The following is a 41,556-nucleotide window of genomic DNA, read 5'->3' as shown; positions in this document are numbered from 1 at the left end:
CCCCTCCCCTTCAGGGGAGGGGTTGGGGTGGGGGACTCTCCACGGGCGCTGGTCTCGGTGAGACACTGCCCCACCCCAACCCCCTCCCCTGAAGGGGAGGGGCTTAAGGCTGTTTAATGTGCGAAGGTGGCCTGGCCGGTGATCGGAGCGGACACGACGGGGGCCTCCGATGCTGCCGCCGGCGTGATGGTGCCGGCCTTGGGCTGCACCTTGCCGCCGGGCTGGGCGAACTGGGTGCCGGCGATCACCACCTTGTCCTGGGGCGCGATGCCCGAGCGGACGATGCGGAGACCGTCGACCACCGGACCGAGCACCACGGGCTTGGGCACCACAATGCCGTCGGCGCCGACGGTGAGCACAAGCTTGCGCGCCTGGTCGGTCTGGATCGCGGCATCGGGCACCAGCAGCGCCTGCGCCTTGCCCCCGGCGGCGAGGCGCATGTTGCCGAACATGCCCGGCGTCAGGAACATGTCCTTGTTCGACAGCACCGCACGGGCCCGGATCGTGCCGGACTTGGGGTCCAGCCCGTTGTCGGTGAAGTCGATCTGGCCCTTCCAGCGATACTCGCCTTCGTCCTGCAGCCGGATCTCGACCGGGCTGGCGGACGACACCGCCGCCCGCTTGGCCTTGAGGAACAGGGCCTCCGAGCCGTCGAAGGTGAAGTAGATCGGATCGAGCGCGTTGATCGTGGTGAGGAGCGTACCCCCCTGCCCTTCCCCGGCGGCGACCAGATTGCCGGGATCGACCTTGCGATCGGAGATGCGGCCCGAAATCGGCGCACGCACCTGGGTGAACTCCACGTCGAGCGCACGGGCGCGAACCCGGGCCTCCGCCGCGGCGACAGCGGCAGTGGCCGCGCGGACGCGGGCCTGGAGACGTTCGACATCGCTCTTCGACACGGCCTCGACGCTGACCAGCCGCTGGGCGCGGTCGAGGTCGGAGCGGGCAAGCGCCAGATCGCTCTGCGCGCTCGCCACGCCCGCCTTGGCCTCGGCGAGCGCGGCGGTGAACGGACGCGGATCGATGGTGAAGAGGAGCTGGCCCGCTTGCACGATCGCGCCGTCCTTGAAGTGGATCGCGGTGACGGCACCCGAGACGCGCGGCCGCACCTCGACGGAGCGGCTCGCCTCGAAGCGGCCGACATATTCGTCCCACTCGTTGACCTCGCGCGCGAGCGGCGTCGCGACGGTGACGACGGGTGCGGCCGGCGCAGCGACGGCAGGCGCGTTGCGCCCGCTCATCCCGAAGCCGGCGGCGACCACGCCCACCGGCACGACGACCAGCGCCGCCTTCTGCCAGGCGCGCAAACGCTTGGGGCGGGTACGTGCCGCCGCCTCGCCCTCAATGGGCGTATGCATGTTCATGATGGTTCCCCTGATTCAGCGCCGCGCGACCGCGGCTGATGCTGGTGAGCAGCGTCTCGAGTTGGCCCGGCGTATAGCCGGCCTCGTAGAATCGCTGGATTTCGGACTGGGGCACCCGGAAGCCGCGATGCCAGGAGACGACCGCGATGCGGCGCAGCGCCTCAAGCTTGGGATCGGCCAGCCGCGGATTGCCGCGCTCGCCGCCGAAGATCATGCCGAGCGCAATCGACAGCCGGCTCGGCGCCTCCAGCGAGGACATCCGGTCGCGCTGGGCGATGGCAACCACCTGCCATTCGAGCGCGCTCAGCTTGGTTTCCTCGCGCGGCGTGGCGAGGAAGGCGGGGAGCGCGGCGGCGTTGCCGGCCATGTCGGTGAGATCGAGATATGCCATGATGCTTCTCCCTCGGTTGTACCGACGGCGAGCAACGCTCCGCCGTTCCCGCAAAACCCCTTTGGCCGCAGGCGTCGGTAGGATGTGTCGTGGATGCGCGACACCCAGCGCCGCGAATTGCTCACAGCGTTCGGCTGCTCTCACGAAAGAGCGCGCGTGAATTGAACCGACGTGCGCGTGGAAGCGAGCGTCGTTACTGGACGATTATGGAAGGTTCGAGCCTAGGGCTCACCCCGTTTCTTGCGTGCAAGCCGGCGCATGTCCGCGTCTCCGTCTGCCCCGCGAGCCCCGAGAGGCGGCGGATCACTTTCTATACCAGTCGGTATATAAGTCGCGCTGCGGTGCGTCAACAGCCTTTTTATACCGGTCGGTATTTTTCTTCGCAAGCAGGATTTCGCATGACCGAAACGATTTATCGTGCCGGCCACATGGCCAGGCTGGTCTGCACGAGCCGTTCGAGATCGGCGCAGGTCGCGCCCGATCCGCCCTGCAGTGCGATGCCCTGGATCAGCGCGATGATATAGGCGGTCAGCCCTTCCGGATCGGCAGTGCCGGGAAGGTCGCCTTCCGTCCGCGCCCGTTCGAACCGGGCGACGATCGCCCGCTTTGCCGACTCGCCGCGCTTCAAGACTTCCTCGCGAATCGACTCGGCCTCCACGCCGCATGCGACCGAATTGATCACGCCCATGCAGCCCTTGGGATCGCTGGTGTCGCGCTGCCGCTCCAGCGCGCCGCGGAGCAGCGCCTCCGCCACGCCGCGCGCAGTGGGTGCTTCCAGAGCACGTCCGATATAGCAGAGTTTCTCGCGCTCGTAGAGGTCCAGCGCCTTGCAGAACAAGGCTTCCTTGTTGCCGAAGGCAGCGTAGAGGCTGGGCCGGGTGATGCCCATCGCTTCGGTGAGATCGGTCAGCGAGGCGCCTTCATAGCCCTTGCTCCAGAAGATGCGGAGCGCCGCCGTCAACGCCTCGTCGACATCGAACTCGCGGGGGCGACCCTTGGCTACGGTACAGGCTGCGGTTTTCATAACGAGCGGTATATAACCCTCCTTGCCGGCAATTGCCAGCTTGGTGCGCCCCTCAGCCGGTGATCCGCCGCGGCTTGGGCCGACCCGCCGCCAGCAAGGTGGCGATCTCCGCCGCCGGCACCCCCTGGCTGAACAGGAAGCCCTGCATCGTCGGGCACCGCTCGCGCCGCAGATGCTCGAGCTGCGCGTCCGTCTCCACACCCTCCGCCACGCAATCGAGATCGAGCTGGCGCGCGAGATCGAGGATGCTGTGGACGATCGCCGCGGTTCCCTGGTCGCCTATCAGATCCCGCACGAACGAGCGGTCGATCTTGATGCGGTCGAGCGGGAATCGCCGCAGATAGCCGAGGGATGACCAACCGGTGCCGAAATCGTCGAGCGAAAGCACGACGCCCAGCGCCTTCAGTTCCCCCATGATCCGCAGGGTCGCCTCGCCGTCGTCGAGGGTGAGGCTCTCGGTAAGCTCGAGTTCGAGCAGTTCCGGCGCGAGCCGGCTGCGCTCCAGCGCCTCGCGCACGGTGCGGACGATGTCCCCCCGGTAGAATTGCTGGCCGGAGAGATTGACCGCGATGCGGATCGGCGGCAGCCCCTCCGCCTGCCATGCCGCGGACTGAGCACAGGCGCTGTGCAGCACCCAGCGTCCGACCTCGACCATCCGGCCATGTTCTTCGAGCAGCGGGATGAACAGCGCCGGGGCGATCAGCCCCTGTTGCGGATGCTGCCAGCGCAGCAGCGTTTCGATCCCGGTCACCTCGCCGGTGTCGATCGACACCTGCGGCTGATAGTGCAGCACGAACTCGCCACGTTCGCACGCCCCGTGCAGATCGTTGGACAGGGCATGCCAGCGTTCCGCCGCGATGCTCAGGTCTCGGCTGAACAGCCGGTAGCTGCCCCGCCCGCGCCGCTTCGCCTGGTACATGGCGGTATCGGCGGCCTGGAGCAGGGCGGCGGGATTGTCGCCGTCCCCGGGATAGAGGCTGATGCCGATGGTCGCACCGGCATGCAGCTCGCGGCCCTGGACCATGAACGGCGCATCCAGCACCTTCAGCACGCGCAGCGCCAGTTGTTCGGCATCGCCCGGCCCATGGAGCGCGCCGGCGGCGATCACGAACTCGTCGCCACCCAGCCGCGCGGCCGTATCGCATTCGCGCAGCACCGTGCGCAGACGCCGTGCGACCTGTTCGAGCAGTTCGTCGCCGATGAAATGGCCGAGACTGTCATTGATGTGCTTGAAATGATCCAGGTCCATCAGCAGCAACCCCACCTGGCGCTGGTCGCGCCGGGCTTGGGCGATCGCCTGCTGCAACCGGTCCATCAGCATCGTGCGGTTGGGCAGGCCGGTCAGCGGATCGTGCAGCGCCAGATAGCGGAGCGCCTGTTCGGCTGCCCGCCGGGCCTCGATCTCGGCTTCGAGCACCGCGGTATGCGCCTCCAGGTCCTGCCGGGCGCGGCGCAGAGCGAGATGCGTCCGCACCCGTGCCAGGACCTCCTCCAGCTGGAACGGCTTGCTGACATAATCGACGCCGCCCGCCTCGAACGCGGCGATCTTGTCGGTTACGTCGGCAAGCGCGGTCATGAAGATCACGGGAATGTCGCGCGTGGGCGGATCGGCATGCAGCCGCCGGCATACCTGCAGCCCGTCCAGATCGGGCATCATCACGTCGAGCAGGATCAGGTCCGGGCGGGCGAACCGCACCCGCTCCAGCGCCTCATAGCCGCCGAGCGCGACGAGCACCTGATAGCCCTCGCCCTCCAGATGGTCGACCACCACGCCCACGTTCACGGGGTTGTCGTCGACGATGAGGATCGTGGCGGCGTCGTTGGCGGCATTGGCGGTCATCGCGCGTCGCTCCGGCTACGCTTGGCTTCGATCAATCGCAGCACCTTGGGCGACTGATAGGCGGCGGCGAGCGCCTCGAGGTGGCGGGCAAAGGGCGCATGGGCCGGATCGCGCGCGGCGATCGACTCGGCTTCGCGGCGGATCGCACGCATGTTGCCGGCCCGGGCGTGGACCAGCAGGGCCTCAAGCACTTCGTCGGGCGGTGCTACCAGCGCTGCATCGTCGGTGGCCGGCAGCGGCGCGGGCGGCGGCGCGAACACGCGGTTGAGGCAGGCGCCGAGCGCGTCGAGGTCGACCGGTTTCTCCAGCAGCTGGATCGCACCCGCAGCCAGCGCCTCCGCTTCGGCACCCGCGCCGACAGCGCCGCTGATCGCAATCACCGGCACGTCGCGCAGCACCGGATCGGCCTTGAGCCGCCGGATGGCGTCGAACCCGCCCATTACCGGCATCTTGAGGTCCATAAGGATCAGCCGCGGCCAGGCGATGCGGGCCGCGTCGATCGCGGCAAGGCCGTCGCCGGCGACCCGGACAATGAAGCCCCGCGCCTCCAGATAGGCACTCAGCAGCGCCGCATTGGCAGGATCATCGTCCACCACCAGCGCGCCCACGCCCGGGACCGACAGTACCGCGGAATGACCGTCTTCGGGTGCCAGCGCGGCAAGCCCGCAGGCAATCTCCGCGCGGAACCGGCTGCCCTGGCCGGGGAAGGTCTCGACGGTCAGCGCCCCCTGCATCGCCTGCACCAGCTGGCGGGTGATGCTGAGGCCAAGCCCGGTGCCGCCGCCGCGCTGCCGAGCGGCACCGGCCTGTTCGAATGGCAGGAAGATACGCTCGACCTGGTCGGCGGCAATGCCCGGGCCGGTATCGGTCACGTCGATCCGCAGGCGCACCTGGCCCTCGCCCCAGCCCGCCACGCCGACGTCCAGCCGAACCGAGCCCGCTTCGGTGAACTTGATCGCATTGCCGAGCAGGTTGAGCAGGATCTGGCGGACGCGCTTGCCGTCGCCGATCACCCGCGCCGGCACATCCGGCTCCACCGTCGCCGAGAAGGCGAGCCCTTTCTCTTCCGCCCGAAGCCGCATCATCGCCACCACCTGGTCGATACAGGCCTGGAGGTCGAGGGGCGCCGGCAGCACCTCCAGCTTGCCCGCCTCGATCTTCGACAGGTCGAGAATGTCGGTGATCAGCGTCAGCAGGTGCGTCCCGCTCTGATGGATCGTCTCCACCGCCTGGCGCTGGCGCGGGGCGAGGTCTTCGCGCTCCAGCAACTGGGTATAGCCAAGGATCGCGTTCAGCGGTGTGCGCAACTCGTGGCTCATATTGGCGAGGAATTGGGACTTGGCGGCGCTGGCCGCCTCGGCGGCGGCGCGCGCCTCGGCGAGCGCCATCGCAGCGCGGGCCTGCTGGCGCTGTTCCGCCTCATAGGCGCGACGCACCGCAAGGAAGCGGTAGACAAGCGTGACCGCGGCGATCAGCATCCAAATGCCGACGATCAGCAGATACCATTCGGTCGAGCTGACCAGAATGCCCTCGAACTTCAGCTCCTCGATCATGGCCGAAAAGTCGCCGGTGGTCGGCGGTCCGGCGGAGACGAAGTCGATCGCGACGACGTGCCGCATATCGGGCACCCGCGTGTCGGCGGGGAGCTTGCGCTGCGCCATCCACCAGGAATCGGCGGTGAACTGCGCCAGCGGCAACGTCACCTCGTTGATGCCGGTGTGCACGTCGAACTCGGTGCTGACCGGCATCGTGCTGTCGCCCGCGTCGCGGCGACTATAGGCCGGATCAAAATTCTTGAGCGTGAACTTCAGGCGACCCGGCTTGCCCTGATACCGCAGCCGGATATGCACGCGGTCGAAGCCGGAGAGATCGAGCGGCTTGCCCCGATACTTCATGCCGTAGCCGCAGAAGGCATAAGCGGCCCCGGCGCGCAGCGAACATTGCCAGGCGAGCGGTTTGCTCCGCGTAAAGCCGGTCGTCGATCGGCCGCCGCTCGACTGATCGGAATAGCCATAGGCATCGAAGTTGGTGGCGATGGAGGGTACGGACAGACGCGTGGAGGTTATCGTTTCGCGCCCGAGCACCCCGACGAAGGTCAGCACCAGCAGCAGGAAGATCGTGGCCTCGAACCGTAGATTGGGCCAGCGCGCACGCATGATATTGGGATCTGGGGACGACGAAGGCGAAATGGGCACCACGCAACTCCTGCCGGAAGTCGGCGTGGTAGAAGTCTAGTATTAAAATCCGACAAATGAAGTTCCGTGAAAAGACCTACCTTCTACTTACAACTATTTGCATATAAAAGATTTTTTGCAAGAAGGCATTGTTAACCATTCGTGCGTGTGGCGCGCCGGGAGGCTCCGACGCGCCACACCGGGTCTCAGGGTCGTACGCCGCGAACGCCGTTCAGCACCGCCAGCGCGGCGATTCCGAGGAAAGCGGCACTGGTCCAGGGGCGCACCTTGGCAAAGCTCTTCGCCTTCTCGGTGATGGGGGCATCGCCAGAGAAATGTGCGCGGATGTCATCCGTCAGCGCAGTCTTCCCGTTCGACACGGTCGTGGTCGCTTCGGTCATGGTCGTCTCCGTTGGTCCGGGCGCGGAGAACCCGCGCGCGCCTTCTCAACGCGCGCGGGTGGCTCGGTTTCCGCCCAAAACAAAGGTCCCGGCCTTTCGACCGGGACCAGGAGTCGTCGGGGGACGATGCGGTTCGGGGATCAGAAGTTGAAGCGCACGCCGAGCCGATAGGTGCGCCCGATGGTGTCGTAGAGCGCCGGATTCACGTCGAGGCCGGTATTGGTCTGCGGCGACGGCGCGGGATCGACGTTGAACAAATTGTCGACCTTGAAATAGGCCTGCACGCCGCTGGTCACCTTGTACGTGCCGCCGACGTCCACATAGAAGGCACCAGGCATGAAGTTGCGGCTGATCGTCGGGTTGTTGCCAGTCGAAGCCGGGCAGTTCGTCTGGCAGACGACATATTGGTTGCCGAACACGCCGTCCGAGAACCAGCGCTCCTGCACCAGCAAGCTGAACTGATCGTTGTCGTAGGTCTGGATCGCCAGCCACTTCCAGTTCGGCGTGGCACCGGTGTTGGCGCCGGCATTGTCCACCGTCGCCACCCCGGCGATGCCGGCGCGGACCAGGAACTCGCTGACATGGGTGCCGAGCGCACGCACCGTGAAGTTGCCCGGCAGGCCCAGCGGCCGCGCCCAGCGATAGCTCGCCTCGATGTCGAAGCCGCTGGTCTTCCAGCTCGCCAGATTGAACGGTTGAACGTTGATGAAATTGCCGCCCTGGGTGGGGCTGTTCAGCACGAAGCCGCCGCAGAACGCCTGGTTGCCCTCGAAGCAGAAGCGGACGATCTGGTCTGCCGACAGCGACGAGACCACGCCGGCCAGCTTGATCGTGTAATAGTCGAACGACAGGCTGAGGCCCGGCAACCAGCTCGGGTTGGCCAGCGTGACGCCGGCAACGGTGTTGCGGGCGATTTCCGGCTTCAGATTGGCATTGCCCACGGTGTTCTGGAACGCCTGCACCGCGACGTTCCGGAACGGATCGTTGAAGTTCGGCAGCGTGGTCACGGTCGGCGCGGCGAACAGCTCGGACAGGTTCGGCGCACGCACGTCGCGCGAGGTGACCGCCCGGAAACGCAGCCCGTCGATCGGGGTCGACCAGGTGCCGCCGATCTTCCACGCCCAGACCGTGCCCGAGGTGGAATAGTTGGTGACGCGCCCGGCGCCGTTCAGATTTGCCTTGCCCAGCCCCTCATTGTCGAACAGCGGCAGGTTGAGCTCGGCGAAACCTTCCCAGACGTGATACTTGCCGCCGCCATTCTTGTAGTTGCCGGCCGCCCAGTTGCTGCCCTGCGCAGAGTTGAGCAGCGGATCGGCCGGATAGGCGGCGCTGGTCGGGCTGATCGCGCTGACGCCGGCCCCATACGGATCGGCGTTCACTCGGTAGAATTCGCGGCGATACTCGCCGCCGAAGGCCAGGGTGAGCGGGCCGGCCCAGAGATCGACCAGATTGCCCGAGACGTTCACGCTGGCCACGTCCTGAGTCAGCTTGGTGTGCTGGAACGGGCCGTTTGCCGGGGTGACATAGGCAAGGGCGGAAGCCGAGGGCGTGAAGCCGCCGAAAATGTTGATCGGCTGGCATCCGGCAGCACGTGCCACCGGATCGGCGCAGACGATCGCGCCGTTCAGGGCGATGGCGTTGGTCGCGGCGACATAGCGATTCTGCAGGACGATGTCGTGGACCAGGATGTCCGAGATGGTGACGCCATGCTCGTAATAGGCATCGTAGTTCCACTGGCCACCGACAACGTCCAGCTTGCCCTTGGCGCCCAGCACGCCGCGATACTGGCGGCGATCGGTATAGACCTGGGGATCCGGGAAGGAGGCGTTGCTCGACCCGAAGTTGAACGAGGTGATGCCGGCACTGGAGCAGCGATCGCGCACCAGCTGCGGCAGATAGGGGTTGGCGCACTGCACAGTCAGGTTCGGCCGGTTATAGCCCGGGCTCGGCTGGTTGTTGGTCTTGACCTGGCCGATGTTGAACGTGCCGTAGAACTCGTTGCTCGGCGCGAACTCGTATCCCACGCGGGTGTAGCCGACGACGCGCTGGAGCTTGGAGACAAGCGATGCGCCCGAGCCCGGCGCGCCGGTCAGGTCGCCGCCGACGCAGAAGCTGTTGCCCGGATAGCAGTTGCTCACCCGGCCATTGCCGAGCGGCTGGCCGCCCGAGCCGTACTGGAAGTTGTACGGGTTGCCGTTGACGTCGAACGCAATGCCCTGGAGCGGGCCGTTGTTGATCAGCCCGTAGCGCGAATACTGATAGGGCTGGGCGAAATCGCTGTAGACGAACTGCGGCGAGCCATTGTTGGTCTGGCCGGTGTTGAACAGCGTGGTCGCCTTGTACCAGTTGCGGCTGCGCGCCTGGTCGACACCGAAGTCGCCCGGGCCGACGCCACCATCATGGGCATATTCGCCGCTGACGATCAGGTGGAGCTTGTCGTCGGCGAACGACTTGCCCCAGGCGCCCTGCGCCAGGATCTGCTTGTTGTCGCCATAGGTGGAGATACCACCCTGGATGTTGCCCTTGAAGCCGGTGAACTTGGTGTCGGTGATGAAGTTGACCACGCCGCCGACCGCGTCGGAGCCGTAGGAAGCGGAGGCACCGCCGTTCACCACATCGACGCGCTGCACCAGCAGCTGCGGGAAGAGGCTGATATCGGGTACGCCGGTGACATTGGCCGCCGCGACGCGCTGGCCGTCGAGCAGGGTCAGCGTGCGGATGGCACCCAGGCCGCGCAGTGAGAACGAGCTGAGACCCTGCTGGCCGCTGGAGGTGCTGAACGTGCCCGTCGCCGCGCCGGTCGAGCCCTGGAGCGAGGGCAGCTGGGCTATCGTGTTGAACAGGTTCGGCTGGGCATTTGCGGCGATCTGCTCCTCACCGATGACCGTGGTCGGGGTCGGTGCGGTGAAGCCGCTGGCGACGATGCGCGAGCCGGTGACGGTGATCTGCGCAGGTTCCGCATCCGCAGACGTCTGGTCCTGCGCCGGTGCCGCCACGGGTGCGGGGGTCGCGCTGGTCTGCGCTTGGGCGGTGCCGGCCAGGGCCATCGCGGCCAGCGCGATCAGGCTGGCGCCACCAAGCTGGCGATGCGGTGTGAAAATCCCCTTCATGCGACGAACCCCTCCAATGTTCTCCGGGCGTTATCCGACCCGTGGCGATACTGCATTCGTTGCTAGTCCCGCCGGAGGCCGCCGACACCTACGACATAGGTGGTAGACGGCCGCGCCACGTCTTCAGGGGCGTGCCGCGTAGAGCGCGTGATGGGTCAGGATGAACAGCGTGCGCTTGTCCGCACCGCCGAACAGGATCTGCAAGGGACGCTCCGGCACGTCGATCCGGCCGACCTGCTTGCCGTCCGCGCCGTAGACGGACACCTGCCCGTTCGCGACATAGACGCGCCCGTCCGGTGCCACCGCCACGCTCTCCCCGCCGCGATCGGCGAAGGGTCTGAGGTTCACCAGCGTACCCGAGGGTCCCACCGTGCCGGTGTAGGTGATGTTCTCCGACCCGTTGGTGACGAACAGACGCTCGCCCGGCTTGCCGCCGACCAACCCGTTGGCGTTGAGCGCGTGCGACCAGCGCCAGCCGACATGGTCGGTCGGCCCCTGTTGCCACACGCGAAAGGCCGGCAGCGCGACGCTGCCGTCGGGCGAAACATAGGCCTTCGCCTTGGGCTCGCCCGCTTCCTTGGCGAACAGCTCGGCCATCGTGGTGAACTGATACGTCTGCTGGTTGAGCTGATCGCGGAATTCGCCGTTTGCCCACCAGTTCACCGGCAGCAGCGTCGTCGCCGTGTTGCCCGCGGCAACGGGTGTCGCCTCGATGCGGGTCAGCTGGTCGCGCGGACCATCGGGATCGATCGAATAGACCGCGCCCTTCGGCCCCAGCGACGACAGCACCAGCAGGTGGCCCGAGCCATCCGCAGCCAGGTTTACCGGGTCGAGGGCGTGATCGCGGATCACCTCCAGCCCCTTGGCCTCGGTCCAGCGCTGAATGCGCTGGAAGCGGCGATCGATGAAGTAGAGGCGGCCCCGTGCGTCCACTGTCGCCCCGGAAATCGAATAGAAGCCGTCCTCCAGTTTCTCCACCTTCGCCGTAAGCGGCTTCTCCGCCTCCTGGCGTTCGACCGCGCCGATGTCGAGCCGGGCAAACTCGCGTTCGCGTACCAGCCTTTTGCCGGTCACGTCCTGGATTGCGTTGTCGAACGGATATTTGCTGGCGCGCAGGAAGGTACCGCAGCCCTCGTCGTCACACGCCGCATAGCCGCTCTCGGCGTTCACATGCACATTGCGGAAGCGAATATCGGCGGAATTGAACAGCCGCACCGCGCTGAGCGCCGGATGGTAGCTGCGGGTGACTCGATAGCCATGATAGTTGGCGAACAACAGGTTGCGCGAGTTGCGGATCTCCAGCGACACGGCGTCGGGGCCGTCGCCAACTTCCTGCTCGGTCTGCGGCGCAAGGAACTCCCAGTTCTGCACGTTGTCGAGCACGAACTCGTTGCGGACGTGATGCTCCACCGACATCTCGTACACATGCCCCGGCGTGCTGGTGTTGGTCACATAGAAGCCCGCCTGAGCGAAGGTGTTCGGGCTCCACACATCGGTGAAGGTACCGCCGCCATTGTCGGTAACCCAGATGCTCGGATATTGCGCATCCCACCGGCCGTCCGCGACCGGATCGCCGCTGCGCGCCTGCTGGATGCCGAGCGGCTTGCCGTCCGCGGTCGGTGTGCCGCCGCCGCCCATGATTTTCACATCCTGCATCAGGCTGTTTGCGCCCGAACGCCACAGCACCGCCGAGGCGCGCGGGTTCACCCGCCCGGTGAACAGCCCGAGGCCGGAGAGGATGTTGTCGCCGGCCTGCGGGGTCTCGAGGATAGGCACCACGCTCCCCAGACCCGCATGGGCGGGATTGTTGTCGGGGATGGTCAGCTGGGTGATCGCCGGGTGCAGACCGATCAGCACCGTGTCCGGCCGCAGCGTCAGCCGGTCGGTGACCCTGTAGAAGCCGATCGGGAGGTAGAGGACACGGTTGCCGTCGATCGCCTTCTGGAGCGCGGCGGTGTCGTCGGTCGTCCCGTCGCCTTTCACGCCGAGCTTCCGGACGTTCACCCATTCCGCCATCGGCGGCAGCGCGCGAATCGCCGGGTCGCGCGTCGGTGGCAGGCTGCCAAGCGGCGTAACCTCGGCCTGAAGATCATATTTCCCCATCTCGCCGGGCGCAGGAACCTTCAGGCCATAGGAAAAGGCGCCGACGCGGTACGCCCTTCCCTTCCCCGCCACGGTCTTGCCGCTCTCGCGGAAGCGGGCGAAGACCGGGCTGTCGATCGCCACCGCATTGTCGAAGCCCACTTGCGTGAAGACGTTGTTCTCCTTGGAGATCACCACGCCGGCCTTGGAGACGCGCTCGAACCGCACGTCCTTGCCGTAGAGCGAATCCGAATAGCCGCGATCAATCTCGATCCCCACCGGCGTGTCGCGGAACGCGACATTGACCAGCGTCAGGTCCACCTCATGCTCGCGGATCGCCGCCTCGCGCTGGCCGTCGAAGGTCGCATCGATCAGGGTGAACTGCCAGGCGGGCGAGGTCTTCTCGGTGACGATACCGTAGCGCCCGCCCTTGAACGCCACCTTCTCCATCACGTTGCCGGCCTGATAGACGCCGGCAAAGCCCGATCCGATGCGGAACTCCATGTGGCTGAGAAAGGCGTGCTGCGCCATGCGGAAGCGCACGCCTGCGGCAGCCGGATTGCCCGCGCCGATCTCGATGTCGATATTGCTCATCGAGGAATAGAAGGTTCCCGAATTGGCGTCGCGCACCACCTTGTCGCGCGGCACCACGGTCGGCACCGGCACCGGCACCTTGCCCACGGCATATTGGTCGTCGCCGCCGAACACGATCATGGTCGAGACGCCCTGCTGGAAGCCGGGCGTGTTCGCGCCAAGCAGGATTACCGGCCGCGTAGGGCCGACGCCATAGATGCGCACGCCAGCCGGCACCACCAGCGTGCGGGTAATGCGGTAGCGGCCGGAGGGCAGGAAGACGATGCCGTGCCGCGTCGCGTCGCGCGCATCGTCCAGCGCCGTCTGCAACGCAGCCGTGTCATCGGCCTTGCCGTCGCCCTTGGCCTTGACGGTCACCGCGCGCGGCTCGTCGGGAGCGGTGGGGAAGATCGACGCCTGTTGCGCCAGAGCGGGCGCAGTAAGCGAGGTCGCGACAAGCAATCCGGCCAGCAGGCAGCGCATATCCATCCCCAATCTATCCTTAGCCTTTGATTGCATTGGCTAACCCGTGCCGTGCGGGGGAACATCTGCGACCAAGGTCGTAGTTTTCAGCACCCGCGCAGCCTTCCAGAAGCGGGCCGTCCCCTTTCCGGAGCCCTGCCCCCATGCCCAACCCGTCCGATCGCCAGCCCGCGCCCGCGGCCGTGATCGTGATGGGCGTCAGCGGCTGCGGCAAGTCTACCCTCGGCGCCCTCCTCGCGGAGGCGCTGGGCTGTCCCTTTCTGGAAGGCGACGCCTTTCACGCCCCCGAGGCGGTCGCGAAGATGCGCGGCGGCCAGCCGCTTACCGATGCCGATCGCTGGCCCTGGCTCGATCGGTTGGCGGAAGCGGCAGCGGAGTCGCTTGCGCGGCACGGCGTGGCGGTAGCCGCCTGCTCCGCGCTACGCGGCATCTATCGCGAGCGGTTGCGCGCCCGCATCGGCGGGCAGGTACAGTTTGTCCTGCTCGACGCCGCGCGCGAACAGCTCCTCGCCCGCATGGCAAACCGACCGGGACATTTCATGCCAACGAGCCTGCTGGACAGCCAGCTTGCCACGCTGGAGCGCCCGAGCCCGGCGGAATCGACGCTGATGCTGCACTGCGACCTTCCCCCCGGCACCGCCTGTGCGACGGTATTGGCGCATCTCGGGAGACCCGCGGTCAGGGCATGAGCCGCCGGCGCCCCTCGCCCAGATGCCAGCGCATCGCCAGCGCGGCACGTTCCGGATCCTGCGCGCGGATCGATTCCACGATCACTTCATGTTCATGGAGCATCACCGCGACGACCTCGGCAGAGCGCGAGCGGGAAATGTCCACCCCCGCCTGCATCACCTTCTCCACGTCCGGCCAGAGCGCGTCGAAGGCGTGCTGGAAGGCGTGGTTGCCGGTTGCATCGGCAATGGCACGGTGCAGCTCGCGGTCCTCGACATGTGCCGGCGCACTGGAGAGCAGCGCGGTGCGCAGGCCGTCCAGCGCGGCCTCCAGCGCGGCCATCTGCTCGGGCGTACGTCGCACCGCCGCCAGCCGCGCCGCCTCCGTCTCCAGCACGAAGCGCACTTCATAACTGCCGAGCGTCACGGGCAGCTCGGCGAGCGGCATGAATGCCGATAGCCGTTCCGACGGACGCCCCTTCACGAAGGAACCGGCCCCGCGCCGCACTTCGGTGATGCCGTCGGATACCAGCCGAACCAGCGCCTCGCGGATGATCGCGCGCGAAACGCCGCACATCTCCGCCAGTCGCGCCTCGGACGGCAGGCGATCGCCCACCTCCAGACCTTCGGATTTGATCCATTCGACGATCGCCGCATAGGCGTGATCGGATAGGCGCGGCTGACTCATCGTGCGGTGCCACGCGCCGTTGCAGCTTCCATGCCCCTCCCCTGTCCGCACCGGCATCTCGACGCAGGAACTTATCAGACAGGTTTATGCAAGACCGTCTGATTATGCTAGATATCTTTCTCAATTTCATCCTTCAGGGCCGAAAAGGGCTTGAACCTGTCCTACAAGCCTGTGTAGTTAACGTTAACGAATCTGGAGGCGCAGCCTCAGCGAACGGATCGACGAGGGAGAGAGGGCATGCAGGCCGCTACGCAACGGACACAGGCTGAATCCATCGCTGCGGACGTGTCGGCGCCGCCGCGCCTCACCCCGACCCAGATGCAGGTATTGCGCTGCGTGCATTCCGGCCTGCTCAACAAGCAGATCGCCTATGAGCTCGGCATGGCCGAAGCGACGGTGAAGGTCCACATGACCGCGGTGATGCGCAAGCTCAACGTGCGAAATCGGACCCAGGCAGCGATCGTCGCGGGCCAGCTCGGCTGGTCCCACGGCTGAGCGGTCAGGCCGAAAGCAGCCTGCGCTCGAGCAGCGCCTGGAAGTCCCGCCGGCCATCCGCGACCAGCAGCACGAAGACATGGTCGACGATCACCCGGTAGATCAGCCGATAGGGCGGTGCGACCAGTTGCCGAAATTCGCGGATGCCGAGCGCGTCCAGTTCGGCCGGAACGCCCCCGCGATCGGGAAACGTCTCCAGGCTCTCCACCTTTGCCAGCATCAGGTCCAGGAACGCATCGGCCTGTTCGGGAGAACGATGCGCGGCGATCCAGCCATGAATGTCAGCCAGGTCGGTCTCGGCACCGGCGGTGAGATAGACCGTATGGCGGCCGCTCATGCCGTGCTGTCGCCCCCGCCCTTTCGCAGCCGCGCAATCGCTTCTCGGGCCGGAACCACGCGCCCGGCGTCGACGTCGCGCGTTCCGAGCGCCAGCAGCTTGAGCAGGGCCAGCGCTTCTTGGGTCGCCTGATAGCTGGCCACATCCTGCAGCACCGCCCGCGCCTCGCCATTTTGCGTGATCACGAGAGGTGCACCGCCCTCCGCCAAACTCCGCAGCACGTCGGCGGCATTTGCCTTCAGATAGCTGACCGGCTTGACCTGCTCCGAATAGCGCATCACGACTCCAGACCGATAATGGTCCGAATATAGTCTTCGCATCGGATCTGAGCAATGGGAACTACAGAACATTGCATCGCGGCCGCAGTCACCTTGCCGATTTGAACGAAATCTGACATATGCTGCGCAACACTCATTCAAGCGCGCGGGGCGAAGCACGAATGCATTCAGACATCGAACGGATCAGTGAACTTGCCGACGCCGGCGAGCGCATGATCGAACGACTGCGCCGTAAGGCTTTCCTACCGGAAAGCCGCAAGGGACTCCATGTGCGCTTCGGCATTGCCGAAGCCGCCCAGTTGCTTGGCTGCTCGACCAACCGCATCCGCATGGCCGAGGAGGACGGACGCCTCCCCCCGCCCCCGGCGAGCGAGAATGGCCGTCGGCCGGGCTACACCGTGGAAGAACTGCTCAACATGCGCCGCGTGCTGGGCGCCTCCCCTGCCCGCGCGCCCCTTGACGTGCCGGCGATCATCGCGGTGCAGAACTTCAAGGGCGGTGTCGGCAAGTCCACGGTAACCACCCATCTCGCCCATTATTTCGCGGTGCAGGGCTATCGCGTGCTGGTGGTGGACTGCGACAGCCAGGCGACGACGACGACGCTGTTCGGCTTCAATCCGCACTTCAACATCACGCGGGAAGAAACGCTCTACCCCTATCTTTCGATCGACCCCACCCAGGCGGATCTGCTCTACGCGGTCAAGAAGACGCCCTGGCCGAATGTAGACCTGATCCCGTCGAACCTCGAACTGTTCGATGTCGAATATGAGCTGGCAGCGGCGGGTGCAGACGGTGGCTCGATCCTTGCCACCCGCTTCCGCAAGCTCAAGGCAGGCCTGTCGGATCTCGCCCGCGACTATGACGTGGTGATCCTCGACCCGCCGCCCGCGCTCGGCACGATCAGTCTGGCGGTGATGCAGGCGGCGAACGCACTGCTCGTGCCGCTGGCGGCGACCACACCCGACTTCTGCTCAACCGTCCAGTTCCTCTCGATGATGGACCAGGTGCTGCATCAGCTGACCGAGGCGGGCATCGAGGTGCAGTATGATTTTGTTCGCCTGATCTGTTCGAAGTTCGACGGCAACGACCCCAGTCACGCCATGGTTCGCCAGATCATGGAGCAGGCGTTCGGCCCTGCCCTGCTGCCGGTGCCGATCCTGGAATCGGCCGAGATCAGCCACGCCGCGATGCGGATGATGTCGATCTATGAGCTCGATCGGCCGATCGGTACCGCGCGCACCCACAAGCGCTGCAAGGCCAATCTCGATGAGGCGCTGGGGCAAGTGGAAGCGCTGGTCCGCCGCAATTGGGGCCGGGTCACACCGGCCAGCGAAGAGGATGTCGTCAATGAAGCGGCCTGATTGCGCTGCACCCGGGCAGAAGGGCTGAACCGTGGCACGTACCCAGAAGGATTATCTCGCCGACCTGCTCGCCGAGGACGCAGCCCCGGAGGCTGCGGCGACCGCGGCGGAGCCGGCACCAAGCCCCTCCCCCGCTCCTGAACCCGAGCTTCCGGCCCGTCTGGCACGGACACGCGGCACGACCTTGCTCGGCCGCGAGTCCGCGCTTGCCCGCGTCGCCTCCGGAGAAGTGCGCCAGGTTACCCAGCTTCTGCTCGATCCCGCAAAGGTGCGGATCTGGCCGGGGAACGCCCGTGTCTATGGCGACCTTACCGAGGAGAATGTCCGCGAACTGATCGACTCGATCGTCGCGGAAAACGGCCAGAAGGTCCCTGCCGTGGTGCGCCGGATCGAGGGCGATCCACAGCACGAGTACGAAGTGATTGCCGGTACAAGGCGGCACTTCGCGATTTCGTGGCTGCGCGCGAACAGCTATCCCGACATGCAGTTCGTCGCGCAGGTGGCGCAGCTGGATGACGAGGCAGCCTTCCGCCTCGCCGATCTCGAAAACCGCGCCCGCAAGGACGTGTCGGACCTCGAGCGCGCCCGAAACTATGCCGAGGCGCTCAAGGCGCATTACGGCAACCACCTCACCCGCATGGCGGAGCGGCTGAAGCTGTCCAAGGGCTGGCTGTCGAAGATGATCAAGGTGGCGGGCATCCCCGATGCCGTTATCGCAGCCTTTGCCTCGCCGGCGGACGTGCAGCTCAAGCCCGCCTATCCACTCGCCCAGGCGCTGGACGACAAGGCGGCGGCAAAGGCGATCCTGGCCGAGGCGAAGGCTCTGGCGAAGGAGCAGGCGGAGCGCCGCGCTTTCGGGCAGGCCGCAGTACCCGCAGCCGACGTGCTGCGTCGGCTGATCGCTGCCCCAACCGGATCTTCGCCGCGCGAGACATTGTTCTTCTGGTCTGGACCCACAGGTCGGACAGCCCTCAGCATCTTGTCCGTCAATCGCCAAGGTGTCACGGTACGCCTGCATGCGGGCTCGGGGGCCGACCGCGAACAACTGGTGGACGCGCTGCGCGAGGCGCTTGACCAGCTCGACCGAGAAGGTCGCGGACTGCAGCGGTGATGCCGTTTCCCTGGGGAAACCGCGGCGATCGGGCCAAGCGGTGTTTTCCCGGGGAAACGCCGCCGACGCGATTTGTCAGGGTCGGTGACAGCGCGAGCCGCTGGCGGTTGCCCGGGTGCCCAAACGACTATCTCCGCCCCCCCCAAACGCCGTCCGCTACCCCCAGTAACCATCCGTTTCCCCCGGGAAACACCCTCCCCGCCCGCCAAGCCGAGGCAGCATGACCCAAGCTGATCGCAAGTCGATCCCCGAGCAGTTCGACCTTTTCCTTCCCTATCTCGCGGACATGCCGCTGCGCGACCAGCGCGAGATGATGGAACGCCCCTTCTTCAGCCTCGCCAAGACCAAGCGCGTGAAGCCGATCGACTACAAGAGCCCGGACGGCAAGCTCTGGGTCCATGTCTCGGCAAATCCCGACTACGGCATGGCGACGATCTGGGATGCCGACATCCTGATCTACTGCGCGAGCGTGCTCGCCGACATGGCTCGGCGCGGACGCAATGACATTCCACGCAAGCTCCATCTGATGCCCTACGACCTTCTGCGTGCGATCGGGCGGCCGACCACCGGCCGGGCCTATGAACTGCTCGGACAAGCGCTGGACCGGCTCGTCGCAACCACGATCAAGACCAACATCCGAGCCGAGAACCGTCGTGAGGCGACCTTCAGCTGGCTCGACGGCTGGACCCAACTGGTCGACGAGAAGACGGAGCGGTCGCGGGGTATGACCATCGAGTTGTCCAACTGGTTCTACGAAGGCGTGCTGATGACCGGCGGCGTGCTGTCCATCGACCGCGCCTATTTTGACCTGACCGGCGGACGCGAGCGTTGGCTTTACAAGGTTGCGCGGAAGCATGCGGGCGGAGCAGGGGAGACCGGATTTGCAATCTCCATGCCCACCCTTTTCGAGAAGTCAGGGGCGGAGGGGCAGTACCGCCGATTCAAGTTCGAGATCGCCAAGATCGTCGAACGCGACGAACTGCCCGGCTATGCGCTCACCCTGGAAACCCCGGCGGGCAAGCGCGAGCCGAGCCTGCGGATGCGTCGCCGGTCGGAAGGGGAGGGGACGCCGCCTGCCTCGAACCGCACCGCCACGCACCGCGCGCACGCGCCTGCCGCCAATACACCGGCGGAAGATGTGCCGATCGACGCGGACGCGCGCGCGCTGATCCGCCGTTCGCTCACCAGCCTGGCTACGCGCGGCACCAGCGGCATGGTTGCCGACGCCACGCTGGAGCTTCTCCGCCGCGAATGTCCGGGATGGGACTATCAGGAACTGCACCGCCAATTCCGCGACTGGGTAGAGGCGGATCCCGCGCGGACGCCGGCAAACTACCAGAACGCGTTCATCGGCTTCGTTCGCCAATGGCACGCCCGGCACAAGCATCAGCTCCGATGAGCGCGACGCGGCTGCGTTCCCGAAGTGTCGGGCGTGCCGGTTTCGTTTCCGAAAGGGCTTGCCGACGTGATCGAAATTTGAACCTCTTCCGTCGCCTGTCGGACCCAACTGATTCAAGTTCCGCCCCGCGGCCCCGGAACCATGCCGTTCTGCCGCACCTTTGCATGGGTTATCGACCCATCGGGAACACCCATCGACCCTTTGGGAACGGTCTTTCGACCTTTCGGGAACGCAGCCTTCGACCCTTCAGGAACGCCATGTCGACACAATGGGAACACCGCATGTCGCGCGACTCGTGCATTTCCGCTCTCTTCCGTGTGCCCGCAGCTCGATTAACTCTGTAACGAATCAGGAAACTCTCTAACCTTGCGTGAGATTTTCTCTTTTGAAGATTGGGAGAAGATGCCTGCTTCCATCGATGTCGCCGACCTGAGCGCGAGGATGCTCGGGCGGCGCACCGTTATCGCCGCTGCGTTGATCGCACCCACTCTCGCACGCGCTTCGACAGCGCGTCTGGTACACCGGGACGACTTCCGCGACGGACTCGCGAATTGGGTTGTGGAATGCGAGCGTCCAGGACGGATTGCTGCAGCCGATGGCAGGCTGGATATCGATGTCCCGGCCGGCGTCACGCTGTGGTTCAGGCATCGCCTCCATGGCCCGCTCGCCATCGACTATGTCGTGACCCCCGTTGCTGAGGGCGGCCCCAACGACCGGGTCAGCGACGTCAACTGTTTCTGGATGGCGCAGGACCCCCAGGCTCCTGGCGGGAATGCCCTCTACAAACCTCGGACCGGTGCCTTCGCGGACTACGACATGCTGCGTACCTATTATGCGGGGATCGGTGGGAACGGGAACAGCACGACCCGCTTCCGGCGCTATGTCGGAGAGCAGGGCACCCGGCCGCTGCTGCCGCAACATGACCTCCGTGCACCTGAGACCTTACTGCAAGCCAACCGGCCGCTGCATCTTCGGTTGATCGCGAACGGCTCCCATATCGCGCTGCTACGGAACGGGCGGCTCTGCTTCCTGCTGGAGGATCAGGACCCCTACCGCCAAGGGCATTTCGGTTTGCGGACCACCCAGAGTCACTTGCGCGTCGAGCGTCTCCGCATCTGGCAACTCGGCCGATAATATTCACATTGTGGGTTAACCTATCACAATGTAAAACGATCGGCGATTCAGGTTCTTCGGGAGAGGCCAGTGCAACATGCCATACGGCGCCGATCGCTACTGCAAGCAGCAACCGCCGGTCCGCTCCTCGCTGCCGTCCCCCTTCCCCGCCAAGGCAAGATCGTCGCCGATGCCGCCTGGATCGACGCGACAAGCCCATCAGGACAGGTAGAGGGGCAAACCTTCGGCCTCGCATGGCCGCAGGGGGCCCTGGCTGACCGGACACCGCTCCAGGCGATCACCGCGGCCGGGGAAGCGCTTCCCCTGCAAAGCTGGACGCTGGCGCGGTGGCCGGATGGCTCGCGTAAGTGGACCGGACATGCAATCCCGGCCGCCTCCCAAGCGCCGGCGTCGGTCCGGGTCCAACCCGGCGCCCCGGCCGCGCCCGCGACGCCGGTGGTCGTGCGGTCGACCGAGGAGGTGGTGGAGATCGATACTGGCCCGCTACGCTGGCGGATCGCGCGGAAAGGGGCCGTGGCGATCGCTGCGACAGGGGAGGGGGGGCGCATCCTGCTTGGCCCAACCGGACTGGTCGCAGAGTTGTGCGCAGATCGTGTCGACAGCCCCCGTATTCCGCTGGTCGGTCAGGTCGAGCGCCTCGATGTGGAGCAGCATGGACCGGTGCGCGCCGTGGTCCGTATCGACGGGAAGCATGTCGGTGCCGGCCATAATGTGCTGCCGTTCACTCTGCGGATCGAAATCTATGCCGGCTCGCGCGGCGCCCGACTTTTCCACAGTCTCGTCTATGATGTTGATCCCGATAGGTTCTTCGTCACGGGTATCGGGATTTCGGCGCAGGTGCCGATGCGGGGCGCGCTGCATGATCGACACATCCGGGTCGCAACCGGCGCGGAGACGATGTTCGCCGAAGCTGTCCGCCCGCTGACCGGCCTTCGGCGCGACCCCGGCGCCGCGTTCCGTGCGGCGCAGGTTGCGGGGAAGGCCGTGCCGCCGCTTACGGAGATGCGCGCGCCGGTGCCCGGGCTGCTCGAGCGGATTCCCGCGTGGGGCGGCTTCAGGCTCTGCCAGCTCTCCGCCAACGGCTTCACGCTTGCCAAGCGCACCGCCGGGGACATGGCATGGATCGACGCCGACGAAGGACGACGCGCGCCTGGCCTCGCCTATGTCGGTTCCCCCTGGGGCGGCGCGGCGATCGGCGCCCGCTGGTTCTGGCAACGCCATCCGAGCGAGTTGGAGATCGACGGTGCCGCCGGCGATCTTGCCCGTCTTACGGCATGGCTATGGTCCCCGCGGGCCCAGCCGATGGACCTGCGGCGCTATCACGGCACCATGGGCATGGAGGGCTATGACGCGCAGAATCAAGGCCTCGCCATCACCTATGAGGATTATGAGCCCGGGTGGGATTCGCCGTTGGGGATCGCGCGCACCAGCGAGCTGATGCTATGGGCGTTCCCGGCCACGCCTTCCACCGATCATCTGCGGTCGCTGGCCGCCACGGTCGCGGAACCGCCGCGGCTGATGGCGGATCCTGCCCAGCTCCACGCCGCCGGACTGTTCGGCGATTGGGGCCTTCCCGATCGCTCGACACCAATGCGTGCGGCGATCGAGGACCAACTCGCCCGGCTGATCGATTTTTATGCCGGCGAGGTGGACCGGCGCAGCTGGTACGGCTTCTGGGATCACGGCGATGTGATGCACAGCTACGATCCCGACCGGCATCAATGGCGCTACGATATCGGCGGGTTTGCCTGGGCGAACAGCGAGCTCTCGCCCGATCTGTGGCTGTGGTACAGCGCATTGCGCAGCCGCGACGCGCAGGCGTTCCGCCTTGCCGAGGCGATGACACGGCATACCAGCGAAGTCGACGTCTATCATCTCGGCCGCTTCGCGGGGCTGGGCACCCGCCACGGCGTCCAGCACTGGAGTGACAGCTCGAAGCAGCCGCGCGTCAGCAACGCCAGTTATCGGCGGATCTTCTACTATCTCACCGCCGACGAGCGCACCGGCGACCTTCTCCGGGCACTGGCGACGTCGCAGCAGGCGCTGCAGACCGTCGAAATCGGGCGCAAGGTGCCTGGTGCGGCGCGCGAGGCGCTGCCCGACGGGGTGATCGAGATGACCTTCGGCACCACCTGGGCGGTGCTGGCAGGGGCATGGCTAACCGAATGGGAACGTACTGGTGATCGGAAATGGCGCGATAGGATCATCGCCGGCATGGACAGCATCGGCCGCCTGCCGCGTGGCTGGCTGACCGGCAGCGCGCCCTATGATCTTGCAAGCGGCCGCTTTCTCGATCGGGGCGCGAAGATCCAACTCTCGCACCTGAACGCCGTGTTCGGGGCCGTGGAGATCAACGCCGAACTTCTCCGCCTGTTCGACGTGCCGCGCTATCGCGCCGCGTGGCTCGACTATTGTCGATGGTACAATGCCCCGAAGACGGACTGGCTGGCCAAGTGGGGAGCACCGTTCGGCCCGCGCAACCTGCGGGAGGCGCATTCGCGGCTTACCGCCACGGCAGCCCACGCCGCCGGGGATGTGGCACTGGCGGCTCGTGCTGCGGAGGAGTTCCTGTCCGGCGACGCCGGCCTTGGTCTCACCCTCGCGGATCCCCGTCGGGCGCTGCCGGGGGGCGGGGTGGAGTGGCCGGGCATCTCCACCAATGCCGCGTCGCAATGGGGGCTCGCCGCGATCCAGAACCTCGCCCTCATACCAGCCGCCCTCGATCGCGGCACGCCGCATCCGCCGCGCGGCGGGGCAGGGGAGTAGGGCCTGCTCCCCGACCCCCAAATTGGGCAGGAAGATGCTGGCGCGGCGCCCGGCGTCTTGCTCAAAGTCGTTCCACCTCAAGTACATATGTTAACTTATCGGGCGTAGCGGAGGGGGACGCTCTACGAGGTACCATGTTCGCCATCGCTTATTGCATCACCAGGCAGCACGATCTGCGGCTCGTCGCACTGGCCGCTGCCATGTGCCTTCTGACTACGATGACCGCTGTGCTGATGGTGCGACAGGGAGTACGCACACCTCGCAATATGCAGGGCTGGAGGATCGCGGGCGCGCTGGCGACGGCGTTCGGCATCTGGGCGACGCACTTCATCGCGATGCTGGGCTATGATCCGGGGTTCCAGTTCGGCTTCGCGCTCGCGCCATCGGCCGGCTCGCTGTCGATCGTCGCCGGCGCGATGCTGGCCGTCTTCCAGATGGTGGGGCGGAAGCGTGGCCGGGGCGTGCTGGCACTGGCTGCCCTGACCGCGATGACCGGGATCGGTCTCATGCATTATATCGGCATGGCCGCGCTCGAGATGCCGGCGCGGATCCGATGGAATATCGGCTATGTCGCGCTGTCGATCCTGCTGGGGGCGATCCCGTTCGTGCCGGCGCTGACCCTGGCCGTGCGTCGTTCCTCGGTGCGATCCGGCCTTGCTGCCGCGTGCCTGATGGCGGTGGCGGTGGTGAGCCTGCACTTCACCGGCATGACTGCGATCCAGCTGATTCCCTGGCAGCGCGAGATCGCCGGCGGCAACCTATCGCCGCGCACCATGTCGGTCGTGCTGGCGGTGATCACGGTGGCGTTGCTGGCGGTGTGCCTGGGCAGCTGGGCGATCGCCCGCCGGGCACGGGCGGCCATTGCGGCCAGCGAGCGCCAGTTCAGCATCCTCGCCAAGGGCATTTCGGACTGCGCCTTGTACATGCTCGATGCGCAGGGCCGTGTCTGCAACTGGAATACGGGCGCGGCCCGGTTGAAGGGATATAGCGAGGCGGAGGCCGTCGGCAGCCATCTCTCGCGTTTCTACACGCCGGAGGACCGGGCCGCCGGCGCCGCCGACACCGCACTTGCCACCGCGATCGCGACGGGCAAGTTCATCGGCGAAGGCTGGCGCCTTCGCAAGGACGGGTCCCGATTCTGGGCCCACGTCACGATCGAGCGGATGGCGGACGAGCAGGGGCGCCTGCTCGGCTTCGCCAAGATCACCCGCGACATGACCCAGGCCAAGCTGGACCAGGACCGCATCGCCGAGGCCCAGCGCCACCGCGATGCGGCGCTGGAGCACATGCACCAGGGGCTGTGTCTGTTCGATTCGGGGCAACGGCTGATCCTGCGTAACGACCGGTTCCTCAAGTTGTGGCGCTTGCAGCCGGGCAGCTGCCCGCCGGGTCTCACGCTCCTCGAGGTAACGCGGACGGCGCTGGAGGCGCGGGTAGGGGCGGCGCTTCCGCTCGCGCGCGTAGAGGAGGGCGCGGCCCGCATCCTCGCCTCGCTCGAAGACGGCGCAGATCCGCGCATCGTTGCGGAATACGGCACCGACTTCGTCCTTTCGATCGACAGTCGCAGGCTGCCCGGCGGCGGCTGGGTGACGACCTTCGAGGATATCAGCGAGCGCCGCCGGTCCGAGGCGCGGATCGCGCACATGGCGCTGCATGACGCGCTCACCGGCCTGCCCAACCGGGTGCAGTTCCATAGCTGGCTCGACGCGGAGATGGCGCGGACGGAGGGTGGCGGTACCCGGCTGGCGGTGGTCGCGATCGACCTCGATCGCTTCAAGGAAATCAACGATTCGCTGGGGCATGCCGAAGGCGACCGGGTGCTGCGCGAAATGGGCCATGCGCTCCAGTCCCTGCTGCAAGAGCATGAGATCGCCGCGCGCATGGGCGGCGACGAGTTCGCCGTCGCCAAGCGCTACGAGCATCCGGCCGAGCTGGAGGCGTTCGTCGCCCGGCTGGAGGCGTGCATCTTCAGCGGGTTCGCCGCGCACGGATCCTTGGCGATCGGCGCCAGCATGGGCGTGGCGGTGTTTCCCGGCGACGCCGCCGATCGCGAGGCACTGCTCAACAATGCCGATCTCGCCATGTACCGCGCCAAGGGCGATTTCGCCGAGCGGATCTGCTATTACGAGCCGGGTATGGACGAGCAGGCGCGGCACCGCCGCGTCATCGCCAACGACCTTCGCTATGCCGCGGCCCGGGGGGAACTGCGGCTGCTCTACCAGCCCCAGCGCTCGCTGCGCGACGACCAGCTGGTCGGCTATGAGGCGCTGCTGCGCTGGGCGCACCCGAAGCTGGGCGGCATTCCGCCGATGGACTTCATCCCGATCGCGGAAGAAACCGGCGAGATCATCCGGCTGGGAGAATGGGTGCTGCGAACCGCCTGCGCCGAGGCAGCGGCCTGGCCTGTGGGCCACAAGGTCGCCGTCAATCTTTCGCCGGTGCAGCTGCTGAAACCCGATCTGCCCGAGATCATCACCGAAATCCTGGTGGAGACCGGCCTGGCGCCGACGCGGCTCGAGCTCGAGATCACCGAAACCGCCCTCATCGCCGACAAGGCGCGTGCGCTGCACAGCCTGCGCCGGATCAAGGCGCTGGGCGTACGGGTGGCGATGGACGATTTCGGCACCGGCTATTCCTCGCTCGACACGCTCCATTCCTTCCCGTTCGACAAGATCAAGATCGACAAGTCGTTCCTTGCCGAATCCGAACGCAGCGAGCAGGCGCGGGCGATCATCCGCGCGATCCTGGCACTGGGGCGCAGCCTCTCGATCCCGGTGCTGGCGGAAGGATTGGAGACCGATGCCCAGCGCGACCTGCTGATGCGGGAGGGCTGTGCCGAGGCGCAGGGCTATCTGTTCGGCAGGCCCGCGGCGATCGAGCTGGAGGCGGGGGCGCTCGTTCAGGCGCTGGGCTGAGTGCGCACGCCGGCGACGGGATTGTTGCCCCAGAGCTCGGCGTAGCGCCAGCCGGAGAGGTCTTCCACGATCGCCTGCGCCTGTGGGGACGCGGGCGCCCGTTCGCCGCGCTTGAATCGGTCGATCTCGGCCATCAGCACGTCGTGGGTCGCGGCGTTGAGCCGGAAGCGGGTAGAGACCAGCATGCCCGCGATCAGCACGCCCACCGTGCCGATCCCGAGCACCAGCGCGATGGTGTGGATCGCCTGCGGGCTCTGCACCGCCGCGCCCTTGGCGAAACCGCCCGCGCTCATGATCGCGCCGACGCCGGCCACCGCTGCGGCCTGGGTGAGTTTCCGAACAAAGGTCATCACGCCCGCGAAGGCGCCTTCGCGGCGTCGGCCGGTGACGATTTCGTCAACATCGGCCATGTAGTTGTAGGTCGCCCAGGGAATGTAGTTGAGCGCGCCGCGGCCGAGCCCGGCCAGCGTGATCGGCAGCCATAGCCAGAGGCTGCCGGCGCGGATGCCGGTGGCCCATTCGGCCAGCAGCACCAGCACGCCCGCCGCGAAGCTCAGCGCCGCCAGCTGATAGGCGCGGGCGGGCGAGCTGCGCAGCGCCAGGTTGATCGCCAGCATCACCGCGACGAACTGGACGATGTACATCGTCCCCAGCAGCGTCGACGCCGTCGTGATCGTGCCGGCCAGCGCGAAGACGACGAAGAAGGTGAAGGCGGCGTTGAACACGTCCTGGCTGATATAGCCGCCCAGATACATGCCCAGGTGCAGCCGGAAGGCGCGGATGCGGAAGGTGCTGAATAAATTGGTGTAGAGCCCGCGGATCGCCGCGCCCACCGTCGCGCGCGGTGCCCCTTCGGGACGCAGCGCCGCCACTTCGGCGGCCGGCCGCTCCCAGCTGAACCGATAGAGCAGCCCCGCCGTCACCATGAACAGCCCTGAGAACAGGATGCCCATGTAGAGGAAGGTCTGTGGGCTGTCCTTGCCCAGCGCCTGGATCAGCATGCCCGGCAGGAACCCCGCCAGGATCGCGCTCGCCTGCGCGAACAGGATGCGGACGCCCGCGAACTTGGCCTTGGTGCGATAGTCGCGGCCCATTTCGGCTGCGAGCGTTTCGTACGGAATGATCTCCATCGCGTAGACCAGCTCGAACAGCACATAGGTGACGAGATAATACCAGAAGCCCTGCCCCGCGACCCACATGATCGCGAAGGAGGGCAGGAGCGGGATCGCCGCGAGGATGAAGAAGCGCCGCCGCCCGAACCGGCGGCCGAGCGCGGTTTCGCCCATATTGTCCGAAAGGTGGCCGATCACCGGCGAGGCGATCGCATCGAGCACGCGCGCGACGGTGAAGATCAGCGCCGCCTGCCACGCCTCCAGCCCGCAGAACTGGGTATAGAAGATCAGCACCCAGCCCGAGATCACCGCCATCGAGCCTGCGCCGAGCACGTCGTTCGAGCCGTAGGCGAGATAGTTGAACCACCGGACGGGGCGGGCGGCGGGGGCGCGCTGGGCCATTTGCTCTCCTGGACCCGGCCTGGCGCGACGAACCGCGCCTGCCGGCTGCTTTACTCCATATTCTGAACTGCTATCATACTATGTGAAACAACATCAAGCGGCTTGGGAGAGCGATCATGGCACGGTTCGGGCAGCGCGCGCGAGGGCTGGCGATGGGCATCGCGCTGACGCTGGCGACAGGAACGGTCGCCGCGCAACCCGCCGCGGAGTGGATCGACAAGACCACCGGGCACCGCATCGTGCGGATCAGCCGCGAGGCCGGCACGGTGAGCCTGTATTTCACCCAGAACGGCTTTCTGCCCCAGGGCGACAGGATGGCGGTGACGACGCCCCAAGGCATCGCGCTGGTCGATCTGAAGACGTGGGACATGAAGCCGCTGGTGACGCGGCCGGGCGCGGTGCTGCTGTTCACCGGCCGCCGGAGCCGCAACGTCTATTTCGCCGAGCGGGGCCGCGACGATGCCGGCGGCCCGTTCGGCGTGTTCGCCGCCGATGCGGATACGGGCGCGGTGCGCCGCGTGGCGACGGTGCCGGGCGGCTGGATCGGCTCGATCAACGCCGACGAGACGCTGCTGCTCGGCCAGGTCGCGAAGCCGATCGTGCCGCTGAAACCCGACGGCACGCTCGCCCGCGCCGAGGGCGAGGTGAACACGCCCGGCATGAACGACTATCGCGCCAACGGGCCCGACGGGAAGCCGCTGCCCTATGCCGAGGCGAAGGAGGTCCACATGAACCGCCGCCTCGACGCGCACGTACCGATGGAAATCTTCACCATCGACCTGCGCACCGGCGCGCGGCGGGTGGTCACGGCCTCCACCGACTGGCTCAACCATGTCCAGTTCTCGCCCACCGATCCGCAGCAGATCCTCTATTGCCACGAAGGGCCGTGGCACCGCGTCGACCGACTCTGGGCGATCCGCGCGGACGGCACGGCCAAGCGCCGGCTGCACACCCGCACGATGAACATGGAGATTGCCGGCCACGAGTTCTTCTCGCCCGACGGCAAATGGGTCTGGTACGATCTCCAGACGCCGCGCGGGCAGGTGTTCTGGCTGGCCGGCATCGAACTCGCGACGGGCAAGCGCCGCTGGTACCATGTCGAGCGCAACCTCTGGTCAATCCACTATAACCAGGCGCCCGACGGCGCGCGCTTCTCCGGCGACGGCGGCGATCCGGAGATGGTCGCGCACGCGCCGGACGGGAAATATCTGTACCTGTTCACCCCCAGGGCGATCGGCGACGTCGCCGGCATCCATGCCGACAATGCCGGCGACCTGATCGCGCCCGGCACGCTGGAGGCCGAAAAGCTGGTCGACATGCGGGCGCAGGACTATCGGCTGGAGCCCAACATGATCTTCACGCCCGACGGCAAATGGATCCTGTTCCGCGGCAATTTCGAGGGCGCCGCGCACCTCTATGCAGTGGAGGTGGCGAAGGCGGCACCACAGCAACGATAATTTACATCAAGCTCCAGCAACCAGTTGAGGCAAAAGACATTATGCTTGCATGCCCGCTTATTGCTTCCGCCTGTGCACCCCGGATCACCATCCCCACCCGACGGAGCAGCGCGAGCTTCCCGATCTTCGCCCGGCGCTGATCGCCGGCCATGGCCTCGCGCGGAAGCTGCTGCGCCACCGCGGCGCCCGCGCGCCGCTCCACGGCAGCCTCGATATCGAGGACGAGCGCAATCAGCCGGTCGCGCGGATCCTGCTGGCGGATCTGGCACGCCAGCTTTCCTGAACGCGCTTGCGATCGTCGGGGCGGCCTGCTCAACTGGGCCAAACCACCGAGGATCGCCGCCTTGACCACGTTCTTCCGCCGAACCCTGATCGCCGCCGTCCTCGCCGCGCCGGTGCCGGCGACCCCCGCCGTCGCGCAGCGCCTGTCGCCGGCGGAAGCGGTGATCAGCCGCACCGTCGACGCGGACTATGAGCGCTCGGTCGCGCTGCTCGAGAAACTGGTCAACCAGAACAGCGGCACGCTGAACCTGGACGGCGTCACCCGGGTCGGCACCATGATGCGCGCCGAGCTGGAGCCGCTGGGCTTCACCGTCACCTGGAAGCCGATGGACGCGGTGCAGCGCGCCGGCCATCTGATCGCGGTCCATCGCGGCAAGCCGGGGACCAAGACACTGCTGCTGATCGGCCATCTCGATACCGTGTTCGAGCCCGGCTCGCCGTTCCAGAAATTCGTCCGCAAGGGCGATCTGGCGGAAGGGCCGGGGGCAGGGGACGACAAGGGCGGCATGGTCGTGATCGTCTCGGCACTGCGTGCGATGCAGGCGGCTGGGACGCTGAAGAACGCCAATATCGAGGTGCACCTGACCGGCGACGAGGAAAAGTCCGGCAGCCCGCACCGCATCGCCCGCGCCGACCTGATCGCGGCGGGCAAGCGCGCCGATGTCGCGCTCGATTTCGAGGGGCTGGTGATCGATAGCGGGCGCGACATGGGCTCGATCGCGCGGCGCTCGGCGATCGACTGGCGGATCACCGCCAGCGGCCGAACCGGGCACAGCTCGGGCATCTTCTCGGCGGACATGGGCGACGGCGCGGTCTACGAGCTGGCACGCATCCTCACCACCTTCCGCAAGGAGCTGCCCGAGCCCAACCTGACCTTCAACACCGGCGTGATCGCGGGCGGCGCGCGGGCGAGCATCGACGAGAGCGGCACCGCGGCGGCAGCGGGCAAGACCAACATCATCCCGGCGACCGCTGTCGCGATCGGCGATATCCGCACGCTGACGCCGGAGCAGACGGCGCGGGTGAAGGCGAAAATGGCGGCGATCGTCGCCGCCCATGCGCCGGGCACCGATGCACGGATCGAGTTCGGCGAGGGCTATCCGCCGATGGCGCCGACCGAGGGCAACAAGGCGCTGCTGGCGAAGCTCAACGGGGTGAACCGCGATCTGGGGCTGGCCGAGATGCCGGCGCTCGATCCGCTGAAGCGCGGGGCGGGGGACGTTTCGTTCGTCGCCGCCGATGTCGACAGCCTGGCCGGGCTAGGCCCCTACAGCACCGGCGACCATGCGCCGGGCGAGACGGTGGATCTCGCCAGCATCCGCCGCCAGGCCAAGCGCGCGGCGATCCTGATGTCGCGGCTGAGCGCGGAGCGGAGCATGCGATAGGGAGGGGCGCCGGCCTTAGCCCGGTTGCGATGCCAGCCGCGCAGCACGTCGCGCGGCAAGCAGAGCGTTGATCCGGTCGGTCGAGCGATCCTCGACGCAGGCCTTGAGCTCCCGCCGCGTCGGCACGCCGGAGGCCACGCATTGCTCGGCCACGTCACAGGGGATCGCGTCCAGATCCGCCTGGCCCGATCCGCGCAGGATCCGGCAGCGCTGGAGCGTCATGCCGCCGGCATGCTTGCCGGCCTTAAGATCGACGCGGATCATGCGCAGCTGGCGCGACACCACGATGATTTCCTCCTCGGGCGTCGGCGCGGTCGCACTCTGGAGCAGGAGCAGCAAGGGCAGGATCATCGGTCGCCTCTCCGCGGCTGTATTTTGCGACAGCCTAGGACGGGGGAGGGGGCGTGGCAATCCGCAGGATATAAGGGGTGGGGCCGACGCTTGCACGCCGGCCCCGGGGGCAAAGGGTAGGAGGCTCAGAAGGTCAGCGAGAAGCCTGCGAACAGCGTGCGACCCAGCGGATCGTACACGCCCGGATAGGTGTTGCCGTTGCCGAAGCTGCTGAGGATGCCGCTGGCGATCGCCGGCGGCGCCTTGTCGGTGAGGTTGTTGACGCCCGCGCGCAGCTGGAGCCGCTTGTCGACGGAGATGGTCGTCGCGAGGTCCAGATAATTGTAGGTGGGGATGCGCGCATTGATGACGCTGGAGGTGCCTGTCAGGAACTCGTTGCTCGACAGGCTCGACAGCGTCGTCGAGGCGAAGTGGCGCCAGGACAGCGACAGCGTCGCCTTGTCGCCCGGCGTGCTCCAAGTGAAGCGGGCGACGTGGCGCCAGCTCGGATTAGGCTGGCCGCAGCTATAGCCGTACAGGCCCTTGCAGTCGAAGGTACCCAGGCCCGGCAGCGGCTGTTCGGTCTGTTGTTCGGTCCAGGTACCGACCATGCTCGCATCAATGCGGCCCAGCCGGCCGATCGCGAAATTGTAGGCGGCGGACATGTCGATGCCGGAGGTGAGCAGGTAGCCGGTATTCTGGGTGCTGCCGACGATATAGCCATTGGCGCCGAAGATCGCGCCCGAGCGCGGATCGCGGCGGAACTGGCTGCAATAATAGGGCGAGCCGGTGTTGACGCACTGGCTGACGATCAGAGTGGGATCGATGTTGCCGATATAGCCCCTCACCTTGATGTGGTAATAGTCGACCGACAGCGACAGGCGGGGGACCTGACGCGGCGTGACGACCAGGCCGACGGTGTAGGTGTCCGCCACCTCGGGCTTCACCGCCGGGTTGCCGCCGAAGGACTGTGAGCAGGTATCGGCCGGGCACTGGATGATGTTGCCGTATTGCGCGTCGGTCACGCCGGTCGTCTTGCAGGCGGCGAGCGAGGCGGTGGGCGCTGCGCCCGCGCAGGGATCGTTGAGCGAGACGTTGCCGATGCCGCGCGACGCGAACAGCTCGGCGATGTTGGGCGCGCGGATCGCGCGGTTGTAGCTGGCGCGCAGGCGTGCGCCGTCGATCGGCGCCCAGGCCAGTTCCGCCTTGTAGGTCCAGGCGGTGTAGGTGGAGCGCGATGCGGTCGAGCGCTGCTCGTTGACATAGCCCGAATAGCGGATGCCGCCGTTGACCGTCAGCTCGTGGACGAACGGCACATTGGCGACGAGCGGCACTTCCAGCTCGGCATAGGCATCGTTGACCGAGATGATGCCGTCCGAGTTGGTCGCGCCGCCCTGGGCGGCGACCTCGTCGACGGTGAAGCGGGTCGTCTCCCGGCGATGCTCGGCGCCGACGGCGAGTCCCGCGCCGCGGTTCGACCAGGGGCTCTGGATGCCGAAGGTGCCGAGATCGCCGCTCAGCGTGCCCGAGAAGACCTCCAGCGTGTTGCGCGCGGCGGTATTGGACGGGCTGAACAGATACTTCGCCTGGTCCTGGCTGATCCCGTCTGCCTTGAACACGTCGATCGGCGTGCAGGCGGGATCGGTGCCGTCGATCTTCGACCGGCAGGTGGGCACGCCGTTCACCGACACCACGTCCAGCGCGCGCTGCGCTTTGATGTTGTCGATGTTGTTGAGATAGGTCTCGTTGTAGCGCGACAGCGCGAACAGATATCCCAGGTCATAGCTGAAGCCGTGGCCGAGATCGCCCTTCACCCCGGCATTGTAGCGATAATCCTGGTGGCGCAGATCGTCGCGCCGCGAGGAGCCGCTGCCCAGGCGGTAGCCGATCAGCGTATCCGCCGTCGCCGACGTGCCGGCGGCCGCGCCGCACAGGGCGGTGGCCTGCGCGGGTCCGAGCAGCGGGTTGTTGCACGGAATGGTGAAGGTGGTGCCGAGGAACAGCGCGGACGGTGCGACCTGCGAGAAGGTGCGATCCTTCATCCACATGAAATTGGCATAGACCTTCGCCACCGGCGCGATCTCGAACGAGGCATAGCCGCCGCCGGTGTAGCGCTCGTCCGAGCGCTGGATGTAGTTGGTCGGCGCATAGTTATAGGCATAGTCCGCGGTATAGGGGACCCAGGTCTTGGAGCCGTTGCGGTTGTTGGTGAGATAGCCCTGGCCCGCGCTGGGGCCGGTGAGCGGCGCGAAGGTGCCGAAGGTGCTGTTGCTGGACCCGCCGCAGATCAGCGCCGAATCGCCATTGGCATTGAGCGCGCAGGAGGAATAATCGCGCGTCGCCTGCAGCACCGGCTCGGTGTGGCGATAGCCGCCATAGACCGTCACGTTGCCGCGGCCGCCGGCGAAATTCTTGCCGAAGGCGCCGTTCACGTCCTGCTTGCCGCCGTCGAACACGTTGCGCGGCGCCAGCTGATAGCCCCTGGATGAGACCAGCCCGCGGACATAGGCATTGTCGTTGGTGTGCTGGGCGAAGCTGGTCTGCGCGTCGATCTTCAGCCCGTCGAGATGGTCGCGCAGGATGAAGTTGACGACGCCCGACATCGCATCCGAGCCGTAGACGGCGGACGCGCCGCCGGTGACCACGTCCACCCGCTCGATCAGTGCGGTGGGAATGAAGTTGATGTTGGTCGCCTGCGAGGACAGCACGCGCTGGCCGTTGATAAGCGTGAGCACGCGGTTCGAGCCCAGCCCGCGCAGGTTGATCTGGGCGGTACCGTCCGAGCCGTTGGAGACGTTCTCGTTCGCGTCCGGGGTGAATTGCGGCAGGCGGTTGAGCAGCGTCTCGGCATTCACCGCGCCCTGATAGCGGATTTCCTGCGCGTCGACGCTGGTTAGCGGGCTGTTGCTCTCCAGATCGGGGCGGCGGATGCGGGTGCCGGTAACGGTGATCTCTGCTGGGCGCTCGCTTTCCGCTGCTACCGGAACGCTATCGGTTTCCTGCGCCTTCGCGCCGGCTGCCGCAAGCAGGGACGCCGCCATTGCGCCGAGCGCCGTCGTACCCCGGATCGAAAGAATATGTCGCATCGTGATGCCACCCCTTTTTCTGAGTCGCACCAATGCAACACCAAAAGCATGAAAGCGTCAAATATATTATACGATATCTGATATCCGCCATTTGAGCCAGGCGCGCGGCGGTGGGCTGACGGTTCCCTTCCTGCGCAGGCGAAAATGTGCACAACTTAAGAACCGGTCTTGCACCGATGTTGGATACGGTATACGAAAATTGGAAGCTCTTTGGAGGAACCCATTCTCATGACTGCAGCCAAGACGCTCTGGACCGGCGTCTATCCCGCGGCGACCACCCAGTTTGCCGAGGATCTTTCGATCGATTTCGATGCCACGCAGCGGACGCAGATCGCGCTCGTCGACGACGGCGTCGACGGGCTCATCCTGCTCGGCACCTGCGGCGAGAACAATTCCCTGGAGCCCGACGAGAAGCGCCAGGTGCTCCGCGCCGGTGTGGAAGCGGTGGGCGGGCGCGTGCCGCTGGTCGCGGGCGTATCCGAATTCACCACCGCCCGCGCGATCGACTATGCCCGCGATGCCGAGAAGATCGGCGTCGACGCGCTGATGCTGCTTCCCGCCATGGTCTATGTGCCGACCGCCGCCGAGCTGGAGGCCCATTTCCGCGCGGTGGCGGCGGCGACCACGCTGCCGATCATGCTCTACAACAACCCGCCCGCCTATCGCGTGTCGATCGACACCGCGACGCTGGACCGCCTGACCGATGTGAAGAACATCGTCGCGGTCAAGGAAAGCGCGCCGGATCCACGCCGCTTCACCGATCTCTTCAACCGGTACGGCGATCGCTACACGCTGATGGCGGGCCTGGACGACGTGGCGCTGGAGGGCCTGTTCCTCGGCGCCTCGGGCTGGGTCTCGGGCCTCACCAGCGCCTTTCCGGAAGAATCGGTGCGGCTGGTCGCGGCGTTCAACGAAGGCCGGTTCGACGAGGCGCGCGCGATCTATCGCTGGTTCATGCCGCTGCTCCATCTCGATGCCGAGCATGACCTGGTCCAGTCGATCAAGCTGGCCGAGCAGATCATGGGCCGCGGCAGCGAGCGGGTCCGCCTGCCGCGCCTGCCGCTCGCCGGCGAGCGCCGCGCCCAGGTAATCCGGTGGGTCGAGGAAGCGGCGGCGACCCGGCCGAGCCGGCGCCAGGCCAAAGCGGCCTGATCGCTTCCATGCGCCACACCTTCTTCTGCATCGACGGCCACACCGCGGGAAACCCGGTGCGGCTGGTGGCGGGCGGAGCGCCGCTGCTGCGCGGCGGCGACATGCTGGCGCGGCGCCAGGACTTTCTGGCGCGGTTCGACTGGATCCGCACCGGCCTGTGCTTCGAGCCGCGCGGGCACGACATGATGTCGGGCGGGTTCCTCTACCCGCCCACCCGTGACGACGCCGATTGCGGCATCCTGTTCATCGAGACCTCGGGCTGCCTGCCGATGTGCGGGCACGGCACGATCGGCATGGTCACCTTCGGCCTCGAACACGGGCTGATCACCCCGCGCACGCCGGGGCAGCTGCGCATCGAGGTGCCGGCGGGCGTGATCGACATCGCCTATGCGATGGACGGCGGCAAGGTCCGCTGGGTGCGCATCCGCAACGTGCCCGCCTATGTCGCGGCGACCGGTATCGCGATCGAGGTACCGGGCTTCGGCCCGCTTTCCGTCGACGTCTCCTATGGCGGCAATTATTACGCGATCATCGAGCCGCAGGGGCCCTATGCCGGCCTCGACGATCTCGGCGCCTCGCGCATCGTCGAGCTCAGCCGCACGATCCGCGACCTGATGCGCGACGCGATCGAGCCGGTCCATCCGCTCGACGATCGTATCCGCGGGGTCAGCCATGTCCTCTGGGCCGACAAGCCGAAGGGCGAAGGAGCCGATGGTCGCAACGCGGTGTTCTACGGCGAGCGCGCGATCGATCGCAGCCCGTGCGGCACCGGCACCTCGGCGCGGCTGGCGCATCTGGAGCATCAGGGCCGGCTGAACGTCGGCGATCGCTTCGTCCATGAAAGCTATATCGGCAGCCGGTTCATCGGCCGGGTCGAGGAAGCGGTGATGGTGGGCGATCGCCCCGGCATCATCCCCTCGATCGAAGGCTCGGCGATCGCGACCGGCTTCAACACCATCTGGATCGACCGCGAGGACCCGTTCTGGGCCGGCTTCTCGGTCGTCTGATCGCACACAAATCTTGGGGGACGCATGGGGTTTTGGGGACCGATCAAGCCGATCGAACGCAGCACGGGTTCCAGTGAGCATCGGCTGCGCCCCAGCCTTTCCTGGCCGCACCTGATCGCGCTGGGGGTCGGCGCGATCGTCGGCACCGGCATCTACACGCTGACCGGGGTCGGCGCCGAGCGGGCGGGGCCCGCCGTGATCCTCGCCTTCGTCATCGCCGGTGCGGTGTGCGCCTGCGCCGCGCTCGCCTATGCCGAGCTGGCGACGATGATTCCCGCCGCCGGCAGCGCCTATACCTATAGCTATTCGGTGCTCGGCGAGACGATCGCCTGGGTGGTCGGCTGGAGCCTGATCCTCGAATATTCGCTCGCCTGCTCGGCGGTGGCGGTCGGCTGGTCGGGCTATCTGGTCGGCTGGCTGCAATCGGCAGGGGTGCATCTGCCGCCGCTGCTGCTCGAGGGGCCGCATGCCGGCGGCCTCGTCAACCTGCCGGCGGTGCTCGTATCCTTCGCCATTGCCGGCATGCTGATGCTCGGCACCCGCGAGAGCGCGACGCTCAACATCGTGCTGGTCGTCATCAAGCTGGTGGCGCTTGGCCTGTTCGTTGCACTCGCGCTGCCGGGCTTCGATGCGGCCAACTTCCACCCGTTCATGCCGCACGGCTTCGCCAGCCATGCCGAGGGGGCTGTGACGCGCGGCGTGATGGCGGCCGCCGCGATCGTGTTCTTCGCCTTTTACGGCTTCGACGCGGTCGCCACGTCCGCCGAGGAGGCCAAGAAGCCGGGCCGCGACCTCACCATCGGCATCGTCGGATCGATGGCGCTGTGCACCACCATCTACATCCTCGTCGCGGTCGCCGCGGTGGGGGCGATGCCGACGGCGACGCTCGGCAATTCGCCCGAGCCGCTGGCGCTGGTGCTGCGCACGCTCGGCCACCCCTTCGCCGCCTGGGCGATCGCCGCCGCCGCGCTGGTCGCGCTGCCCTCGGTGATCCTGGTCATGATGTACGGCCAGAGCCGCATCTTCTTCGTGATGGCGCGTGACGGCTTGCTTCCCCGCGCGCTCGCCAAGGTCTCGCCGCGCACCGGCGCGCCGGTACTGGTGACCGGCATTACCGGACTGTTCGTCGCAGGCGTGGCGGGGTTCCTGCGGCTCGACGAGATCGCCGAGCTGGCCAATGCCGGCACGCTGATCGCGTTCATCGCGGTGGGGGCGTGCATGATGCTGCTCCGCCGCCGGGCGCCCGATGCGCCGCGCATCTTCCGCTGCCCGCAGCCTTATGTGGTCGGCACGCTGGCGGTGCTGGGCTGCCTCTATCTGCTCTTCTCGCTGCCGGAGAAGACGCTGGTGCGCTTCCTGCTCTGGAACGTCGCCGGGCTTGCCGTCTACTTCCTCTATGGCCGCGCGCGCAGCGTGCTGGCGCGCGGCTGAGGCTCAGCCGTTCAGCTGGCGGCGGAGATCGGTGAGGGTGCCTTCGATATGGGCGCGGGCGAGCGCGCGCGCGTGCGGGGCGTCGCCCCGCTCCCAGGCATCGATCAGGTCGGCATGTTCCAGGTGCGCGCGATCTTCGCGCCCAGCCGGCTCGAGATGCTTGTGCACGTAGCGCTCGGACAGGATCTGCAGCCGCTCGACCAGCTGGGTGGTGAGCAGCCGGCCGCCGGGGCGGACCAGCGCCATGTGGAACTCGCGGTTGCGCGCGGCCACTTCGTCGAGATGCTCGCCGGCGGCGAGGTCGAGCGCGGCCAGCGCCTCGTGCGCGGCGGCCCGGTCGGCATCGGTGGCGGAGAGCGCGCCGGCGGCCACGGCGTCGGGCTCGATCGCCAGCCGAAGCGCGAAGATCTCCTCCGCCTCGCCCGACGACATCGCGCGCACGAAATAGCCGCGGTTGGCCTGGCCGACGAGCAGCCCTTCCTGCTCCAGCCGCGCCAGTGCCTCGCGCAGCGGGATCTTGCTCACGCCCAGCTGGTTGGCGAGCGCATCCTGCCGGATTGCCTGATCGACCGGCAGCTTGCCGGAGACGATCTGCTCGCGGACGATCGTGAAGATCTGTTCCGAAAGCGTGCGGACGACGATGCTCATCGGTGAGACTTTCTTTGGGGCACTATGAATACGGAGCCACGCTTCCCATGCGCTCGGCAAGCGCGTTTTGACACTGGTGGCATAAAATACGGTATACTTAGACCATGAACTCGGCAAGGCGGACTTGATGCAGCGCAATATGGTGGTGATCGGTGGCGGGGTCGTCGGCTTGGCGAGCGCACTGGCGCTGGCGCGGGCAGGCTGGCGCGTGCGGCTGATCGATACCGATACCCGTCGGCAGGCGGCCTCCTGGGGGAATGCCGGGCATATCGCGATCGAACAGGTCGAGCCGCTCGCCTCCTGGGCGACGGTGCGCAGCCTGCCGCGCCGGCGCTTCGGGGCAGGGGGCGCAGTATCGCTGCCGGCGGCGGCGTGGCGGCACTGGCTTCCCTTCGGGCTGCGCCTGCTCGGCGCCGCGCGGCCGCGCAGCTTTGCACAGGGGCGGCATGCGCTGTCCGGCCTGCTCGGCGCGGCGATGCCCGCCTGGCAACGCCTCGCCGCGAGCCTCGATACGCCCGATCTGCTGCGCGACTGCGGCCATATCGTCAGCTGGGGCAGCGCCGATCGCGCCGAAACGGGGCGACGTGCCTGGGCGTCGGCAGATATCGGCACCGCCCGGTTCCGCGATGCCACGCCCGCCGAGCGCTTGCACCTTCCCGGTGGCTGCCATGCCGGTGCGATCCGGTTCACCAATACCGCGCAGATCGCCGACCTCGCCGCGCTCGATCGCGCGCTGCGCAACGCGCTGGGGGCTGCCGGGGGCGCGATCCTGACCGGGCACGCGACGCTCGCGCGCGCCGGGGCCGAAGCCCGCGTCGCGGTGGACGGCGTCGCGCTCGCCGATGTCGACGCGATTCTGGTGACCGCCGGCGTGGCCTCGGGCCGGTTGCTCGCGCCGCTCGGCCACCGCGTGCCGATCATCGCCGAGCGCGGCTATCATATCCGCGCAACCGATCACGACTGGCCCGCCGATCTGCCGCCTCTGGTGTTCGAGGATCCCTCGATGATCGTCACCCGCTATGCCGGGTGCGTGCAGGCGGCGAGCTTCGTCGAGTTCGCCGGCATCGATACGCCGCCCGACCCCGCGAAGTGGGAACGGCTGGAGGCGCATGTCGCCGACCTCGGCCTGCCGCTGCGGCCGCCCTTCACCCGCTGGATGGGCGCCCGGCCGACGCTGCCCGACTATCTGCCGGCGATCGGGCGCAGTGCCCGCGCGGGCAACGTGCTCTACGCCTTCGGGCACCAGCATCTCGGCCTGACCCTGGCGGCGGTAACCGCCGACTGTGTCGCGGCGCTCGCCGACGGACGGCGCGCCGCGATCGACCTCACGCCCTTCGGCCTCCACCGTTTCGAAGCATAAGGAAGACAGCATGACCATCGGCGGATCCACTGTGGAACGCGAACTCGCAGCGCTTGCCCCCTGGGCGGAGCGCGCGCCCGCGATCCCCCTCGCCGAGCGCCGGGACCGCCTCGCGCGCGTGCGCGAGCGCATGGACAAGATGGGCGCGCAGGCGCTGCTGGTGAATGCCGGCATGTCGCTACGCTATTTCGCAGGGGTCCCCTGGGGGGCGACCGAGCGGCTGGTCGCGATGCTGCTGCCGCTCCACGGCGAACCGATCATGCTCTGCCCGCGCTTCGAACTCGGCTCGCTCACCGCGGACATGGCGTTCGCGGCCGATATGCGGCTGTGGGAGGAGGACGAGGATCCGTTCGCGCTGGTCGCCGGTGCGCTGGACGGGGTGACGACGCTCGCGATCGATCCCGCGCTGCCCTTCCAGATGGCCGAGCGCCTGCGCCGCGCGGCACCCGGCGTCACGCTGGTCGATGGCGCGCCCGCGATCGACGGCTGCCGGATGCGCAAGTCGCCGGCCGAGATCGCGCTGATGCAGCAGGCCAAGAACATGACCCTTGCGGTACACCACGCCGCGGCCCGCATCCTTGCGCCCGGCATCACCACCGGCGCGGTTAAGCGCTTCATTGACCAGGCCCATCGCGCGCTGGGGGCGGCGGGCTCCAGCTTCTGCATCGTCCAGTTCGGGCATGCCACGGCCTTCCCCCATGGCCTCCCCGGCGAGCAGGCGCTCGAGGAGGGCCAACTCGTGCTGATCGACACCGGGTGCACGGTCGAAGGCTATCATTCCGACATCACCCGTACCTATGCCTTCGGCCGCGTGTCGGACGACGAGCAGGCGATCTGGTCGCTGGAGAAGGAAGCCCAGGCCGCTGCCTTTGCCGCTGCCCAACCGGGGGTCCCGTGTGAGGAGGTCGATGCGGCCGCTCGGGTGGTATTGGAGAAGGCGGGGCTGGGGCCGGACTATCGCCTGCCCGGGCTGCCGCATCGGACCGGCCACGGCATCGGCCTGTCGATCCACGAACCCGCCTATCTGGTGCGCGGCGATCGCACGCCGCTCGATATCGGCATGTGTTTCTCGAACGAACCGATGATCGTGGTGCCCGATCGCTTCGGCATCCGCCTCGAAGACCATTTCTACATGGCGGAGTCGGGCCCGCGCTGGTTCACCGAGCCGCAAATGGCGATCGACCGGCTGGCCTGACCCCCGATTCTGGGGTTTCGGGGCGCGATTCGGGGGCGATTCGGGGTGATTCGGCCCGCAAAGGTCATGAAATGGTCATGCGGGCCGAACTTTCTTCAGGGCAAAAATGGCGGGG

The 41,556-nt window shown here is 67.1% G+C and carries 31 protein-coding genes; 16 read left to right on the top strand and 15 right to left on the bottom strand.

Going from position 1 to position 41,556, the window contains the following annotated elements:
* Positions 1-113 precede the first annotated feature (113 nt).
* From KK7_RS0110090 to KK7_RS0110055, 8 genes are all read right to left on the bottom strand, one after another.
* On the bottom strand, positions 114-1,364 hold the full coding sequence (locus KK7_RS0110090; RefSeq protein WP_010544526.1) for an efflux RND transporter periplasmic adaptor subunit: 1,251 nt from the start codon (positions 1,362-1,364) through the stop codon (positions 114-116).
* Positions 1,342-1,755 (bottom strand): hypothetical protein, encoded by a 414-nt coding sequence (locus tag KK7_RS0110085; RefSeq protein ID WP_010544525.1) that lies wholly within the window; start codon positions 1,753-1,755, stop codon positions 1,342-1,344. Before KK7_RS0110085 ends, KK7_RS0110090 begins: the two co-directional genes overlap by 23 nt.
* Positions 1,756-2,167: 412 nt before the next feature.
* Positions 2,168-2,779, bottom strand: coding sequence for a TetR/AcrR family transcriptional regulator (locus KK7_RS0110080; RefSeq protein ID WP_010544524.1), 612 nt, complete (start codon positions 2,777-2,779; stop codon positions 2,168-2,170).
* A 52-nt stretch (positions 2,780-2,831) separates the two neighbouring features.
* A complete protein-coding gene (locus KK7_RS0110075) occupies positions 2,832-4,619 on the bottom strand; it encodes a putative bifunctional diguanylate cyclase/phosphodiesterase (RefSeq protein ID WP_010544523.1) in 1,788 nt (595 codons plus the stop codon).
* Positions 4,616-6,775 (bottom strand): ATP-binding protein, encoded by a 2,160-nt coding sequence (locus KK7_RS0110070; RefSeq protein ID WP_010544522.1) that lies wholly within the window; start codon positions 6,773-6,775, stop codon positions 4,616-4,618. Before KK7_RS0110070 ends, KK7_RS0110075 begins: the two co-directional genes overlap by 4 nt.
* Before the next feature lie 224 nt (positions 6,776-6,999).
* The gene (locus KK7_RS0110065) at positions 7,000-7,194 is read right to left on the bottom strand and encodes a hypothetical protein (protein WP_010544521.1); all 195 of its coding nucleotides are present in this window, start codon (positions 7,192-7,194) and stop codon (positions 7,000-7,002) included.
* Between the two features lie 140 nt (positions 7,195-7,334).
* Positions 7,335-10,304 carry a TonB-dependent receptor plug domain-containing protein gene (locus KK7_RS0110060; protein ID WP_010544520.1) on the bottom strand — a complete coding sequence of 990 codons (2,970 nt, stop codon included), beginning with the start codon at positions 10,302-10,304 and terminating at the stop codon, positions 7,335-7,337.
* A 123-nt stretch (positions 10,305-10,427) separates the two neighbouring features.
* On the bottom strand, positions 10,428-13,448 hold the full coding sequence (locus KK7_RS0110055) for a glycosyl hydrolase family 28-related protein (RefSeq protein ID WP_010544519.1): 3,021 nt from the start codon (positions 13,446-13,448) through the stop codon (positions 10,428-10,430).
* A 137-nt stretch (positions 13,449-13,585) separates the two neighbouring features.
* Between KK7_RS0110055 and KK7_RS0110050 the strand changes: the two genes are divergently transcribed.
* Positions 13,586-14,131: a gluconokinase gene (locus KK7_RS0110050; protein WP_010544518.1), complete on the top strand. Its 546-nt coding sequence runs from the start codon at positions 13,586-13,588 to the stop codon at positions 14,129-14,131.
* On the opposite strand, the gene KK7_RS0110045 is transcribed toward KK7_RS0110050, so the two are convergent.
* Positions 14,121-14,798 carry a FadR/GntR family transcriptional regulator gene (locus tag KK7_RS0110045; RefSeq protein ID WP_010544517.1) on the bottom strand — a complete coding sequence of 226 codons (678 nt, stop codon included), beginning with the start codon at positions 14,796-14,798 and terminating at the stop codon, positions 14,121-14,123. The two genes, KK7_RS0110050 and KK7_RS0110045, sit on opposite strands and share 11 nt — an antisense overlap.
* A 237-nt stretch (positions 14,799-15,035) precedes the next feature.
* On the opposite strand from KK7_RS0110045, the gene KK7_RS0110040 reads away from it, so the two are divergent.
* Entirely contained in the window at positions 15,036-15,293 is a 258-nt protein-coding gene (locus KK7_RS0110040; protein ID WP_010544516.1) for a response regulator transcription factor, read from the top strand.
* Positions 15,294-15,297: 4 nt separating this feature from the next.
* On the opposite strand, the gene KK7_RS0110035 is transcribed toward KK7_RS0110040, so the two are convergent.
* The gene (locus KK7_RS0110035) at positions 15,298-15,630 is read right to left on the bottom strand and encodes a type II toxin-antitoxin system RelE/ParE family toxin (RefSeq protein ID WP_010544515.1); all 333 of its coding nucleotides are present in this window, start codon (positions 15,628-15,630) and stop codon (positions 15,298-15,300) included.
* Positions 15,627-15,908: a type II toxin-antitoxin system Phd/YefM family antitoxin gene (locus KK7_RS0110030; RefSeq protein ID WP_010544514.1), complete on the bottom strand. Its 282-nt coding sequence runs from the start codon at positions 15,906-15,908 to the stop codon at positions 15,627-15,629. Before KK7_RS0110030 ends, KK7_RS0110035 begins: the two co-directional genes overlap by 4 nt.
* 161 nt (positions 15,909-16,069) lie before the next feature.
* Here KK7_RS0110030 and KK7_RS0110025 point away from each other — a divergent pair, with 161 nt between their 5' ends.
* From KK7_RS0110025 to KK7_RS0110000, 6 genes are all read left to right on the top strand, one after another.
* Positions 16,070-17,269, top strand: a complete 1,200-nt coding sequence (locus tag KK7_RS0110025; protein ID WP_010544513.1) for an AAA family ATPase — start codon at positions 16,070-16,072, stop codon at positions 17,267-17,269.
* A 31-nt stretch (positions 17,270-17,300) separates the two neighbouring features.
* Positions 17,301-18,380 (top strand): ParB/RepB/Spo0J family partition protein, encoded by a 1,080-nt coding sequence (locus KK7_RS0110020; RefSeq protein WP_029623158.1) that lies wholly within the window; start codon positions 17,301-17,303, stop codon positions 18,378-18,380.
* Between the two features lie 220 nt (positions 18,381-18,600).
* Complete coding sequence (locus tag KK7_RS0110015) at positions 18,601-19,779, top strand: replication initiator protein A (protein ID WP_010544511.1); 1,179 nt, start codon at positions 18,601-18,603, stop codon at positions 19,777-19,779.
* Positions 19,780-20,145: 366 nt separating this feature from the next.
* The gene (locus KK7_RS0110010) at positions 20,146-20,913 is read left to right on the top strand and encodes a DUF6250 domain-containing protein (RefSeq protein ID WP_010544510.1); all 768 of its coding nucleotides are present in this window, start codon (positions 20,146-20,148) and stop codon (positions 20,911-20,913) included.
* 69 nt (positions 20,914-20,982) lie between these two features.
* Positions 20,983-23,679, top strand: a complete 2,697-nt coding sequence (locus tag KK7_RS0110005; protein ID WP_029623156.1) for an exo-rhamnogalacturonan lyase family protein — start codon at positions 20,983-20,985, stop codon at positions 23,677-23,679.
* A 134-nt stretch (positions 23,680-23,813) separates the two neighbouring features.
* Positions 23,814-26,594, top strand: coding sequence for an EAL domain-containing protein (locus KK7_RS0110000; protein ID WP_010544507.1), 2,781 nt, complete (start codon positions 23,814-23,816; stop codon positions 26,592-26,594).
* Here the strand turns inward: KK7_RS0110000 and KK7_RS0109995 are convergent.
* Positions 26,579-28,108, bottom strand: coding sequence for an MFS transporter (locus KK7_RS0109995; RefSeq protein WP_010544506.1), 1,530 nt, complete (start codon positions 28,106-28,108; stop codon positions 26,579-26,581). The genes KK7_RS0110000 and KK7_RS0109995 overlap by 16 nt on opposite strands.
* A gap of 116 nt (positions 28,109-28,224) precedes the next feature.
* Here KK7_RS0109995 and KK7_RS0109990 point away from each other — a divergent pair, with 116 nt between their 5' ends.
* The 3 genes from KK7_RS0109990 to KK7_RS0109980 all read left to right on the top strand — a co-directional run bounded on the left by KK7_RS0109990 (position 28,225) and on the right by KK7_RS0109980 (position 31,232).
* Positions 28,225-29,565, top strand: a complete 1,341-nt coding sequence (locus KK7_RS0109990; protein WP_010544505.1) for an oligogalacturonate lyase family protein — start codon at positions 28,225-28,227, stop codon at positions 29,563-29,565.
* A 49-nt stretch (positions 29,566-29,614) separates the two neighbouring features.
* On the top strand, positions 29,615-29,848 hold the full coding sequence (locus KK7_RS0109985) for a DUF6894 family protein (protein WP_010544504.1): 234 nt from the start codon (positions 29,615-29,617) through the stop codon (positions 29,846-29,848).
* 61 nt (positions 29,849-29,909) lie between these two features.
* Complete coding sequence (locus KK7_RS0109980; RefSeq protein WP_010544503.1) at positions 29,910-31,232, top strand: M20/M25/M40 family metallo-hydrolase; 1,323 nt, start codon at positions 29,910-29,912, stop codon at positions 31,230-31,232.
* Positions 31,233-31,247: 15 nt separating this feature from the next.
* Here the strand turns inward: KK7_RS0109980 and KK7_RS0109975 are convergent, their stop codons facing one another.
* Complete coding sequence (locus tag KK7_RS0109975; RefSeq protein WP_010544502.1) at positions 31,248-31,583, bottom strand: hypothetical protein; 336 nt, start codon at positions 31,581-31,583, stop codon at positions 31,248-31,250.
* A gap of 125 nt (positions 31,584-31,708) precedes the next feature.
* On the bottom strand, positions 31,709-34,648 hold the full coding sequence (locus KK7_RS0109970) for a TonB-dependent receptor domain-containing protein (RefSeq protein WP_237709181.1): 2,940 nt from the start codon (positions 34,646-34,648) through the stop codon (positions 31,709-31,711).
* Positions 34,649-34,876: 228 nt separating this feature from the next.
* Between KK7_RS0109970 and KK7_RS0109965 the strand changes: the two genes are divergently transcribed.
* From KK7_RS0109965 to KK7_RS0109955, 3 genes are read left to right on the top strand one after another with little or no spacing between them, the layout of a single operon-like run.
* The gene (locus KK7_RS0109965) at positions 34,877-35,800 is read left to right on the top strand and encodes a dihydrodipicolinate synthase family protein (RefSeq protein WP_010544500.1); all 924 of its coding nucleotides are present in this window, start codon (positions 34,877-34,879) and stop codon (positions 35,798-35,800) included.
* A gap of 8 nt (positions 35,801-35,808) precedes the next feature.
* Positions 35,809-36,807 (top strand): 4-hydroxyproline epimerase, encoded by a 999-nt coding sequence (locus tag KK7_RS0109960; RefSeq protein WP_029623155.1) that lies wholly within the window; start codon positions 35,809-35,811, stop codon positions 36,805-36,807.
* A 24-nt stretch (positions 36,808-36,831) separates the two neighbouring features.
* Positions 36,832-38,238, top strand: a complete 1,407-nt coding sequence (locus KK7_RS0109955; RefSeq protein ID WP_010544498.1) for an amino acid permease — start codon at positions 36,832-36,834, stop codon at positions 38,236-38,238.
* A 3-nt stretch (positions 38,239-38,241) separates the two neighbouring features.
* Here KK7_RS0109955 and KK7_RS0109950 read toward each other — a convergent pair whose 3' ends face one another.
* Positions 38,242-38,886, bottom strand: coding sequence for a GntR family transcriptional regulator (locus tag KK7_RS0109950; RefSeq protein ID WP_010544497.1), 645 nt, complete (start codon positions 38,884-38,886; stop codon positions 38,242-38,244).
* A gap of 127 nt (positions 38,887-39,013) precedes the next feature.
* On the opposite strand from KK7_RS0109950, the gene KK7_RS0109945 reads away from it, so the two are divergent.
* Together KK7_RS0109945 and KK7_RS0109940 are read left to right on the top strand one after the other, a co-directional pair.
* The gene (locus tag KK7_RS0109945; RefSeq protein ID WP_010544496.1) at positions 39,014-40,246 is read left to right on the top strand and encodes an NAD(P)/FAD-dependent oxidoreductase; all 1,233 of its coding nucleotides are present in this window, start codon (positions 39,014-39,016) and stop codon (positions 40,244-40,246) included.
* A gap of 10 nt (positions 40,247-40,256) precedes the next feature.
* Positions 40,257-41,441: a M24 family metallopeptidase gene (locus tag KK7_RS0109940; RefSeq protein WP_010544495.1), complete on the top strand. Its 1,185-nt coding sequence runs from the start codon at positions 40,257-40,259 to the stop codon at positions 41,439-41,441.
* The last annotated feature ends 115 nt before the right edge of the window (positions 41,442-41,556 follow it).

Source organism: Sphingomonas elodea ATCC 31461, from assembly GCF_000226955.1.
Classification (GTDB): Bacteria; Pseudomonadota; Alphaproteobacteria; order Sphingomonadales; family Sphingomonadaceae; genus Sphingomonas; species Sphingomonas elodea.
This window is presented reverse-complemented; position numbering and strand designations above follow the sequence as displayed.

Excerpts from the sequence above, each read along its gene's own strand:
- KK7_RS0109975 (WP_010544502.1), bottom strand. The coding sequence starts at position 31,583 with ATGATCCTGCCCTTGCTGCTCCTGCTCCAGAGTGCGACCGCGCCGACG.
- KK7_RS0109955 (WP_010544498.1), top strand. The coding sequence starts at position 36,832 with ATGGGGTTTTGGGGACCGATCAAGCCGATCGAACGCAGCACGGGTTCC.
- KK7_RS0109990 (WP_010544505.1), top strand. The coding sequence starts at position 28,225 with ATGGCACGGTTCGGGCAGCGCGCGCGAGGGCTGGCGATGGGCATCGCG.
- KK7_RS0110065 (WP_010544521.1), bottom strand. The coding sequence starts at position 7,194 with ATGACCGAAGCGACCACGACCGTGTCGAACGGGAAGACTGCGCTGACG.
- KK7_RS0109965 (WP_010544500.1), top strand. The coding sequence starts at position 34,877 with ATGACTGCAGCCAAGACGCTCTGGACCGGCGTCTATCCCGCGGCGACC.
- KK7_RS0109985 (WP_010544504.1), top strand. The coding sequence starts at position 29,615 with ATGCCCGCTTATTGCTTCCGCCTGTGCACCCCGGATCACCATCCCCAC.
- KK7_RS0110055 (WP_010544519.1), bottom strand. The coding sequence starts at position 13,448 with ATGGATATGCGCTGCCTGCTGGCCGGATTGCTTGTCGCGACCTCGCTT.
- KK7_RS0110075 (WP_010544523.1), bottom strand. The coding sequence starts at position 4,619 with ATGACCGCCAATGCCGCCAACGACGCCGCCACGATCCTCATCGTCGAC.
- KK7_RS0110060 (WP_010544520.1), bottom strand. The coding sequence starts at position 10,304 with ATGAAGGGGATTTTCACACCGCATCGCCAGCTTGGTGGCGCCAGCCTG.
- KK7_RS0110035 (WP_010544515.1), bottom strand. The coding sequence starts at position 15,630 with ATGAGCGGCCGCCATACGGTCTATCTCACCGCCGGTGCCGAGACCGAC.
- KK7_RS0109950 (WP_010544497.1), bottom strand. The coding sequence starts at position 38,886 with ATGAGCATCGTCGTCCGCACGCTTTCGGAACAGATCTTCACGATCGTC.
- KK7_RS0110085 (WP_010544525.1), bottom strand. The coding sequence starts at position 1,755 with ATGGCATATCTCGATCTCACCGACATGGCCGGCAACGCCGCCGCGCTC.
- KK7_RS0110045 (WP_010544517.1), bottom strand. The coding sequence starts at position 14,798 with ATGAGTCAGCCGCGCCTATCCGATCACGCCTATGCGGCGATCGTCGAA.
- KK7_RS0109960 (WP_029623155.1), top strand. The coding sequence starts at position 35,809 with ATGCGCCACACCTTCTTCTGCATCGACGGCCACACCGCGGGAAACCCG.
- KK7_RS0110070 (WP_010544522.1), bottom strand. The coding sequence starts at position 6,775 with ATGCGTGCGCGCTGGCCCAATCTACGGTTCGAGGCCACGATCTTCCTG.
- KK7_RS0110080 (WP_010544524.1), bottom strand. The coding sequence starts at position 2,779 with ATGAAAACCGCAGCCTGTACCGTAGCCAAGGGTCGCCCCCGCGAGTTC.
- KK7_RS0109940 (WP_010544495.1), top strand. The coding sequence starts at position 40,257 with ATGACCATCGGCGGATCCACTGTGGAACGCGAACTCGCAGCGCTTGCC.
- KK7_RS0110090 (WP_010544526.1), bottom strand. The coding sequence starts at position 1,364 with ATGAACATGCATACGCCCATTGAGGGCGAGGCGGCGGCACGTACCCGC.
- KK7_RS0110000 (WP_010544507.1), top strand. The coding sequence starts at position 23,814 with ATGTTCGCCATCGCTTATTGCATCACCAGGCAGCACGATCTGCGGCTC.
- KK7_RS0110025 (WP_010544513.1), top strand. The coding sequence starts at position 16,070 with ATGCATTCAGACATCGAACGGATCAGTGAACTTGCCGACGCCGGCGAG.
- KK7_RS0110030 (WP_010544514.1), bottom strand. The coding sequence starts at position 15,908 with ATGCGCTATTCGGAGCAGGTCAAGCCGGTCAGCTATCTGAAGGCAAAT.
- KK7_RS0110050 (WP_010544518.1), top strand. The coding sequence starts at position 13,586 with ATGCCCAACCCGTCCGATCGCCAGCCCGCGCCCGCGGCCGTGATCGTG.
- KK7_RS0110040 (WP_010544516.1), top strand. The coding sequence starts at position 15,036 with ATGCAGGCCGCTACGCAACGGACACAGGCTGAATCCATCGCTGCGGAC.
- KK7_RS0109945 (WP_010544496.1), top strand. The coding sequence starts at position 39,014 with ATGCAGCGCAATATGGTGGTGATCGGTGGCGGGGTCGTCGGCTTGGCG.
- KK7_RS0109970 (WP_237709181.1), bottom strand. The coding sequence starts at position 34,648 with ATGCGACATATTCTTTCGATCCGGGGTACGACGGCGCTCGGCGCAATG.
- KK7_RS0110015 (WP_010544511.1), top strand. The coding sequence starts at position 18,601 with ATGACCCAAGCTGATCGCAAGTCGATCCCCGAGCAGTTCGACCTTTTC.
- KK7_RS0109995 (WP_010544506.1), bottom strand. The coding sequence starts at position 28,108 with ATGGCCCAGCGCGCCCCCGCCGCCCGCCCCGTCCGGTGGTTCAACTAT.